This is a genomic window from Sphingobium fuliginis, from assembly GCF_015074805.1.
Lineage (GTDB): Bacteria > Pseudomonadota > Alphaproteobacteria > Sphingomonadales > Sphingomonadaceae > Sphingobium > Sphingobium fuliginis.
In genome coordinates, this window is the sequence record NZ_CP060035.1 from 2830834 (window position 1) to 2885322 (window position 54489).

General features: G+C 64.3%; 57 protein-coding genes and 1 tRNA gene (2 of these 58 cut by a window edge). 28 read left to right on the forward strand and 30 right to left on the reverse strand.

Features of this window, described 5'->3' with window-relative positions; translation table 11 throughout:
- Both H5V43_RS13705 and H5V43_RS13710 read right to left on the reverse strand, forming a co-directional pair.
- Positions 1-151: the 5' portion of a YcgN family cysteine cluster protein gene (locus tag H5V43_RS13705; RefSeq protein ID WP_025549626.1), read on the reverse strand. Its footprint begins 275 nt before the window's first position; 151 of the gene's 426 nt are visible here — the first part of the coding sequence; its start codon is at positions 149-151; its stop codon lies beyond the left edge, outside the window.
- A 3-nt stretch (positions 152-154) separates the two neighbouring features.
- Positions 155-811: an SCO family protein gene (locus H5V43_RS13710; RefSeq protein ID WP_025549625.1), complete on the reverse strand. Its 657-nt coding sequence runs from the start codon at positions 809-811 to the stop codon at positions 155-157.
- A 71-nt stretch (positions 812-882) separates the two neighbouring features.
- Here H5V43_RS13710 and H5V43_RS13715 point away from each other — a divergent pair, with 71 nt between their 5' ends.
- Positions 883-1482: an ankyrin repeat domain-containing protein gene (locus tag H5V43_RS13715; RefSeq protein WP_025549624.1), complete on the forward strand. Its 600-nt coding sequence runs from the start codon at positions 883-885 to the stop codon at positions 1480-1482.
- Positions 1483-1598: 116 nt separating this feature from the next.
- Here H5V43_RS13715 and H5V43_RS13720 read toward each other — a convergent pair whose 3' ends face one another.
- The 11 genes from H5V43_RS13720 to H5V43_RS13770 form a co-directional block, all read right to left on the reverse strand.
- Entirely contained in the window at positions 1599-2093 is a 495-nt protein-coding gene (locus tag H5V43_RS13720) for an MmcB family DNA repair protein (RefSeq protein WP_025549623.1), read from the reverse strand.
- A gap of 98 nt (positions 2094-2191) precedes the next feature.
- Positions 2192-2839, reverse strand: a complete 648-nt coding sequence (locus tag H5V43_RS13725) for a cell wall hydrolase (RefSeq protein WP_025549622.1) — start codon at positions 2837-2839, stop codon at positions 2192-2194.
- Positions 2840-3015: 176 nt separating this feature from the next.
- The gene (locus H5V43_RS13730; protein ID WP_025549621.1) at positions 3016-3366 is read right to left on the reverse strand and encodes a DUF1491 family protein; all 351 of its coding nucleotides are present in this window, start codon (positions 3364-3366) and stop codon (positions 3016-3018) included.
- A complete protein-coding gene (locus H5V43_RS13735; RefSeq protein WP_037482870.1) occupies positions 3356-3865 on the reverse strand; it encodes a PaaI family thioesterase in 510 nt (169 codons plus the stop codon). Before H5V43_RS13735 ends, H5V43_RS13730 begins: the two co-directional genes overlap by 11 nt.
- The gene (locus H5V43_RS13740; protein ID WP_025549619.1) at positions 3825-4292 is read right to left on the reverse strand and encodes a PTS sugar transporter subunit IIA; all 468 of its coding nucleotides are present in this window, start codon (positions 4290-4292) and stop codon (positions 3825-3827) included. The genes H5V43_RS13735 and H5V43_RS13740 overlap by 41 nt, the downstream gene beginning before the upstream one ends.
- 119 nt (positions 4293-4411) lie before the next feature.
- Complete coding sequence (gene hpf, locus H5V43_RS13745; RefSeq protein ID WP_025549618.1) at positions 4412-5008, reverse strand: ribosome hibernation-promoting factor, HPF/YfiA family; 597 nt, start codon at positions 5006-5008, stop codon at positions 4412-4414.
- A 95-nt stretch (positions 5009-5103) separates the two neighbouring features.
- Entirely contained in the window at positions 5104-5796 is a 693-nt protein-coding gene (gene dnaQ, locus H5V43_RS13750; RefSeq protein WP_025549617.1) for a DNA polymerase III subunit epsilon, read from the reverse strand.
- 45 nt (positions 5797-5841) lie between these two features.
- On the reverse strand, positions 5842-6435 hold the full coding sequence (gene coaE / locus H5V43_RS13755) for a dephospho-CoA kinase (protein WP_025549616.1): 594 nt from the start codon (positions 6433-6435) through the stop codon (positions 5842-5844).
- A gap of 19 nt (positions 6436-6454) precedes the next feature.
- Positions 6455-7276, reverse strand: coding sequence for a shikimate dehydrogenase family protein (locus H5V43_RS13760; protein ID WP_025549615.1), 822 nt, complete (start codon positions 7274-7276; stop codon positions 6455-6457).
- Positions 7273-7866: a Maf family protein gene (locus H5V43_RS13765; RefSeq protein ID WP_025549614.1), complete on the reverse strand. Its 594-nt coding sequence runs from the start codon at positions 7864-7866 to the stop codon at positions 7273-7275. Before H5V43_RS13765 ends, H5V43_RS13760 begins: the two co-directional genes overlap by 4 nt.
- Before the next feature lie 4 nt (positions 7867-7870).
- The gene (locus H5V43_RS13770; protein WP_025549613.1) at positions 7871-8692 is read right to left on the reverse strand and encodes a pyruvate, water dikinase regulatory protein; all 822 of its coding nucleotides are present in this window, start codon (positions 8690-8692) and stop codon (positions 7871-7873) included.
- A 287-nt stretch (positions 8693-8979) separates the two neighbouring features.
- On the opposite strand from H5V43_RS13770, the gene hemE reads away from it, so the two are divergent.
- Both hemE and H5V43_RS13780 read left to right on the forward strand, forming a co-directional pair.
- Positions 8980-10041: a uroporphyrinogen decarboxylase gene (hemE, locus tag H5V43_RS13775; protein WP_025549612.1), complete on the forward strand. Its 1062-nt coding sequence runs from the start codon at positions 8980-8982 to the stop codon at positions 10039-10041.
- A 14-nt stretch (positions 10042-10055) separates the two neighbouring features.
- Positions 10056-10496 (forward strand): CopD family protein, encoded by a 441-nt coding sequence (locus H5V43_RS13780; protein WP_025549611.1) that lies wholly within the window; start codon positions 10056-10058, stop codon positions 10494-10496.
- Between the two features lie 91 nt (positions 10497-10587).
- Here the strand turns inward: H5V43_RS13780 and panC are convergent, their stop codons facing one another.
- Positions 10588-11433, reverse strand: a complete 846-nt coding sequence (gene panC / locus H5V43_RS13785) for a pantoate--beta-alanine ligase (RefSeq protein WP_025549610.1) — start codon at positions 11431-11433, stop codon at positions 10588-10590.
- A 109-nt stretch (positions 11434-11542) separates the two neighbouring features.
- On the opposite strand from panC, the gene H5V43_RS13790 reads away from it, so the two are divergent.
- From H5V43_RS13790 to H5V43_RS13830, 9 genes are all read left to right on the forward strand, one after another.
- On the forward strand, positions 11543-12349 hold the full coding sequence (locus H5V43_RS13790; protein WP_044660579.1) for a division plane positioning ATPase MipZ: 807 nt from the start codon (positions 11543-11545) through the stop codon (positions 12347-12349).
- Positions 12349-12786 (forward strand): J domain-containing protein, encoded by a 438-nt coding sequence (locus tag H5V43_RS13795; RefSeq protein WP_025549609.1) that lies wholly within the window; start codon positions 12349-12351, stop codon positions 12784-12786. Before H5V43_RS13790 ends, H5V43_RS13795 begins: the two co-directional genes overlap by 1 nt.
- Before the next feature lie 20 nt (positions 12787-12806).
- Positions 12807-14228, forward strand: coding sequence for a phosphoglucomutase/phosphomannomutase PgmG (pgmG, locus tag H5V43_RS13800; RefSeq protein ID WP_025549608.1), 1422 nt, complete (start codon positions 12807-12809; stop codon positions 14226-14228).
- Between the two features lie 398 nt (positions 14229-14626).
- A complete protein-coding gene (locus H5V43_RS13805; protein ID WP_025549607.1) occupies positions 14627-15931 on the forward strand; it encodes an OmpP1/FadL family transporter in 1305 nt (434 codons plus the stop codon).
- 180 nt (positions 15932-16111) lie between these two features.
- Positions 16112-17272 (forward strand): flavodoxin-dependent (E)-4-hydroxy-3-methylbut-2-enyl-diphosphate synthase, encoded by a 1161-nt coding sequence (gene ispG / locus H5V43_RS13810; RefSeq protein WP_025549606.1) that lies wholly within the window; start codon positions 16112-16114, stop codon positions 17270-17272.
- Positions 17273-17322: 50 nt separating this feature from the next.
- Positions 17323-17547 carry a hypothetical protein gene (locus tag H5V43_RS13815; protein WP_025549605.1) on the forward strand — a complete coding sequence of 75 codons (225 nt, stop codon included), beginning with the start codon at positions 17323-17325 and terminating at the stop codon, positions 17545-17547.
- 40 nt (positions 17548-17587) lie between these two features.
- Positions 17588-18517, forward strand: coding sequence for a DMT family transporter (locus tag H5V43_RS13820; protein WP_025549604.1), 930 nt, complete (start codon positions 17588-17590; stop codon positions 18515-18517).
- Between the two features lie 10 nt (positions 18518-18527).
- Entirely contained in the window at positions 18528-19019 is a 492-nt protein-coding gene (locus tag H5V43_RS13825) for a GNAT family N-acetyltransferase (protein ID WP_025549603.1), read from the forward strand.
- Positions 19020-19250: 231 nt separating this feature from the next.
- Complete coding sequence (locus H5V43_RS13830; RefSeq protein WP_025549602.1) at positions 19251-21572, forward strand: FtsK/SpoIIIE family DNA translocase; 2322 nt, start codon at positions 19251-19253, stop codon at positions 21570-21572.
- Between the two features lie 21 nt (positions 21573-21593).
- Here the strand turns inward: H5V43_RS13830 and H5V43_RS13835 are convergent, their stop codons facing one another.
- Entirely contained in the window at positions 21594-22037 is a 444-nt protein-coding gene (locus H5V43_RS13835; RefSeq protein ID WP_193666699.1) for a hypothetical protein, read from the reverse strand.
- A 335-nt stretch (positions 22038-22372) separates the two neighbouring features.
- On the opposite strand from H5V43_RS13835, the gene H5V43_RS13840 reads away from it, so the two are divergent.
- From H5V43_RS13840 to H5V43_RS13855, 4 genes are all read left to right on the forward strand, one after another.
- Positions 22373-23026 carry a LolA family protein gene (locus H5V43_RS13840; RefSeq protein WP_025551734.1) on the forward strand — a complete coding sequence of 218 codons (654 nt, stop codon included), beginning with the start codon at positions 22373-22375 and terminating at the stop codon, positions 23024-23026.
- A 513-nt stretch (positions 23027-23539) separates the two neighbouring features.
- Positions 23540-24337, forward strand: a complete 798-nt coding sequence (xth, locus tag H5V43_RS13845; protein ID WP_044660572.1) for an exodeoxyribonuclease III — start codon at positions 23540-23542, stop codon at positions 24335-24337.
- Complete coding sequence (ribA, locus tag H5V43_RS13850) at positions 24337-25395, forward strand: GTP cyclohydrolase II (protein WP_025551736.1); 1059 nt, start codon at positions 24337-24339, stop codon at positions 25393-25395. The genes xth and ribA overlap by 1 nt, the downstream gene beginning before the upstream one ends.
- Entirely contained in the window at positions 25392-25892 is a 501-nt protein-coding gene (locus tag H5V43_RS13855; protein ID WP_044660570.1) for a L,D-transpeptidase family protein, read from the forward strand. Before ribA ends, H5V43_RS13855 begins: the two co-directional genes overlap by 4 nt.
- Positions 25893-25949: 57 nt before the next feature.
- On the opposite strand, the gene H5V43_RS13860 is transcribed toward H5V43_RS13855, so the two are convergent.
- The gene (locus H5V43_RS13860) at positions 25950-28709 is read right to left on the reverse strand and encodes a [protein-PII] uridylyltransferase (protein ID WP_025551737.1); all 2760 of its coding nucleotides are present in this window, start codon (positions 28707-28709) and stop codon (positions 25950-25952) included.
- 9 nt (positions 28710-28718) lie between these two features.
- The gene (gene mutS, locus H5V43_RS13865; RefSeq protein WP_025551738.1) at positions 28719-31370 is read right to left on the reverse strand and encodes a DNA mismatch repair protein MutS; all 2652 of its coding nucleotides are present in this window, start codon (positions 31368-31370) and stop codon (positions 28719-28721) included.
- Between the two features lie 284 nt (positions 31371-31654).
- Between mutS and H5V43_RS13870 the strand changes: the two genes are divergently transcribed.
- Positions 31655-33916 carry an NADP-dependent malic enzyme gene (locus tag H5V43_RS13870; RefSeq protein ID WP_025551740.1) on the forward strand — a complete coding sequence of 754 codons (2262 nt, stop codon included), beginning with the start codon at positions 31655-31657 and terminating at the stop codon, positions 33914-33916.
- A gap of 193 nt (positions 33917-34109) precedes the next feature.
- Here the strand turns inward: H5V43_RS13870 and cofC are convergent, their stop codons facing one another.
- The 3 genes from cofC to cofE are packed head-to-tail and all read right to left on the reverse strand — an operon-like array spanning position 34110 to position 36384.
- Complete coding sequence (cofC, locus tag H5V43_RS13875) at positions 34110-34688, reverse strand: 2-phospho-L-lactate guanylyltransferase (RefSeq protein ID WP_025547978.1); 579 nt, start codon at positions 34686-34688, stop codon at positions 34110-34112.
- Positions 34689-34693: 5 nt separating this feature from the next.
- Positions 34694-35629 (reverse strand): 2-phospho-L-lactate transferase, encoded by a 936-nt coding sequence (gene cofD, locus H5V43_RS13880; protein ID WP_037481810.1) that lies wholly within the window; start codon positions 35627-35629, stop codon positions 34694-34696.
- Positions 35626-36384 (reverse strand): coenzyme F420-0:L-glutamate ligase, encoded by a 759-nt coding sequence (cofE, locus tag H5V43_RS13885; RefSeq protein WP_025547977.1) that lies wholly within the window; start codon positions 36382-36384, stop codon positions 35626-35628. Before cofE ends, cofD begins: the two co-directional genes overlap by 4 nt.
- Positions 36385-36551: 167 nt before the next feature.
- Here cofE and H5V43_RS13890 point away from each other — a divergent pair, with 167 nt between their 5' ends.
- Both H5V43_RS13890 and H5V43_RS13895 read left to right on the forward strand, forming a co-directional pair.
- Positions 36552-37052 carry a flavin reductase family protein gene (locus H5V43_RS13890; RefSeq protein ID WP_025547976.1) on the forward strand — a complete coding sequence of 167 codons (501 nt, stop codon included), beginning with the start codon at positions 36552-36554 and terminating at the stop codon, positions 37050-37052.
- Positions 37053-37312: 260 nt separating this feature from the next.
- Positions 37313-39055: an AMP-dependent synthetase/ligase gene (locus tag H5V43_RS13895; protein ID WP_052816659.1), complete on the forward strand. Its 1743-nt coding sequence runs from the start codon at positions 37313-37315 to the stop codon at positions 39053-39055.
- A 57-nt stretch (positions 39056-39112) separates the two neighbouring features.
- Here the strand turns inward: H5V43_RS13895 and H5V43_RS13900 are convergent, their stop codons facing one another.
- From H5V43_RS13900 to H5V43_RS13910, 3 genes are read right to left on the reverse strand one after another with little or no spacing between them, the layout of a single operon-like run.
- Positions 39113-39529: a hypothetical protein gene (locus H5V43_RS13900; RefSeq protein ID WP_025547974.1), complete on the reverse strand. Its 417-nt coding sequence runs from the start codon at positions 39527-39529 to the stop codon at positions 39113-39115.
- Between the two features lie 54 nt (positions 39530-39583).
- Positions 39584-40306, reverse strand: a complete 723-nt coding sequence (gloB, locus tag H5V43_RS13905) for a hydroxyacylglutathione hydrolase (RefSeq protein ID WP_025547972.1) — start codon at positions 40304-40306, stop codon at positions 39584-39586.
- A gap of 3 nt (positions 40307-40309) precedes the next feature.
- A complete protein-coding gene (locus tag H5V43_RS13910) occupies positions 40310-40744 on the reverse strand; it encodes a VOC family protein (RefSeq protein ID WP_025547971.1) in 435 nt (144 codons plus the stop codon).
- Between the two features lie 103 nt (positions 40745-40847).
- On the opposite strand from H5V43_RS13910, the gene H5V43_RS13915 reads away from it, so the two are divergent.
- Positions 40848-41552: an SIMPL domain-containing protein gene (locus tag H5V43_RS13915; protein WP_044660563.1), complete on the forward strand. Its 705-nt coding sequence runs from the start codon at positions 40848-40850 to the stop codon at positions 41550-41552.
- A 3-nt stretch (positions 41553-41555) separates the two neighbouring features.
- On the opposite strand, the gene H5V43_RS13920 is transcribed toward H5V43_RS13915, so the two are convergent.
- The 3 genes from H5V43_RS13920 to H5V43_RS13930 all read right to left on the reverse strand — a co-directional run bounded on the left by H5V43_RS13920 (position 41556) and on the right by H5V43_RS13930 (position 43470).
- Positions 41556-41765, reverse strand: coding sequence for a hypothetical protein (locus H5V43_RS13920; protein WP_040261238.1), 210 nt, complete (start codon positions 41763-41765; stop codon positions 41556-41558).
- A gap of 77 nt (positions 41766-41842) precedes the next feature.
- On the reverse strand, positions 41843-42715 hold the full coding sequence (locus H5V43_RS13925) for a tetratricopeptide repeat protein (protein ID WP_025547967.1): 873 nt from the start codon (positions 42713-42715) through the stop codon (positions 41843-41845).
- Positions 42715-43470, reverse strand: coding sequence for an alpha/beta fold hydrolase (locus H5V43_RS13930; RefSeq protein WP_025547965.1), 756 nt, complete (start codon positions 43468-43470; stop codon positions 42715-42717). Before H5V43_RS13930 ends, H5V43_RS13925 begins: the two co-directional genes overlap by 1 nt.
- Before the next feature lie 142 nt (positions 43471-43612).
- Here H5V43_RS13930 and H5V43_RS13935 point away from each other — a divergent pair.
- From H5V43_RS13935 to H5V43_RS13945, 3 genes are all read left to right on the forward strand, one after another.
- Positions 43613-43699: transfer RNA gene (locus tag H5V43_RS13935), tRNA-Leu, on the forward strand.
- 183 nt (positions 43700-43882) lie between these two features.
- A complete protein-coding gene (locus H5V43_RS13940) occupies positions 43883-44302 on the forward strand; it encodes a very short patch repair endonuclease (RefSeq protein ID WP_128830697.1) in 420 nt (139 codons plus the stop codon).
- A gap of 448 nt (positions 44303-44750) precedes the next feature.
- Positions 44751-45548 (forward strand): HNH endonuclease, encoded by a 798-nt coding sequence (locus tag H5V43_RS13945; protein ID WP_200887609.1) that lies wholly within the window; start codon positions 44751-44753, stop codon positions 45546-45548.
- Here the strand turns inward: H5V43_RS13945 and H5V43_RS13950 are convergent.
- Positions 45545-46618 (reverse strand): DNA cytosine methyltransferase, encoded by a 1074-nt coding sequence (locus tag H5V43_RS13950; protein ID WP_025547962.1) that lies wholly within the window; start codon positions 46616-46618, stop codon positions 45545-45547. The two genes, H5V43_RS13945 and H5V43_RS13950, sit on opposite strands and share 4 nt — an antisense overlap.
- Before the next feature lie 282 nt (positions 46619-46900).
- On the opposite strand from H5V43_RS13950, the gene H5V43_RS13955 reads away from it, so the two are divergent.
- From H5V43_RS13955 to H5V43_RS13965, 3 genes are all read left to right on the forward strand, one after another.
- Positions 46901-47491, forward strand: coding sequence for a hypothetical protein (locus H5V43_RS13955; protein ID WP_025547961.1), 591 nt, complete (start codon positions 46901-46903; stop codon positions 47489-47491).
- Entirely contained in the window at positions 47488-48411 is a 924-nt protein-coding gene (locus H5V43_RS13960) for a Kiwa anti-phage protein KwaB-like domain-containing protein (protein WP_193666700.1), read from the forward strand. Before H5V43_RS13955 ends, H5V43_RS13960 begins: the two co-directional genes overlap by 4 nt.
- 222 nt (positions 48412-48633) lie before the next feature.
- Positions 48634-48834: a hypothetical protein gene (locus tag H5V43_RS13965; RefSeq protein WP_040261233.1), complete on the forward strand. Its 201-nt coding sequence runs from the start codon at positions 48634-48636 to the stop codon at positions 48832-48834.
- A gap of 117 nt (positions 48835-48951) precedes the next feature.
- Here H5V43_RS13965 and H5V43_RS13970 read toward each other — a convergent pair whose 3' ends face one another.
- Both H5V43_RS13970 and traA read right to left on the reverse strand, forming a co-directional pair.
- Positions 48952-49704 (reverse strand): DUF6118 family protein, encoded by a 753-nt coding sequence (locus H5V43_RS13970; RefSeq protein WP_025547958.1) that lies wholly within the window; start codon positions 49702-49704, stop codon positions 48952-48954.
- A gap of 17 nt (positions 49705-49721) precedes the next feature.
- Positions 49722-52736 carry a Ti-type conjugative transfer relaxase TraA gene (gene traA / locus H5V43_RS13975; RefSeq protein ID WP_025547956.1) on the reverse strand — a complete coding sequence of 1005 codons (3015 nt, stop codon included), beginning with the start codon at positions 52734-52736 and terminating at the stop codon, positions 49722-49724.
- Between the two features lie 173 nt (positions 52737-52909).
- Between traA and traD the strand changes: the two genes are divergently transcribed.
- Both traD and H5V43_RS23485 read left to right on the forward strand, forming a co-directional pair.
- Entirely contained in the window at positions 52910-53215 is a 306-nt protein-coding gene (traD, locus tag H5V43_RS13980; protein ID WP_025547954.1) for a conjugal transfer protein TraD, read from the forward strand.
- Between the two features lie 37 nt (positions 53216-53252).
- Positions 53253-53468 (forward strand): conjugal transfer protein TraD, encoded by a 216-nt coding sequence (locus tag H5V43_RS23485; protein WP_025547953.1) that lies wholly within the window; start codon positions 53253-53255, stop codon positions 53466-53468.
- On the opposite strand, the gene H5V43_RS13990 is transcribed toward H5V43_RS23485, so the two are convergent.
- Positions 53465-54489, reverse strand: partial view of a HEPN domain-containing protein gene (locus H5V43_RS13990; RefSeq protein ID WP_025547952.1) — the 3' portion only. Its footprint extends 490 nt past the window's final position; 1025 of the gene's 1515 nt are visible here — the last part of the coding sequence; its start codon lies off the right edge, out of view — the gene reads right to left on this strand; its stop codon occupies positions 53465-53467. The two genes, H5V43_RS23485 and H5V43_RS13990, sit on opposite strands and share 4 nt — an antisense overlap.

The following is a 54489-nucleotide window of genomic DNA, read 5'->3' on the forward strand; positions in this document are numbered from 1 at the left end:
GGTCCAGCAGGCGGCAGGCGACATTGGTGGGGTAGATGCGCCCCGTATCCTCATCCTCCGCCTTGTGCAGGCAGCATTTGCCGCAGCCGTCGCACAGCGCTTCCCACTCCGCGCGGTCCAGTCTGTCGAGGGGCTTTTCCCAGAAGTCCAACCGTCACTTCACCCATTTTTCGAGGAAGGCCGTCACCCTGGCGGGATCGCCCTCATCCACATCCGGCGTTCCCGGATCGTCCACCGGCACCAGCGCGACCGGCGCGCCGTCGCCCCCAAAAAGATAGGGCGTGCGGCTGTGGCTGACCAGATAGCCGCTAGCGCCCTTCGCCTCTTCCTTATTGTAGAGCACGACGAAATCCTTCGCCACCTTGGCGATTTCGTCAGGGGTGCCGGTCAGGCCGATCAGGCGGGGATGGAAGGCCGCGACATAAGTTTTGAGGACGGCGGGCGTGTCCCGATCCGGATCGACGCTGATGAAGATCGGCTGGACCTTTGCGGCGAGCGCCGGTTTATCCTTCTCGAACTTCGAAAAGCCCTGCATGATCCGTTGCAGGTCGATCGGGCAGACATCGGGGCAATAGGTGTAGCCGAAATAGACCAGCCGATACTTGCCCTTGAAATCGTCCCAGCGGACCTTCTTCCCATCCTGATCGGCCAGGGTGAAGGGCGCGCCGATGCTGGCCCCTTGCAGATCCCCCTGGGCGCTTTCATCGCCGCTTGATGCATTGCCCCCGGCCCCCATATTACAGGCTGCCAACAGGGCGGTCAGCGGCAGGGCGAGCGAAATCAGCGCTTTGTTCATGGCGCCGCCAGCCATGCCCTGCTATGGCCTGATTTGCAAATCCCAACGGGGCTATGGACATAATGACAGGACGTTTTCCGGCTTTGATGGGCCTTGGCCGTGCCGCCGCTCTGGCCCTGGCGCTGCTGTCGCCGGTCGGGGCGCAGGCGCAGTTTTCCGACAATTACAATTTTCTGAAGGCGGTCAAGGACGCCGACGGGCAGAAGGTGACCGACCTGATCCAGAAGCCGGGATCGACCGTCATCAACAGCCGCGACGTGACGACGGGCGATACCGCGCTGCATCTGGTCGTTGCGCGGCGGGACAATACATGGCTGACCTTCCTGCTCGCCAAGGGCGCAAACCCGAACCTGACCGACAATAACGGCAACACGCCGCTGATGGACGCGGTGCAGGCCCGGTTCGAGGAAGGCGTGCGCAGCCTGCTGACCTATAATGCGCAGGTGGACAAGGCGAATGGCAGCGGCGAGACGCCGCTGATCCGGGCGGTGCAGCTTCGCGACGTGGCGCTGGTCCGGCTGCTGGTCGCGCAAGGCGCCAATCCCGACAGGCGCGACACGATCGCCGGCATGTCGGCGCGGGACTATGCGGAGCGCGACGCCAGGACGCCGGGGCTGGTGGAAGCGCTGAGCGCTGCGAAGACGAAGACAGCGCCCAAGGGACCGGTGCAGGGGCCGGTGTTCTGATTTTTTTCCTGAAGCGAACATCAGACGATACGTGTTCCTGCGCAGGAGCACGTATCGCTTAAGGGGAATGTCGCGGGAGACGATTCGTCCCCTCATCGATCTCCACGCAGATCAGACTACCACCCCAGTTCCGCGGCATGATCCGGGTCCGCCAGCGCCGTCAGCCGCCTGGCCGCCCGCCTAGCGAAGCGCAGCGTTTCCGCCTTGCGCCGTGCGGCCGCCAGCGGCTCCATGGGTGCGGGGCGCACCAGTTCGGCGTCATATTGGTCCGCGACGATCAATCCCGTCCGTCCCGGCCATAGCGCCTCGCTCTCGAACAGCGACAGGTCGAAGCCTGACGGCACGGCCCAGAAATAGCGGTCGCAATAATCGAAATAGTCGGGCCATTTCATGTCGCCCAACAGGTCGGCGCGGCTGCACTTGATCTCCACGATGGTAATCCGACCCGCCCCGTCCAGCGCCATGATGTCGGCGCGCCGGCCATTGGGCAGCGGCACTTCCAATATCCCGCTCATGTCATGCCGGAAGAACAGGCGCAGCGTGCCCCGCGCCACGGCCAGAGCCGTGCCGTCCGTGAGGGGCGAACAACTGTCGGAAAGATCGGATTCCATGTCCGGTTCTTAGAACAGGAAGGGAACAAAAGGAAAGGGCCGATTCAGGATCGCCCGAACCGGCCCTTCTTCACCCCTGCGCGCCGGGCGCGAAACGGTCAGCGATAGAAGACGTGATTGTCTATCGCGGCGAGCTGGCGCTTGCCCCAGCCGGGCGAAACCCGACGGGCGTGGAAATAGAGCGCACCCTCTGCCTTGCTGTCCCAGCTATCGTCCATCGCGATCTGGGCGATGGCGACGGCCTCGCGCCAGCTTTCGCTGCCCAGGCGGATCGACGGCATGCCATTGCCGCGCACGAAGCTGAACTGGCCGGGCTGATAGACGACGCCGCACAGGCTGTCGGCAAAGCGGCCGGACCGGGCGCGATTGATGATGACGCGGGCAACGGCCAACTGGCCTTCCAGGCTTTCGCCCTTGGATTCGAAATAGACGGCGCCGGCCAGGCACTTCATGTCGCCGGAAACATCCTCGGCCGCGCCTTGCGCGTCCACGAGGGCGGCGAGATTGTCGGCCTTTACATCGGCGCTGTCGGAAAGGGGAGCCAGCGGCTGCACGACTTCGCGCGGCGCGGCGAAAGTGACGGCGGGCGTGGCGCCGGCCGGAGCTGCATTCAGCTCATTGCTTCCCGGAAGGGAAAGGACCGACGGAGCCGCCTCGGAAGCGCTCGACATGTCGGCCGCAGTAACCGCCGCTGTGGCGGAAAGGGAAAATGCCGCGAAGATCGCAGCCTTCAGACGAAAACTCATTACAGCTCAAAATCGTGCGGTTCTTGGCCGGGAACGTCAAAAAACCCCTAAAACACGACGTCCGGCCGCCCCCCGTCTGCGTGTTTACCGCATCCGCCCCCCATGGACGAAAACCGGCAACCTGCGCGTTGAAAGCGTCGGAGGCCTGTGCCCGCGCGAGGAAAATGAGTCAACGATCAACAGATCGTTTCAGCGGCGAACCGTTCCGCATCCGCGATGTCGAGTTCGATGACCCACAGATCGGGGTCCGATCCGCGCCGGCGCGCAAGATATTGAGCCATGGCCTCGGCCCCCTTTTCCGGGTCCGGGCCGCAGCGGGTGAGGCGATAGCCGCCCGCATAATCAGGAACGCGTTCGAACAGTCCCTGTTCCCGGCCATTTTCCAGCGCCTGGAGCAGGATCACGCCGCTGACGGCATCGCCCTTCACCAGCACCGTGGCAAAGCCGCCCGCCGCGGCGCAGCGGCGCATCAGGACACCGACCAGCATGGCGCTGGTCAGCCGCGCGTCGGATGGGTCAGCCGGCATAGCCCGGCAGGGAGGAGAGGGGGAATTGCGACCGCATGAAGGTGCCGGTGCCGCGCCCCACCTCCTCGCCGTCGGCGTCGATCAGGCTGGCCTCCGCCACATAGACGCGCCGCTTTCCGCTGATCCAGCGCCCTTCGGCCCGAATCCGGCCCGGCCCGATCGGGCGGGTGAACAGCAGGTTGAAGCTGGTGGTCAGCAGGAAGCGATCGCTGACCAGGCTGTTGGCGGCGTAGAAGGCCGCATCGTCCAGCATCTTGAAATAGACCGTGCCGTGCACCGCGCCGGCCGCATGGAACTGCGTCTCATCCACGTCGAAATGGATGATCGACCGGCCTTCTTCCGGAATCGTCAGTTCCGACCGGAACAGCCGGTTGATCGGTGCGGAACGGTAGAGGGACTCCAGCGCCCGGAAATGCGCCTGCTCCCCGCTGGGCAAGGCGCTGGCGGCGGAACCCGGATCAGGCAGCGTCACGCGCCTCGCCACCGGCGAGCAGGGCATGGAGCGCCGCCGTCGACTTGGCGCCGCGCAGCCGGGCGATCTGCCCCTCGTCACGCAGGTAGCGCGAAACGCGGGCCAGGGTCTTCAGATGTTCGGCGCCGGAATCCACCGGAGAGAGCAGCGCGAAGACGATGTCCACCGGCGCTTCGTCCACAGCGTCGAAAGGAACCGCCGGATCGAGCAGCACCACCACCCCGCACATTTTCTGAAGGCCGGGAATCTTCGCATGGGGAATCGCGACTCCGCCCCCAAAGCCGGTCGAGCCCAGTTTCTCACGCTCCAGCAGCGCCTCCGCCACCGGATCGGCAGCCAGGCCGTAGGCCTGCGCAGCCAAGGCCGCAACCTTCTGAAACAACTGCTTCTTGCCGTTCACCGAAAGGGCGGTGCCCAATGCATCCGGTGCGACGATATCGTTGAAATGAACCATGCCGAATCCCAGCCGAGCCGCGCCCAGCTTCGGAAAAATGACGCAATGCCCGGATCTTTAAAGTCCGGCCCCATAGGCCGCCAGCGGATCGAGGTCAACCGGCGGCCGGGGGAAGGCGATCAGCCCAGGCGGGGCTCTACCCAGCCGATGGTCCCGTCCTGCCGCCGATAGACCATGTTGTACGCCGCCGTCCCGGCATTGACGAACAGCAGCGCATTGGTGTTGCGCAGGTCGAGCATCATCACCGCGTCCGACACGCTGGCTTCGGGAATGTCGACCCGGGTTTCCGCCACGATCAGCGGCGCTTCGGCCGGGTCCTCTTCATCGGCCGGGGACGCGAAAATCGTGTAGCCGGCGCCGTCCAGTTCATCGGCGCCATATCCATTGGCCCGGCTGGCCTCCGCCGCCGCGGCCTGCGCGCTGCGGTCCTTCAGGCGGCGCAGATAGCGGCGCAACTGCTTCTCGATCCGTTCGGCCGCCTGATCGAAGGCAGGATGCGCCTCCTGCGCCTCTCCGGCGCCCTTCAGGATCAGTCCGGTCATGACATGGCAGACGATGTCGCAATGGAAGGCGCCGTGCGGGGCCGGCCGGAATGTGACCTGGGCGGAAAGCGCGCGGGAGAAATATTTCTCGGCCATGGCCTCCAGACGGGTCCAGACATGCTGCTTGAGCGCGTCACCCGTATCGACCTGATGCCCGGAAACACGAATATCCATATGCCTTCTCCTTATTCTTGCCGGACCGCCCGGGATTGGCGACCCGGTTGGCGTGGAGGCCGTGAAGGCAGCCCATCCCGAAGGGACAGCCGTAATCAGGCCTCCTCAAGCCAGAGCGGCTTGTCCAGCGTCGCGACGAACGCTGCATGCCGCTCCAGCTCCTCCGCGCTTGCCGCAAAGACACGCGCGGGACGAACAGGGCGAACCGCGACTTCCGCCGCAAGTTCCATATTTACAACGAGTTTCTCTTCCTCCTGTGCAAGACCGAGGCCGATCTGACGGCCGCCGGTCAGTTCGATGTAAAGCTGGGCCAGCAATTCGGCGTCGAGCAGCGCGCCATGCTTGATCCGATGGCTGCGATCGATGCCGTAGCGGGTGCAGAGCGCGTCGAGGCTGTGCTTGGCGCCGGGGTGAAGCTGCCGGGCGATGGCGACGGTGTCGATCATCCGCTCCATCGACACTTCAGGCAGCTTGCACAGCTTCAGTTCGTGATTGAGGAAGCCGAAGTCGAAGCGCGCATTATGGGCGACCAGATGGCTGTCCTCCAGAAAGGCGAGCAGTTCCTCCACCCCATGGGAAAATAGCGGCTTGTCCTTCAGAAAAGCGTCGGACAGGCCGTGCACCGCCTCGGCCGCGATCGGCATCGACCGCTGCGGATTATAATAAGCGTGGAAGGTGCGGCCCGTGGGAACCCGGTTGAGGAGTTCGATGCATCCGATCTCGACCAGGCGATCGCCGGAGGCTGGGTCGAATCCCGTCGTTTCGGTGTCGAAAATGATCTCGCGCATCGCCCTCTACAACGACTCTTGCCGGCCAACCTCGCCGGCCCCCTCTTATCGGCCTGTCTTCGCACCAAGGCAAGCGACCAAGCGGCGAACCTGGAAGCGGGTCTCAGCGAAGGTCGTGCCCGTATGGATGATATAGTCGGCCCGCCGCCGCTTTTCAGCATCGGGTGTTTGCAGATGGACAATCCGGCGAAATTTTGCAGCGGTCATGCCGGGCCGGGCCAGAACCCGCTTGCGCTGCTTCCAGGCAGGGGCGGTGACCACGATGACGCCGGCCAGCCGGCGATGGCCATGGGTTTCGAACAGCAGCGGAATGTCCAGCACGACGAACCGGCGCGATCGGTTCCGTTGCAGAAAGGCCTTGCGGCTCTGCTGCACGGCGGGATGGACGATGGCTTCCAGCGCCTTCAATTCCTGGGGATGACCGAAGACCGCCGCGCCCAGCTTCGCCCGGTCGACGCCCTTGGGACCGGTCGTGCCGGGAAAGCGCGCCTCTATCGCCGGCAGCAACGCGCCGCCCGGCCCCTGCAGGCGATGCACCTCCGCATCGGCGTCGAACAGGGGAACGCCTTCCCGCCGCAACATGGCCGCGACGGCGGACTTCCCCATGCCGATGGAGCCGGTGAGACCGTAGATCTTCATCCCATCATCTTCATGAATCTCAGGCGGCGAGCAGCAAGGCGCGCAATTCCTCGTCCCGTTCGCGCGGCGCCTCCGCATCGAAGAAGATGTCGAAGGCCAGCGCCGCCTGCCCGATCAGCATCTCCAGCCCGTCGAGGGTCTTCAGGCCCCGGATGCGCGCCGCCTTGAGCAACTCCGTCTCCAGCGGCGCATAGACGATGTCATAGACCGTCGCTTCCGGGCCCAGGGGGGAAAGGTCCAGGTCCAGCACCGGCTGGCCCACCATGCCGAGCGAGCTGGTGTTGACGAGCAGGTCCGCCCGAGGGAGCGCGTCGGTCATGCCGATCACGCGGCCCCTGACCCCTGCACGGTCGAGCAGCGCCTGACCCTTGGCTGCATCGCGCACCATGACGGTGATGTCCGGCACGCCCAGGCTGGTGAGGGCGAACAGGATCGCCCGCGCCGCGCCGCCCGCCCCCACCAGAACGGCGCTCTGCCCCTTCCACCTGTCGCGCAGCAATGGCTGGAGGAATCCGCCCGCATCCGTATTCGTGCCGATCAGCGGTCCGCCCGTCTCGCTGGCGATGGTGTTCATCGCCCCGATCCGTTCCCGGACGCCGCCCGGATCGTCGGTATAGTCCATCACCGCGATCTTGTGCGGAATGGTGACGTTGCAGCCAAGCCAGTCCGGATCGGCGCGCCGCGCCAGGAAATAGGCGGACAGGCCATCGCCAGTGACATGGGTCTTCCTGTATTCCGCCTCGATCCCCAGCGCATCGAGCCAGAAATTGTGGATCAGCGGCGACCTGCTGTGTTCGATCGGATCACCGATCACTTCGGCATAGGGGAGCTTGTCGGTCATGTCGCCAGAACGCCCCGGACGCGCAGAAAGTCAAGCAAAGGCAGCAGCGGCAGGCCCTGAATCGCGAACTGGCTGCCTTCGACCCGGCTGAAAAGCTGCGCGCCCGGCCCCTCGATCCGGTAGCAGCCGACGCACCAGCGGCAATTTTCCCAATCGCCGTCCAGATAGGATGTGATGAAAGCGTCCGACAGAGGCCGCACCGTCATCCGCACCCGCTCGACATACCGCCAGATCGGTTCGCCGTTGAGCGCGATCACCGCCGCGCTGTGGAGATGATGCACCCGCCCGGAAAGCAGCTTCACTATGCGCTCCGCATCGGCGCGGTCGACCGCCTTGTCGATCATCGCGCCGTCATCCAGACTGAGGGTCTGGTCGCAGCCCAGCACCAGCCCGCCCGGCACCCGGCGCGAGACGCGAATCGCCTTCAGTTCCGCCAGCGCATCGGCCAGTTGCCGCGCATCCAGGCCGTCGGCGCGCAGCGCTTCCTTCGCCGCTTCCTCGTCGACGCCGGGGGACAGCGCCTCGAACGGCACCTGCGCCGCTTCCAGCAGGGCGCGGCGGCTCGCGCTTTGCGATGCCAGCACGATCATGGTCTCATGCTCCTTCCGCCAGCACGCGGTCGTTGAACAGGTTGATGATGGCGGCGGCGGCTTCCTCGATCGACCGGCGGGTCATGTCGATCACCGGCCAGCCATTGTCCGCGAACATGCGCCGGGCGAAGGACAGCTCCTCCTGCACCCGGTCGATGTCGACATAGCTGGTCTCCGGCGCCTGGTTGAGCGACAGCAGGCGATTGCGGCGGATCTGCACCAGCCGTTCCGGGCTGACGGTCAGGCCGACCACCATCGGATGCTTCAGCGAGAACAGGCTGCGCGGCGGCGGCGACTGGATCACCAGCGGGATATTGGCGGTCTTGTACCCGCGGTTGGCGAGATAGATGGATGTCGGCGTCTTGGACGCGCGGGAAACGCCGGCCAGCACGATGTCCGCCTCCTCCCAATTTTCATGGCCCACGCCATCGTCATGGGCGATGGTGAACTGGATCGCCTCTATCCGCGCGAAATAGGCCTCATCCAATATATGCTTGCGCCCCGGGCGGTTGCGCGTTTCCTGCCCCAATATGTTGGAGAGGGCGTCGGTCACGCTGTCGAGCGCCGCCACATGGGGCAGGCCGAGCGCCCGGCAGCGCGTCTCCAGCCGCCGCCGGAGCTGATGGTTGGAGAGGGTGAACAGCACCAGCCCCGGATTGGCGGCGATCTCCTCCATGATCCGGTCGAGATGGACGTCGGACCGAACCATCGGCCAGAAATGGCGCACCGCCTCGACATTCTCGAACGCGCCGATGGCAGCCTTCGCTATGTTTTCCAGCGTCTCGCCGGTCGAGTCCGAAAGCAGGTGGAGATGGATGCGCGACATGAAGAACATCTCTGTGGGGAGGCTGTGGATAAATCAAGGCATAGCTTGCGGGTGAAATCAGGCGCCTTTCGTCCTCCCCGATTCCGGGAATCTTCTCCACAGCCCGCCAACAGAAGGAAATTTCCACCCACAGCCTGTGGATAACGGGAATAAGCTGACTGACTCGGACCGGAATCGGCGGCCTTGAGGAGTCAAGTTGTTGGCAAATCGGGGCACAGCGCATAAACCCCGCTGCCAACCGCCCCACTATCTCCATCATCCTTTTGAATCTAAATATAAGAGAGTTTATGACGGGACCCGATGCCGCCCTTTCGAATGACCTGACGGCCAAGCCCTTGCTTTCGGTCCTGAAGGGTGCGCGCCCTGCCGTGCCGCCCATGTGGCTCATGCGTCAGGCGGGCCGTTACCTGCCGGAATATCGCGCCTTGCGGGCGGAAAAGGGCGGATTCCTCGAACTGGTCTATGACAGCGCGGCGGCGGCGGAAGTGACCCTCCAACCCCTGCGCCGCTTCGGTTTCGACGGCGCGATCCTGTTTTCCGACATATTGATCGTGCCCTATGCCATGGGGCAGGACCTCTGGTTCGAGGCGGGGGAAGGCCCGCGCCTCGCGCCGGTCCTGGCGGAGACGGAGCTGTCGGTCCTGAAACCGGATTTCAGCCGCTTCGAGGCGGTCTATGAGACGGTGCGGCAGGTCAAGGCGGCGCTGGACAGCCACGTGACCTTCCTGGGCTTTGCGGGCAGTCCCTGGACCATCGCGACCTATATGGTCGCCGGGCAAGGCAGCAAGGACCAGGGCGCCGCCCGCCGCCTTGCCTACAGCCAGCCGGAAAAATTCGGCGCGATCATCGATGCCATTGCCGATGCCACCGTGGTCTATCTCTCCGGCCAGATCGAGGCGGGCGTGGAGGCCGTGCAGCTGTTCGACAGTTGGGCGGGCAGTCTGGCCCCGCTGGAATTCGACCGCTGGGTGATCCAGCCCAACAGGCGGATCGTGGAGAAGCTGAAGGCGATCCATCCGGAGCTTCCGGTGATCGGCTTTCCCAAGGGCGCGGGCGCGAAACTGGCGGATTATGCGGCGGGGACCGGCGTCGATGCGGTGGGCGTGGATGAAACGGTCGACCCGCATTGGGCCGACCGGGCGCTGCCGCAGGGCCTGCCGGTGCAGGGGAATCTCGATCCGCTGGCGCTGATCGCCGGCGGCAGGGCGGTGGAAGAGGCCGTGGACAATATCCGCGCCGCCTTTGCCGGACGGCCGCATATCTTCAACCTGGGCCACGGGATTCTCCCCGACACCCCCATTGATCATGTCGAAGCGCTGATTAGCTATGTGCGCCGGATGCGGTCGTAGCGGGAGACTGAACCATGCCTTATCTGGGAGCAGCCTATTTGTGGGTCAAAGCCGCGCATGTCATCTTCGTCATCTTCCTGATGGCGGGCCTGTTCATGATGCCCCGCTTCTTCGTCTATCACCATCAATGTCCGGTGGGGTCGGACGAGGACAGGAAGTGGATCGACCGGGAAAGGCGGCTGCTCAGGATCATCCTCAATCCGTCCCTCATCCTGGTCTGGGTCTTCGGGCTTATGCTGATGGTCGAGATCGGCGCCTGGCATTTCGGCTGGTTCCACCTGAAGCTGCTCTTCGTGCTGGGCCTGTCGGGCTATCATGGCTGGATCGCGGGCTATGCCAAGAAGCTGGCCAAGGGGCTGCGGCCGCTCAGCGAGAAGCAATTGCGGCTGGTGAACGAGATTCCGGGAATCGCCGCTGCGGTGATCGTGATCGCGGTGATCGTGAAGCCGTTTTGACGTAGCCGTCATCCCAGCGAAAGCTGGGATCTCGTGAGGCTATGTCGTGCCCTATCGCCCGAGATCCCAGCTTTCGCTGGGATGACGGAAATTAAAGGGGATCGACTGGAATATTGTCGATCAGCCGCGTCTTGCCGAGCTTCGCCGCACCGAGCAATCGCGCCGGACGGTCCAGCAGCGTCATCGGCTCCAGCGTCACCGCGTCGCACAGCGTTACATAATCGATCGGGTCGAAGCCATGCGCCGCCAGCAGGGCGATCGCTTTGGCCAGGGCCGCCTCGACGGTCGCGCCCTTTTCCATCTGCCGGGCCGCTTCGCCCAGAGCGCGGGGCAGGGCCAGCGCATCCTTGCGCTCCTCCTCGGTCAGATAGGCGTTGCGCGACGACAGCGCCAATCCATCCTCGGCCCGCTGGGTCGGCACGCCGATGATTTCGATCGGCACGTCCAGATCGCGCACCATCTGCCGAATCACGGCGAGCTGCTGATAATCCTTCTCCCCGAACAGCGCGACATCGGGGCGGACCTGGTTGAACAGCTTCGCCACCACCGTCGCCACGCCGTCGAAATGGCCGGGCCGGGCCGCGCCGTCCAGACCTTCGGTCACGCCCGAGACGGAGATGTTGGTGGCATAGCCCGCCGGGTACATGACGTCCACGCTCGGCGCCCAGAGGATGTCGACTCCGGCCGCCTGCAGCATCTGCGCGTCCTTCGCCTCGCGCCGGGGATAGGCGTCCAGATCCTCGTTCACCCCGAACTGGCGGGGATTGACGAAGATCGACACCGCGACATGCCCGGCATGGCGGCGCGCTTCCTCGACCAGCGCCATATGCCCGTCATGCAGCGCGCCCATGGTGGGCACCAGAGCCAGCGGTTTTCCGTCGCTTTTCAGCGCATCGACGGCGGCGCGCAGGGAAGGCAGGTCACGGAGGATTTGCACGACAGGAACGGCTCCGATAAGGGCATCGACAGGGGTATATCCTGCTAAGGCACGACCGGCTGAAACGGTCAAGAATCATTGCGACAATCAACGGGGTTATAAAGGTCCGATGGCGAACGCCCAAACGCACCATATCGTCTTCGCCAATGAGAAGGGCGGAACCGGCAAGTCGACCACCGCCGTGCACACGGCCATCGCGCTGACGGTATTGGGTCACCGGGTCGGCATGATCGACCTGGACCCGCGCCAGCGCACGATCACCCGCTATATGGAGAATCGCGCCGACACCGCGCGCCGCCGCGGCATCGACCTGCCTACCCCGGACTTCGCGGTGTTCCAGGGCGACAGCGTCGAGGCGCTGAACGAACAGGCCGCCGCCATGGCCGAGGGCAAGGATTTCCTGGTCATCGACACGCCCGGCCGCGACGATGACTATGCCCGCCACATGGCCGCCCGCGCCCATACGCTGGTGACGCCGATGAACGACAGCTTCGTCGATTTCGACCTGATCGGGCAGGTGGATGCGGAAACCTTCAAGGTGAAGCGCCTTTCCTTCTATTCCGAACTGATCTTCGAGGCGCGCAAGACCCGGGCCAAGGCCGACGGCGTGACCATCGACTGGGTGGTGCTGCGCAACCGCGTCCAGCATCATGACGCGCGCAACAAGAAGCGCGTCGGAGATGCCCTGATGGAGCTTTCCCGCCGCGTCGGATTCCGCGTGATTCCCGGCCTTTCGGAGCGCGTGATCTTCCGCGAACTCTTCCCTTCGGGGCTTACGCTGCTGGACAAGGGGCATCTGGGCGAACTGGGCGTCAGCCATATCGCCGCGCGGCAGGAACTGCGCGAGATGGTGTCGGGCCTCGCCCTTCCCTCGCGCGATGAGGTCGCGCCGGTGGATCTGCTCGGCGCGGCCTGATGGGTCTGCTTGCCTTGGCTTTGATCGGGCTTGCCGCCTGGCTTATCTGGACGGGACGACTGCAACGCATGAGCGCGAAGGATGGCATGGCGCTGGGCGCCGCTCTGGTCGGCGCGGTCATGGCGGCCAAGGGCAAGCCGCTGGTCGGCGCGCCGCTGCTGCTGGGCGCCACCCTGTTTTTCTTCGCCAAGAGCCGCCCCGGCAAGGCGAAGGCCCGGTCGGACCAGCCCGCCACCCGGGCCGTTTCCCCTCAGGCGGTGATCGACGCCCGCAAGCTGCTGGGCGTGGGCCCCGATGCCGATGCCAGCGCCATCCGCGCCGCGCATCGCCGCCTCATCGCCTCCGTCCATCCGGACAAGGGTGGTACCGAAGCGCTGGCGGCCCAGATCAACGCTGCCCGCGACCTGCTGATCAGGGAAGCCGCGCAGCGCCACTGAAGCCAAGGGAAGAAGATGCCATGGCCCATCGCTTTCATCCCACGCTGCTGCGCGAATATGACATTCGGGGCGTGGTGGGCCGGACGCTGGGCGAGGGAGATGCTTATGCCGTGGGCCGCAGCTTCGGCTCGATCGTCAGACGGGCGGGCGTCAGGCGGTCCGGGGGATCAAGGGTCGCGGTCGGCTATGACGGGCGGCTGAGTTCCCCGGCGCTGGAACAGGCGGTCGTCCAGGGCCTTCAGGATTCCGGCGCCGATGTCGTGCGCATAGGCCTGGGCCCGACGCCCATGCTCTATTATGCCGAAGCGGTCCTGGATGTGGACGGCGGCATTCAGATAACCGGCAGCCACAATCCCCCCGATCATAACGGCTTCAAGCTTGTGCTTCAGCATGAAGCCTTTTTCGGCGCGGCCATCGCGAAGCTGGGAGCGATGGCGGCGGCGGGCGACTGGAGCACTGCCGGAAGCGGAGGCGGGAGCGAAAGCGGGGGCCGGATCGAGAACGTCGACATCATGGACCGCTATGCCGCCCGGCTGGTGGAGCGGTTCGACGGCGCCGCCTGGCGCATTGGCTGGGATGCCGGCAATGGCGCCGCCGGGCCGGTGGTGGACAAGCTCGTCAAGCTCCTGCCAGGTGAGCATCATGTGCTTTTCACCCAGATAGACGGACATTTTCCCCATCATCACCCCGATCCCACTGTCGAGGCGAATCTGGCGGACCTGAAGGGGCTTGTCCGCTCGAAGAAGCTCGATTTCGGAGTGGCTTTCGACGGCGACGGCGACAGGATCGGCGTGGTCGACGGCCGGGGCCGGGTAATCTGGGGCGACCAGTTGCTGGGCATCTTCGCGGAACTGGTGCTGAAGGATCGGCCGAACGCCACGATCGTCGCGGATGTGAAGGCCAGCCAGGCCCTGTTCGACCGGATTGCCGCGCTCGGCGGGCGACCGTTGATGTGGAAGACCGGCCACAGCCTCATCAAGTCCAAAATGAAGGAGATTGCCGCTCCGCTGGGCGGGGAGATGACCGGGCATCTCTTCTTCGCGGACGATTATTATGGTTTCGACGACGGGCTCTATGCCGCGGTGCGGCTTATCCGGGGGCTGACCCGGCTTGGCCGTAGCGTGACGGCCCTGCGCGATGAGATGCCGGCCATGGTCAATACGCCGGAAATCCGCTTTCCGGTGGAGGATAGCCGCAAGTTCGCCGTGGTGGAGGAAGTCCGCGCCCGATTGCAGGCCATTGGCGCAAGCGTCGACGAAACCGACGGCCTGCGAGTCGGCACGCGCGATGGATGGTGGCTGCTGAGGGCCTCCAACACCCAGGATTCGCTCGTGATCCGGGCCGAGGCGAAGGATGAGGAAGGATTGGCGCGCCTGATCGCGGAGATCGATGCGCAACTGGCCGATTCGGGCGTGATTCGGATTTCCGAGGACGATTCCTGATCCAACGGGCAGAAAAAGCGGCCCGTTCGGACCTGCTTTTCCGTTACGGAAATCAGGCTGGAGCATGACAGTTGCATGAAATGCAATCGAACATCAGCTTTTCGCATTTGCGAAAATCATCGCTGCACCGCAAAAGGAAAAGGCCTTTCAGGCATCCTCTCCTAAAACTTTCAAGCCGTCCTCCGGGGCGGCTTTTTTTTCATCCGCTGAGCGCCCTTCTTTTTGCTTCCTGCCGTAGCGTCGTTTCGCATTCCGGCGGCGCAGGATACGGAAACCCCCGCAAATTAGGGCTTTTCGAACGATAATTTAACCATATTGCTAATAAGGCCGTGGCTTCGAGGGGATCATTTTCCGGCTAAAGCCATTTGCCACAGACGAGTTTGAAGAGAGGATTCATCATGCCCTTGCGCCGCCCCATCATTGCCAGTGTCCTGTTGTCGGGCGTATTCGCGGCACCCGTCCCGGCCCTGGCGGGTGGTTTCTACCTGCAGGAACAGGCGCCCAAGGAAACCGGGCGCGCGCTGGCCGGCGCGGGCGCGGCGGCGGACGATCCGTCCACCGTCTATTTCAATCCTGCGGCCATGACGGAACTGTCGGGCATCCAGACCTCGATCGGCGGAATCGCGCTGATGGCCTCCGCGCATCAGGCCAATCGCGGTACCTATCGCACCGTTCCAACCCTGCCGGGCGCGCGGGTGCCGGTTGCGGGCAATGACGGCGGCAATCCGTTCGACAAGGTCATTCCGATCCCCAGCTTCTACGTCACGGCGCAGGCCACCGACCGTCTGTGGCTGGGCCTGGGCGTCAACGCGCCGTTCGGGTTGAAGCTGGATTATGACGACGGCTTCTTCGGCCGCTATGACTCGCTCTACACCAACCTCAAAACCTATAATATCCAGCCCAGCGCCGCCTATAAGCTCAATGACAATTTCTCGATCGGCGGCGGCGTCGACGTGCAATATGTGAAGGCGACGCTGACCAACGCCCTGCCGCAGCTTTCGCCCCTGGCCCCGGCCGACGGCTTCGCGCGGCTGAAGGGCGACGATTGGACGGTCGGCTGGAATGCGGGCCTGTTCTACACCAATGGCGACACCAATGTCGGCGTTTCCTACCGTTCCGGCGTCAAGCACAAGCTGATCGGCACGCAGACCATTTCAGGCCTGCTGGGGCCCATCGCCACGGCCAATGGCGAATTGGATGCGTCCGCCCCGCTGGACCTGCCCGACATCGTCACCGTGGGCTTCATGCACCGCCTGACGCCGAAGCTGCGCGCGATGATCAGCGCCCGCTGGTATAACTGGTCGAAGTTCAAGGGCATTGCCATCACCTCCGCCGCCGGCACCAGCAACAAGGAACTGGATTACAAGGACAGCTACAGCGTCAGCCTGGGCGGCGAATATGATGTCAGCCCGGCCTTGACCCTGCGCGCGGGGACGATGTTCGACCGCACGCCGACCAATCCGCAGCACCTGACGACCCGCGTGCCCGATGGCGACCGTTCCTGGCTGACGGCTGGCGCGACCTTCAACATCTCGCCCGCCTTCGCACTGAACGTCAGCTATGCCCATACCTTCGTGGAAAAGGCGAACATCATCCGTCCGGACAGCTATTATCCCGCGCCCGCGACGGTGACGGCGACCACCCTGTCGCGGACCAGCGGCAATGCGGACCAGATCGGCGCTTCGTTGACGGCGCGTTTTTGATGGGAGCGGCATCGGCGCTCACCCCCACCCGACCGCCCATCGGGATACGATGTCTGGGCAGTCGGGTGGGGTGAGGGCCGGTGCGCACGTTTCAGCTTTGCTGAAACGCAAGACAGCTCGCGCTTCTAACCGACGCAATAAATCCCTATAGGGGCTCCATCACCACGGAGCCCCTTTTTCATGTCCGACCATAATCCCGGCCTGCGCCCCTGGCGCGACATCGCCCGCAGGCAATGCCGCCAGATCATGGTCGGCAATGTCCCCGTCGGCGGCGGCGCACCGGTCACGGTGCAGACCATGACCAACACGCCGACCCATGACGTCCGGGCGACCGTCGACCAGATCCGCCGCTGCGAGGAAGTGGGCGTGGACATCATCCGCGTCTCCTGCCCTGACGAGGCGTCGACCGCCGCGCTGAAGCAGATCGTCCGCGCTGCCCGCGTGCCGATCGTCGCGGACATCCATTTCCATTACAAGCGCGCGCTGGAAGCCGCCGATGCGGGCGCGGCCTGCCTGCGCATCAATCCGGGCAATATCGGATCGGAAGCGCGGGTGAAGGAGGTGGTCGACGCAGCCAAGGCCAATGGCTGCTCGATCCGGATCGGCGTCAATGCAGGCAGCCTTGAAAAGGACCTGCTCAAAAAATATGGCGAGCCCTGCCCGGAGGCGCTGGTCGAAAGCGCGCTCGACCATATCAAACTGCTGCAGGATCAGGATTTCCACGAATATAAGGTGGCGGTGAAGGCGAGCGACGTCTTCCTGGCCGTGGCAGCCTATATGCAACTGGCCGAAGCGGTCGACTGCCCGCTGCATCTGGGCATCACCGAGGCGGGCGGACTGATCGGCGGCACGGTGAAGAGCGCCATCGGCATCGGCAATCTCCTGTGGGCCGGGATCGGCGACACGATCCGCGTTTCCCTTTCCGCTGAGCCGGAAGAGGAAGTGCGCGTGGGTTATGAAATCCTGAAATCGCTTGGCATCCGCACGCGCGGGGTCAAGGTCATCTCCTGCCCAAGTTGTGCGCGGCAGGGCTTCGACGTGATCCGCACGGTGCAGGCGCTGGAGGAACGGCTCCAGCATATCCACACGCCGCTCTCGCTCTCCGTGCTCGGCTGCGTGGTGAACGGCCCCGGCGAGGCGCGGGAAACCGACATCGGCCTGACCGGCGGCGGCGCGGGCAAGCATATGGTCTATCTCTCCGGCCTCACCGATCATACGGTGCAGGACGAAGGCATGATCGACCATATCGTCGGCCTTGTCGAAGCCAAGGCGGCGGAGATCGAAGCGGCCAGACTGGAAGACGAAACCACCGACGCTGGCAAGGCGGAAGCGGCGGAATGACCGGCGGCGTCCCCAGCCCGGATGATGCGGCGACTGAACGGAGGGATGCCATGGCCGCTTCCCGTCCTGCGACAGCCACGGGTGCATCCGCCGTGGGTGCGTCCGCCCTGGGCGCCGGGGCGATCGGCAGCCTGGCGCTGGGGGCGCTGGCGCTGGGCGCTCTCGCCATCGGTGCGATCGCCATCGGCCGCCTCCGTATCGGCGGGGCGCGCATCATGCGCCTTCAGATCGACGAACTGGTTGTCGGCCGCGTGATCCGGAAGACGCGCGATTGACCGGGCCGATCCACGGCGTTCCGCATCCATAGGCCACGGGATGGGAAGCGACACCGACCGCGCCGCACCGGCGACCGCATTTCCTCTCGCCTTCGCCGTCTGCTGCGTGGGGGTTGCGCTCTTTTCCGTGATGGACGCCGCCATGAAGGGGCTGAGCCTTTCCATCGGCCTGTTCAATGCGCTGTTCTGGCGCGCCGTGGCGGGCAGCCTGCTGGGGCTGGTGCTGATGCTGCTGACCCGGCAGCGCTGGCCCGGTCGGGCCGTGCTGCGGCTGCATATGCTGCGCGGGACGGTGGTGGCGGTGATGGCCAGCCTGTTCTTCTGGGCGATCATGCGGATGCCGCTGGCCGAGGCCATCGCCCTGTCCTTCATCGCGCCGCTGGTCGCGCTGTATCTTGCCGCGCTGCTGCTCAAGGAACGGATCGGGCGGCAGGCCATCGGTGCGTCGCTGCTGGGCCTGGTCGGCGTTGCCGTCATCCTGTCGGGGCGCGTGCGGGGCGATTATGACGCGGATGCGCTGCTGGGCGCGGGTGCGGTACTTGTTTCGGCGGTGCTGTTCGCCTGGAACCTGATCCTCCAGCGGCAGCAGGCGCAGCTCGCCTCCCCTATCGAGGTCGCTTTCTTCCAGCATGTCGTGATGCTGGGGGCGTTCGTCCTGTTCGCGGCGCTTGTCCAGGGGATGCCGGTCGTGCCGGCGGCGCCCTCATGGGCGCTGGTGGTGCTGGCCGCGACGCTGGCCTTCACCTCGCTTGCGGCGCTCGCCTGGGCCTATGCGCGGGCGGAGGCGCAGGTGCTGATCCCGGTCGAATATAGCGCCTTCCTCTGGGCTGCGATCATCGGCTGGCTCGCCTTTGGCGAACGGCTGACCCTGACCACGGTGGTCGGCGCGCTGCTGATCGTGCTGGGGTGCCTGATCGCGTCGCGCGCGGGATCGGCCGAACCGCCCCATGTCGAACCGTCCGTGGCCTGAAAGGAAAAGCATGTCCGTCACCATTCGCGAGGCCGTGCCATCGGACATCGGCACGATCCACGCCTTCATCCTCGCCCTGGCGGACTATGAGAAACTGTCCCATGAGGTGAAGGCCGACCGCGCCTCGCTCAACAAATATCTGTTCGGGCCGCGCCCAATGGCGGAGGTGCTGATCGCGGAAAATGAGGGGAGGGCGATCGGCTTCGCCCTTTTCTTCCATAATTTCTCGACTTTCGAGGGACGGCCCGGCCTCTATCTGGAGGATCTGTTCGTCGTCCCGGAAGCGCGGGGGCTGGGCGCGGGCAAGGCGCTGCTTTCCCGCCTCGCCCAACTGGCGCTGGAGCGGGATTGCGCGCGGCTGGAATGGTGGGTGCTGGACTGGAACGAACCGTCCATCGCCTTCTACCGCTCGCTGGGGGCGCGGCCGATGGACGAATGGACGGTGCAGCGCGTCGACGGCGATGCGCTCAGCGCCCTCGCCTCAGCGCATCCTGCACGCTGACGCCCAGCAGCACGGCGGTGAAGGCCCCCAGGGCGACGATCACGAGGGTCGGATAAAGCGTGGCGATCATGACAAAGTCTCCTTTCGCGGGACTTTTTGCGCCGGTCAGCCGTCCGTCGACATAAGGATTGTTACGGAGTCGGAGAGACGAGCCGATGGGCCGGACTCTTGACGGGGACTCCCCGCTCGGCGCATTGTCCCCGAACGGAACATTTGGGGGACATTGACGCCATGGCTGTCAGCCGCGGAGCCAAACGCACGCCGGAATGGCGCGAAATGCTGAAACGCAGCCTGATCCGCAGCGGTGCGCTGATCGGCGCGATCGCGCTGTTGCTGGCGACCCTGTTCCTCGCGCTGGCGCTGCTCAGCTATCAGCCGAGCGACCCGTCGATGAACACGGTGGCCGGCGACCATGTGCAGAATATCATGCAGGCGCCCGGCGCCTGGGTCGCGGATTTCCTGCTCTGGCTGCTGGGCGTGCCGGTGGCGCTGGTGCTGCCGCTGATGGCGATCACCGCCCGGCGGCTGTGGGGCGATCAGGACATGAGCGGGTGGAAGGCGCAGTTCGGAAAGTGCCTTGCCGGAATCGTCCTGCTCGGCATCGCGCTGGCGCTGTTCCAGACCAATCCGCTGGTCGGCCTGCCCGCCGGATGGGGCGGCATCATCGCGCTGGTGACGGCGCGGGGCGTCATGAGCCTTGCGGCGCAGGCGCCCGCCGCGCAGGGCTGGATCACCGGAATCCTGATCGTCCTGACGCTGATCGCGGGCCTTGTCCTCTGGTATCGCAGCCTGGCGCTGGAAAAGCCGATCATCGCGTTGCGCCGGCCCTCTCTGCCGCGCCTGGCGCTGCCCCGGCCGGCTTTCGCTCTGGCCGGTCCCGCGCCGGTCGTGGACGCGGATGAAGATGACGAGCCGTTCGAGCGCGTCGCAACCCCGCGCAAGACCGTCACCAACGAACCCAAGCCGCCGATCAACATCCAGACGCCCAAGCCTGCGCCCGTGCAGCGCTCTATGGCGCCGGTCAGCCAGGACGACCTGTTCGGCAACAGCTCCCTGCCTTCGCCGGACCTGCTCAATCCAACCCCCGCGAGCCAGGGACAGAAGATCGACAAGGCCGCGCTGGAACGCAATGCGCGCCTGCTGGAATCGGTTCTCGACGACTTCCATGTGAAGGGCAATATCGTGGAGGTCCGTCCCGGCCCGGTCGTCACCATGTATGAACTGGAACCCGCGCCCGGCATCAAGGCGAGCCGCGTGATCGCGCTGGCGGACGACATTGCGCGCAACATGTCGGCGCTTTCGGCCCGCGTGGCGACGATTCCGGGCCGCACCGTGATCGGCATCGAACTGCCCAATGCGAACCGGGAGGGCGTGTCCTTCCGCGAACTCATCACCAGCGAGCAGTTCGGGCAGGAAGCGACCCTGCCGATCATCCTGGGCAAGAATATCTCGGGCGAGCCGATCATCGCGGATCTTGCGCCCATGCCGCATCTGCTGATCGCGGGCACGACGGGTTCGGGCAAGTCGGTGGGGCTGAACGCGATGATCCTGTCGCTGCTCTACCGCATGACGCCGGATCAGTTGCGGCTGATCATGATCGATCCCAAGATGCTGGAACTGTCGACCTATGACGACATTCCGCATCTGCTCTCACCGGTCGTGACCGAGCCCGCCAAGGCGATCCGCGCGCTCAAATGGGCGGTGGAGCAGATGGAGGACCGCTATCGCATGATGGCGTCGATCTCCGTCCGCAACCTCGCCAATTATAATGAGAAGGTCCGCGCGGCGAAGGCCAAGGGCAAGCCGCTCGGCCGCCGCGTGCAGACCGGCTACGATCCCGAGACCGGCAAGCCGATCTATGAGGAGGAGCAGCTCGATTTCCAGCCGTTGCCGCAGATCGTGGTGGTGGTCGACGAGCTGGCCGACCTGATGATGACGGCGGGCAAGGAAGTCGAATTCCTGATCCAGCGTCTTGCCCAGAAGGCCCGCGCCGCGGGCATCCACCTGATCCTCGCGACGCAGCGGCCCTCGGTCGACGTCATCACCGGGGTCATCAAGGCCAACCTGCCGACCCGCATCAGCTTCTTCGTCACGTCGAAGATCGACAGCCGCACCATATTGGGCGAACAGGGCGCCGAGCAGCTATTGGGCAAGGGCGACATGCTCTACATGCACGGCGGCAAGGGCCTGATGCGCGTCCACGGTCCCTTCGTGTCGGACGACGAGGTGCGCGTGGTGGCGGATCACTGGCGCGCCCAGGGACAGCCGGATTATATCGCCGCCGTCACCGAGGAGCCGGAGGAGGGCAGCTTCGCGCTCGATGGTGTCGACCTGGGCGACGACAGCCCGGACGCGCAGCTTTTCCGCAAGGCGTGCCAGCTCGTCTTCGAAAATCAGAAGGCGTCGACAAGCTGGCTCCAGAGGCAATTGCGCATCGGCTATAACAGCGCCGCCCGGCTGATCGAGCAGATGGAGGAGCAGGGGCTGGTGGGTCCGCCCAACCATGTCGGCCGCCGCGAAGTGCTGCGCGACGAGAATGGCAATCCGCTCTGATCCGGTCGGCGTGAAAAATTTTCATTTGGGCTGATGCCAAAAAACCACTGCCCATTTCGCTCTGAAACGGGTTTTTGCGTGGGTTGCTGGGTCATCGCCGTGCGGAAAAACCCCTGTGGCGCCGGGAAAAACCCCTGATTTCCAAGGCTGATTGCGTTTCATGCAATCGTCCTTCGGTTCTTCGCATTTGCCGGGAAACGCGATCTGGGCGAAGAAGGCCCTGCCTTTCAGGCATCCTCTCCTAAAAACTTTCAGGCTGGTCTTCGGATCGGCCTTTTTTTTGTCTTCGCGCCCGGCTAAGCAGAGGCCGCTCACCGCAGCGCCTAAAAAATAAATCGGGAGAGGGGCCGCCGGAAAGACCGGCACTGGCGAAGCGGGAGCAGAGGGGGATTGAGCGACCATGTTGCTCTCCCCCTTCCCGTTTTCATTTCGTGACATGATGGCGAAGGCCCGGGAATGGCCCATTCAAGACCTTCCTTCGCCCTTGAGGAGAAGGATAGGAAGCCCTGGCGGCGAAGGAGCCTGGGCTGATTGGGATGAGGGGGAGTGCCGCGCGATCCCTTAGATCGCAACCCCCTCACCCAGCTGCGACTAGGGCAGCAAGCTGCCAAGTCTGCGCAGCCCTCTCCCTCGAGGGAGAGGGATAAAAGGGGTGTCCGATTCCCAACCAGCCCGCATATTCTTCAGGCTGAGCGTTGAAGCGGACAGTCCATTCGTTGCATGACAGGAACGAATGGGTTCACAGCGGGTTCAAGCCCTGCCACCTACATTTCTCATCCTGAACAACCGGAGATGATTGCATGAAGCGCATCCTTGCGCCCCACAGCCTGACGCTGGCCGCCCTGGCGATCGCTGCCGCGCCCCTTGCGGTGCCGGCGATGCCGGCCGCCGCGCAGGCCGACCAGTTGGACCTGTCGAAGGTCAATGCCTATATCCGCGCCGTTACCACCATGACCGCCGATTTCGCCCAGACGGACCGCAACGGCCAGACGCTGACCGGCCAGCTTACCCTCAAGCAGCCGGGCAAGATCCGTTTCCAGTATCAGAAGGGCGTGCCTTTGCTGATTGTGGGCGACGGCAAGGCGTTGACCATGATCGATTATGAGGTGCGGCAGGTGCAGCGCTGGCCGATCGGCAATTCGCCGCTGGGGGCGTTGATCGATCCGTCCAAGGACCTGTCGAAGTTCGGAAAGGTGATCCAGACGGGCGATCCCAGCGTGCTGTCCGTCCAGGCCCGCGACCCCAAACGGCCCGAATATGGCACGATCACCATGATCTTCAAACGCGATGCGGGCAGCCCGGCGGGCTTGCAGCTCTATGGTTGGGTGGCGCTGGATTCGCAGAACAACCGGACGGCGGTGAAGCTCAGCAACCAGCGCTATGGCGTGCCCGTGGCGGATTCCGCCTTCCGCTGGACCGACCCGCGGCCCAAGGGGCGCGCGTCGGGCGGTTAAGCGGGCCCCAGGTGCGACGGGCCGAAAACTTTTCAGAACCGTTCATCTGAGGCTCATATCCCGAGCCCTAAAAGGAACTCCACGGCGCGAGACGGAACCGGGATTTCCCCCCTGTTACCCGGAACCCCGCTCCCGCCGCAAAGCGCTTCAAGGGCGCGATCGAGGCCCCCGTTCCATGCCCCCGGAGCGGGGGCCTTTTCGGTGCGATCCGACATTTAGAGCATCGCGCAGAAAGGTGGGAACCGGTTTTCCGCTTCAAACGATGCGACAACGAAAACTGAGAGCGCGCGACCTGCGTCCGATTTAACGCAGCGCTATAGCTTGTGCGGGCCTGCAAAGCGCGATTTTCCGCGCTTCGGTGCTCACGGATATGAAGTGCGCTGCGCTCCGATGCTCGAACATCCCATTTTCGGCTCCACCTGAACTGAACGTCGAACGGCGCCAACGCTGTTCCGTCTGCCGGGACATTCGCCGCCCTTGCGCGGGGCGGCGGAGGGTCTTAGTGGATCAGCCATGCCCCAGACACTCAGCATCGCTTCCTGGAATATCAATAGCGTTCGTGCCCGGCTCGATATTGTCGAGCGCTTTCTGACGGAGGAATCGCCCGACATATTGTGTCTGCAGGAAACCAAGGTGGTGAACGACACCTTCCCGGCCGGGCTGTTCCGGCAACGGGGCTATAATCATCAGGTGCTGAACGGACAGCCGATGCACCATGGCGTGGCCATCCTGTCGAAGATCCCGATCCGGGAGGACGACCGGCTCGACTGGCAGGCCAATGGGGAGGCGCGCCATGTTGGCGTGCGACTGGACAATGGCGTCCGGATCGAGAATGTCTATGTGCCCGCCGGCGGGGATGTGCCCGATCGGGAGGTCAATCCGAAATTCGGACAGAAGCTCGATTTCCTGGAGCGTATGATCCAATGGTCCTCCACGCTGGAGGACAAGCCGACCATCCTGACCGGCGATTTTAACATCGCGCCGATGGAATGCGATGTATGGAGCCATAAGCAACTCCTCAATGTCGTCAGCCATACGGCGATCGAGTGCGAGATTCTGGCGCGCCTGCAGGAATCGAACGACTGGGTCGACATCGGCCGCAAATTCTATCCCGCGCCGCAGCGGCTCTATACCTGGTGGAGCTATCGCGCCCGCGACTGGGCGGAATCGGATCGCGGACGGCGGCTCGACCATATGTGGATGACGCAGGACGTCGCGGAAAAGGCTGTCAGCCACCGCGTGGTGGAACCGATCCGCGGCTGGTCGCGCCCGTCCGACCATGTGCCGATCATCACGGAATTCGCCTTCTGATGAGCGCCCGCGCCGCCGCCCGCGCCATCGACGCGCTACGCCGGGGCTGGCCGGTGCGCGTGCAGGCCGCCGACGGCGCCGTGCGGCTGATGGCCGTGGAGGGGGCCGATGCCGTGACGCTTGCCGGATTCGATCCGGGCGCAGGGGCTGACATATTGATCTCCGCGGCGCGGGCGCAGACGCTGAAGCTCGCCAACCAGCTGGCGGCGGCCGATCCCGACATGCCGGTGCTGGTGGCGCGGGCGCCGTGGATCGACGTCGATGTGGCGACCGCGATCTCCGACCCGGTGCTGGACCTTGCCTCGCCGCTCAAAGGGCCGTTCATGGCGAAGCCGCTGGCGGCGCCTTCGGCGGCCAAGGCGGCGCTGCGGCTGGCGCGGCTGGCGGGCATATTGCCGGCCTATTTCGTGACGGCGGAAGGCGACAGCGAGGCGGAGGTCAGCGCCGCCGACATCGACGCCTATGACGATGCCGTGCATCTGGCCATCGCCACGCGCGCCCGCCTTCCCGTGTCGGCCAGCGAGACGGCGGAGATCGTCGCCTTCCGCAGTCCCGACGAACCGCGCGAGCATGTCGCGCTGATCGTGGGCCAGCGCGATTCCTCGCCCCCCGTGATCCGGCTGCACAGCGAATGCCTGACCGGGGATGTGCTGGGGTCGCTGAAATGCGATTGCGGGCCGCAACTGCATCAGGCGCTGCACCAGATCGCGGATTCGAACTGGGGCATATTGCTCTATCTGCGGCAGGAAGGGCGCGGCATCGGCCTTGTCAACAAGCTGCGCGCTTATGCCTTGCAGGATCAGGGGTTCGACACGGTCGATGCCAATGTCCGGCTGGGCTTCGCCATCGATGCGCGCGACTTTTCCGTGGCGGCGCGGATGCTGGACCTGCTGGGCGTGGACGAGGTGCGGTTGCTCACCAATAATCCGAACAAGGTGACGGGGCTTGAAGCCGCCGGGATCAGGGTGGCGGAACGGCTGCCGATCATCCTGCCTTCCAATCCGCATAATGAGCGCTATCTCGCCACCAAGCGGGACCGGACAGGGCATCAGTTGTGAGCGCCATCCGCGTCGATGCGGGCGCGGGGCGTCTTTTCTTCGGTGACTTGGACATGCCCTGCACCATCGGGCGCGGCGGCGTCTGTGCAGCGGCGGACAAGCGGGAGGGGGATGGCTGCACGCCGTTGGGCATCTGGCCGGTTCGGGGCGTGTTGCTGCGGCCCGGCAAGGCGGCGGCGGCGGGCATCCGCCTGCCATGGCGCTGGGTGCGGGAAGGGGATGGCTGGTCCGATGATCCGGCCGATCCGGCCTATAACCGGCCCGTGCATCTGCCGCGGGCCTTTTCCGCGGAAAATCTGCTGCGGGACGATGATGCCTATGATGTGATCGTCGTGCTGGGGCACAATGACTCGCCGCCGGTGCCGGGGCGGGGGAGCGCGATCTTCTTCCATCTTTCCGAAGGCCGTCCCACGGCGGGGTGCGTGGCGGTGGAGCGGGCGGATATGCTGCGCCTGTTGCCGTTGCTGGCGCCGGGTGATGTGATGGAGATCGTCTGAAGGTTCGTCCTTCCGCGAAGGCGGGGATGACGAGATTGTTGGGGGAGGCGGGTCTTCCTAAGCCCGCTCCAGTTCCGCCACCTCACCGCCCGCCGCTTCCAGCAGCCGCCGTTCCAGCGTTTGCAGCCGCGCCCTGCTCTCGATCTTCCCGGCCAGCAGGTCGGTGACGTAGAATGTATCCACCGCCCGCTCGCCATAGGTGGCGACATGGGCGCTATGCACCGTCACCTTCGACTGGAACAGCGCGTTGGCGAGGCTGAACAGCAGCGCCGGGCGATCCCGCGCATTCACCTCGATCACGGTGAAGCGGTTCGACGCCTTGTTGTCGATCAGCACATTGGGCTCGATGCGGAAGGCCTCCGCGCGGGTGCGGGGCAGGGGGCGCGCCTCCAGCTTGGTGATCATGCGGTGGCGGTTGGCGAGGGAGTCCTCGATCGCCTTGCGGATGCGCGTCAATTGGTCGGGGCTGTGGAAGGCGCCGCCCAGCGGGTCCTGCACCAGGAAATTGTCGATGGCGACGCCGTCCCGGGTCGTATGGATGCGCGCGTCGATGATATTGCCGCCCGCCAGATGGATGGCGCCCGCGATCCGGTAGAACAGCCCCGGATGGTCGGCGGCATAGACCGTCACCAGCGTCGCGCCGCGCTGCGGATAATATTGCGCGGCGATGGAGAGCGGGGAATCGCCCGCCTCCAATATATGCTGCGCATTGTGGATGAGGATGTCCTCCGGCTCCGCGATCCAGTAGCTTTCCGGCAGCCGCTTGCGCAGCTTCTCGAAATCGGCTTCGGACAGGCCCAGCGCCTGACGCAGCGCCTGCTGCTTGGCGGTGACGCGTTCGCTGCGGCCCTTCTGCTTGTGGCCGAGGCGCAGCACTTCTTCGGCCGCCTCGTAGAGGTCGCCCAGCAATTGCCGTTTCCAGCTGTTCCAGACGCCGGGTCCGACGGCGCGGATGTCGACCACGGTCAGGCACAGCAACAGCCGCAACCGTTCCGGACTCTGCACCACGTCGACGAAATCGAGGATCGTCTTGTAATCGGCCAGGTCGCGCTTGAAGGCGGTGGCCGACATCAGCAGATGGTGCAGCACCAGCCAGGACACGGTCTCCGTCTCCGCCGGTGTCAGGCCCAGGCGCGGGCAGAGATGGTCCGCCACTTCCGCGCCCAATATGCTGTGGTCGCCGCCGCGCCCTTTGGCGATGTCGTGCAGCAGCACCGCGACATAGAGGACGCGGCGCGACAGCAGCTTGCCCATCAGGTCCGCCGCCAGCGGATGATCCTGGCTCAGTTCGCCCTTTTCGATCCGCGCCAGCAGGCCGACGGCGCGGATCGTATGCTCGTCCACCGTATAATGGTGGTACATGTCGAACTGCATCTGCGCCACGACGCGGCGGAAATCGGGGATGAAGCGGCCGAAGACCGTGGACTCGTTCATCCAGCGCAGCACGGTTTCCGGGTCGCGGGGGCTGGTCAGCACCTCCATGAAAGCGGCGTTGGCGCGGGGATCGCGGCGCACCTTTGCAGTGATCAGGCTGGCGTCGCGGCTGGCGGCGCGCATGGCGCTGGGATGGATGGCGAGGCCATGCCTGTCGGCGAGCGCGAAGATTTCCAGCAAGCGGACCGGATCGTCCTGGAAGAAATGATCGCCCGGCAGCGCCAGCCGCCCGCGATCCAGCACGAAGCCGTCCAGCTTCTTCGGGCGGCGGAAGAAGCTGGGGATATAGCGACGCCCACGCTCCGCCATCTGGTCGTCCAGATGGGCGAGGAACACGGCGGTGAGGTCGCCCACCGTCTTCGCGTTCAGGAAATAATAGCGCATGAAGCGCTCCACGCCCGACCGCCCGGCGCGTCCGGTGAAATGCATGCGGGTGGCGGTTTCGAGTTGCAGGTCGAAGGTCAGCCGGTCCTCCGCCCGCCCCGTGATCATGTGCAAATGGCAGCGCACCGCCCAGAGGAAATCCTCCGCCTTCTGGAACTGGCGCAGTTCGGTTTCGGTCAGCAGGCCGACATCGACCAGTTCCGCCACCGACTTCACCCGGTTCACATATTTGCCGATCCAGAACAGCGTGTGCAGGTCGCGCAGGCCGCCCTTGCCCTCCTTCACATTGGGTTCGACGACATAGCGGCTGTCGCCCATGCGCTTGTGCCGTTCGTCCCGTTCCTCCAGCTTTTCGGTGACGAAGGCGCGGGCTGTGCCCTGCATCACATCGGCGTCGAAACGGGTGCTGATCTCCTCATACAGGGCGCGGTCGCCCCAGATGTAGCGCGCCTCCAGCAGGGCGGTGCGCACGGTCAGGTCCGCCTTCGCCATGCGGATCGTCTCATCGATGGAACGGCTGCTATGGCCGACCTTCAGCCCCAGATCCCATAGCGAATAGAGCATAGATTCGATCACCTGCTCGGTCCAGCCGGTGGGCTTCCACGGGGTGATGAAGCCGATGTCGACATCGCTGTGCGGCGCCATCTCGCCCCGGCCATAGCCGCCGACCGCGATCAGCACGATCCGCTCGCCGGTGCTGCGGTTGCCCGCCGGGTAGAGGTGATGGGTTGTCGCGTCGTAGAGCAGGCGCAGGATCTGGTCGATCAGGAAGGCAAAGGCGGTCACGGCCTCCCGCCCTCGGGTCGGCCTCTGGCTGAGGCGGCGGGCGACATCCTCCCGCCCGGCGTCCAGCGCGTCCTTCAGTTCCTTCACGATCAGGCCGCGCAGCTTGATCTGGTCGCCCCGATGCTCCTGCGCCAGGGCGGCGATGCGGTCTGAAATGGCGCGCCGGTCGATGATCGCGCGCCTGGACCCCAATTTCGGAAACTGCATGACCATAAGGCTTATCTAGTCTTCCTGACCGGCTGCTGCCAGTTGCTTGAGCCGGTAGAGTTGGTCCAGCGCCTCCCGGGGCGAGAGCGCGTCGGCGTCGATGCTGTCCAGCGCGGCGCGCAGGGGATCGACTTGTTCCTCCACCTGAGCCGTGGCGGCGGCGAAGAGGGGCAGGTCGTCCAGTCCCGCCGCGATGCCGCCGGTCTTCGCCTTGCCCGCTTCCAGGCGGGAGAGGACATCCTTCGCCCGCTTGAGTACGGCGGGGGGCAGGCCGGCGAGGCGCGCCACGGCGAGGCCGTAGCTGCGATCCGCAGGGCCCTCCGCAACCTCGTGCAACAGCACCAGATCGCCCTTCCATTCCCGCGCACGGACATGGTGGAGCGAGAGCGAGGCAAGGGTTTCCGCCAGCCGGGTCAGCTCATGATAATGGGTCGCGAACAGGCAGCGGCAGCGATTGACCTCATGCACCGCCTCCACCACCGCCCATGCCAGCGCCAACCCGTCATAGGTCGACGTGCCGCGTCCGACTTCATCGAGGATGACGAAGCTTCGCTCGGTCGCCTGGGCAAGGATGGCGGCGGTTTCGACCATCTCGACCATGAAGGTGGAGCGGCCCTTGGCCAGATTGTCCGACGCGCCGACGCGGCTGAACAGGCGGTCGACCAGCGTCAGGGTCGCGGACGCGGCGGGCACATAGGCGCCTGCCTGCGCAAGGATCACGATGATCGCATTCTGCCGCAGGAAGGTGGATTTACCGCCCATATTGGGTCCGGTGACGAGCCACAGCCGGTCCCCGGCCGACAGCCGGCAATCATTGGCGACGAAGGGCTGGCCATCGCGGCGCAGCGCGTCCTCGACCACCGGATGACGGCCGCCGACGATTTCCAGGCAGGGGCCTTCGCCATCCTGCGCGACGAAATGGGGCCGTTGCCAGCCGCCCTCCGCGGCGCGTTCCGCCAGCGCCGCCGCCACGTCGAGCCGGGAAAGGGCATCGGCGGCGCGGGCGATCTCCGCCTTGCGGGCGAGGGTGGCTTCGACAAGGTCTTCCAGATGCGCGGCTTCCGCGACCAGCGCATGGGCCCCGGCCTGCGCGACGCGGCTCGCCTGTTCGTGCAGATCGACCGAATTGAAGCGCACCACCCCGGCCAGCGTCTGGCGATGGGTGAAGCCGCTGTCGGGCTGCATCAACTGGTCGGCGGCGCGGGCGGGCACCTCGACATGATAGCCGAGCACGCCATTATGCCGGATCTTGAGCGAGGCGATGCCGGTCTGCTCGCGATATTTCGCCTCCAGCGCGGCGATGGCGCGGCGGCCGTCCCCGGCGAGGCGGCGCAACTCGTCCAGCGCGGCGTCATAGCCGTCCGCGATATAGCCGCCATTGGCGGTCTCGGTCGGCGGGCTGGGGACGAGGGCGCGGGACAGGCTGTCGACCAGCGTGCCATGGCCGTCGAGCGAGGGAAGGAGTTGCGCCAGCAGCAGGGGCTGATCGGGCAGGCGGCCCAGCCGTTCGCGCAGCAATCGCGCTTCGCCAAGCCCGTCGCGCAATTGGCCAAGATCGCGGGGGCTTCCCCGGCCCATCGCGAGACGGCCCAAGGCGCGGCCGATGTCGGGCAGGGCCCTCAGCGCCACGCGCAACTGGTCGCGCAGCATGCTGTCGTCATGGAACAGTTGCACCAGGCCCAGCCGCGCCTCGATCGCGGGCTGATCCATCAATGGCGCCGACAAATCCTGCGCCAGTAGGCGCGCGCCCGCGCCCGTGACGGTCCGGTCGACCGCGCCCAGCAGGCTGCCCGCCCGCGTGCCGCTCATGGTGGCGGTGATCTCCAGACTCTCCCGCGTCGCGGCGTCGATGGCGACGTGCCCGCCGCTGGTTTTCCGCATCGGCGGGGCGAGGAAGGGCAGGGTGCCCTTGCCCGCATGGTCGAGATAGCTGAGCAGGCCGCCCATCGCCGCCAGTTCGGCGCGGCCGAACTGGCCGAATCCGTCCAGCGTGGCGACGCCGAAAATGCGCTTCAGCGCCGCTTCGGCCCGGCTGCTGGAAAAGGCGGCGCGGTCGAAGGGGTGGGAGTCCGGCAGTTCCAGATCCAGCCCGTCCGGCAGCACGATCTCGCTCGGGCGCAGGCGCGCCAGTTCGGCGGGCAGATCGGCCGCCCGCAGGGTCAGCGTCTCGAACCGCCCGGTCGAAATGTCGGCGGCGGCCAGGCCATATTCGCCCGCCTCCTCGCCGCCGACCTGCGCCAGCGCCACCAGCATATTGTCGCGCCGGCTGTCGAGCAGCGTCTCCTCGGTCAGCGTGCCCGCCGTCACGTAACGGACGATGGCGCGGGCGACGAGGGACTTGGACCCGCGCGCCTTGGCCTCGGCGGGGGTTTCGGTCTGCTCGGCGATGGCGACGCGATGGCCCGCCTTGATCAGCCGCGCCAGATAGGATTCCGCGCTATGCACCGGCACGCCGCACATCGGGATCGGCGCGCCGCCATGCTCGCCCCGGCTGGTGAGCGCGATGTCCAGCGTCGCCGCCGCCGCCTTCGCATCCTCGAAGAACAGCTCGAAAAAATCGCCCATGCGGTAGAAGAGCAGGCAATCCTGCGCCTCCGCCTTCAGCGCAAGATATTGCGCCATCATCGGCGTCGCCTGTTGCGTGGATGTGTCGATCGTTCGCGCCATGGCACAGCGGATAGCGTGAAGCCCGGCCTCATGCCAGTGCTGCAAGAAACAGCAGGAAAATTGCGCTTCTCGCACTTGCCCACAAGATATTCTTACCGCTAGGGCGGTCCGGCATTCAGCCCATGCGGGCCTGCAAAGCGCGATTTTCTGCGCTTCGGTGCGCACATACTTGCGTATGCTGCGCTCCGATGTTCGAAAATCACCCTTTTCGGCTCCGCCTGAACTGAATGCCGGAGCGCCCTATGGGGCGAGCTTATTGTTTCAAACAAGGGGTGGGTGCAGCCATGACCGACAAGTCGAATGTGGAATTTTCAGAGCGCGAGGCGCTGTTCTTCCACTCGACCGGCCGCCCCGGCAAGATCGAGATCATCGCGTCGAAGCCGATGGCGACCCAGCGCGATCTTTCGCTCGCCTATTCGCCCGGCGTCGCGGTGCCGGTGCGCGCCATCGCGGAAGACCCGGCAACCGCCTATGACTATACCGCCAAGGGTAATCTGGTCGCGGTCATCTCCAACGGCACGGCGATCCTGGGCCTCGGCAATCTGGGCGCGCTGGCGTCCAAGCCGGTGATGGAAGGCAAGTCGGTCCTCTTCAAGCGCTTCGCCGACGTCGATTCCATCGACATCGAACTCAAGACCGAGGATGTCGACAAGTTCATCGACGCCGTCGAGCTGATGGAGCCGACCTTCGGCGGCATCAACCTGGAGGACATCAAGGCCCCGGAATGCTTCATCATCGAACAGACGCTGAAGGAGCGGATGAACATTCCGGTCTTCCATGACGACCAGCACGGCACCGCGATCATCGCGGCGGCGGGCGTCATCAACGCGGCGATGCTGACCGGCCGCGACATGAAGGACATGAAGGTGGTGGTGAACGGCGCTGGCGCGGCGTCCATCTCCTGCACCGAACTGATCAAGGCGCTGGGCGTCCAGCATGACAATGTCATCATGTGCGACAGCAAGGGCGTGATCTACCAGGGCCGCACCGAGGGCATGAACCAGTGGAAGTCGGCCCATGCGGTGAAGACCGACGCCCGCACCCTGGCCGAAGCGGTGAAGGGCGCGGACGTGTTCCTGGGCCTCTCCGTTGCGGGCGCGATGACGCAGGACATGGTGAAGTCGATGGCCGACAAGCCGATCATCTTCGCCATGGCGAACCCCGACCCGGAAATCGCGCCGCCCGACGCCAAGGCGGTGCGCCCCGACGCCATCGTCGCCACCGGCCGGTCGGATTATCCCAATCAGGTCAACAATGTGCTGGGCTTCCCCTTCATCTTCCGCGGCGCGCTGGACGTGCGGGCGACCGGCATCAACGAGCCGATGAAGCTCGCCGCCGCCAAGGCGATCGCGGAACTGGCGCGCGAACAGGTGCCGGAGGAAGTGGCCAAGGCCTATGGCCGTTCGCACAGCTTCGGCCCGGATTACATCATCCCCGCGCCCTTCGACCCGCGTCTGATGGAGGTCGTCCCCTCCGCCGTCGCGCAGGCGGCGATGGAGACCGGCGTCGCACAGAAGCCGATTGCGGACATGGCGGCCTATCGCCAGTCGTTGAAGGCCCGGCTCAATCCGACCACGTCCGTCCTCACCACCGCCTATGAAGTGGCGAAGGCCAATCCCAAGCGCGTCGTCTTTGCCGAAGCGGAAGAGGAAGTGGTGCTGCGCGCAGCGATCCAGTTCCGCACGCTGGGCTATGGCATCCCCGTGCTGGTCGGTCGCGGCCATGTCTATGACAAGCTCAAGGAACTGGGCGTGCAGGACCCGGAAAGCTTCGAACTGCACAACAGCGTCAACTCGCCGCTGGTGCCGGAGATGGTCGACACGCTCTACAAGCGGCTCCAGCGCCGGGGCTATCTGCGCCGCGACTGCGAGCGGATGGTCAATCGCGACCGCAACATCTTCGGCTCGCTGCTGGTGAAGATGGGTCATGCCGACGCGATGATCACCGGCATGACCCGGCCCTTCGCCCAGACGCTGCGCGAAGTGAAGCGGGTGATGGACCCGGCGGCGGACCGCACCCCCTTCGGCATCCATGTGCTGGTGACGAAGGACAAGACGGTGTTCCTGGCCGACACCACGGTCAATGAGCGCCCCTCGGCGCAGGAACTGGCGGACATTGCGGAAGGCACGGTGGCGGTCGCCCGCCGCATGGGCCACGACCCGCGTGTCGCCTTCCTGTCCTATTCCAATTTCGGCAACCCGCCGGGCAGTTTCCTCGACAATGTGCGCGACGCGATCAAGGCGCTGGAAGAGCGGAATGTCGACTTCGAATTTGAAGGCGAAATGACCGTCGACGCGGCGCTCAACCCGACGGTGATGAAGAATTATCCCTTCAGCCGCCTGTCCGGCCCGGCCAATATCCTGGTGATGCCGGGGCTTCAGTCGGCCAATATCTCGGCCAAGCTGCTGCGCGAACTGGGCGGCGCGACCATGATCGGGCCGATGCTGGTCGGCATGGACAAGTCGGTGCAGATCGCCACCATGGCGTCCAACGCTTCGGAACTGCTGACGCTGGCGGTGCTGGCTTCGGCGGGTGTGGCTATCTGACGGAAGTGCGGGTTTGAGCGACTGGCCGGAGATGGCCAATCCAGACATTCCCCTCCCGTAAACGGGAGGGGTTAGGGGTGGGTGCGAGCGTAGCGAGCTTCTGACTTAGCCGTTGCAAAACAGCGCAGATGCCGCGCCAGCCCACCCCCTAGCCCCCTCCCGCCTGCGGGAGGGGGAATGTTCGCCTTCCACCCTAGATCGCGCGCCCTTTCCAGTCGGCCAGATCGTCCGGCTGGTCGATGTCGAAGCCCAGACCGCGCCGGACGACCGGCGAGAACATCAAACCAAGCCGTTCCGCTTCCGCCCTGTGCGCCGCGAAACTGCCCTGGCCATAATGGAACTGGAAATCCGCCGCTCGTGGCAGAGGCAAGGACAATGCATTGGTTCCCCGCCCATGGACATCGGGCGCGGCCGCAATGCCGGGGGCGTCCAGCAGCGCCGCCACATCCGCTGCCTCGACCAGCGGCAGGTCGGCTGAGAGGAACAGCAGCCGCTCGACTCCTGCCCCCAATGCCGCATCGCGGGCGCTCGTCACGGCAGGGTTAAGGCCGCCGCCCGGATCATCGAGCAAGCCTATGCTCTCCGGCAGTCCATGCCGCGACGGCCCCAGCAGCCGCAGCCTTTCCATCCCGACCACTTCCGCCGCAGCCCCCACCGTGCGGTGCAGCATCTCCGCAACCAGATTGCGCCGTCCGGTTTCGTCCAAAACAGGCGCCAGCCGCGTCTTGCAGGCGGCGGGCGCCTTGACCGGGATGACGATCCAGCAGTTCATGACCGTCAACCGGCGATCCGTTCGGCCAGATCCAGCGCCGCCCGCGCCACCCGGGCGCGGTCGTCCAGCGTCTTCATCAGCGTGTCGGTGACGGCATGGGCGATATCCAGCCCTTCGCCCCCGTCGCGCACGTCGACCAGCAGCGCGTCGATGACGCCTTCATAATGGGCGGCAATGGCCTGGTTGGTGACGCCCAGTCCCAACTCGCCCATCAGCTTGGCGGTCGGTCCCTTGACCGCCTGCCCGCCGACGATCGGTGACACCGCGACGACCGGCGCCTTCCTTGCCGCCAACGCTTCGCGGACGCCGGGCACCGCCAGAATCGGGTCGACGCTCAGCCAGGGATTGGACGGCGCGATCACTATGGCGCGGGTTGCGGGATCGCTGATCGCCTCCATTACGCCGGGGGCAGGATTCGCTTGTTCCGCACCCTCGAAGCGGATCGCCCGGACCGCCGGGACGCAGCGCTGCTCGACGAAATAGCGCTGGAAGGGGAGGTCGCCCGCATCGGTGGAGACATGGGTGGCCACGGCATCGTCGCTCATGGGCAATATCTTGAGGCCAAGGCCCCAGGCCGTCGCAAAACGGGCCGTTACCGCGCTCAACGTTTCGCCCGACGCCAGCATGTGCGACCGCAGCACATGCAGCGCCATGTCGCCGTCGCCCAGCAGGAACCAGTCCTCGCCGTCCAGCGATTTGAGCGCGTCCATGAAGCTCCATGTCTCACCCTCGCGGCCCCAGCCCTGCGCGGCATTGGCCCTGCCCGACAGGGTATAGAGCAGCGTGTCGATGTCGGGAGAGATCGCCAGCCCGAGATGACGGAAATCGTCCCCCGTGTTGACGATGGCGGTGATGTCCTCCGGCGGGCAGACCTGCATCAGCCCCAGCACCAGCTTCGCGCCGCCGACGCCCCCGGTCAGAACGACGATGCGGCCGCTCACCGGAACAAATCCTCTTCCAGCGGGCGGACCAGCGCGCCCGCGCCTGCATCTCCTTCGGGCAGGGCTACGCCGCGCAGCAGGGCGGCGGGCACGCTTTCCGCGCCCTCGCCCGTCACCAGCGTCGCGGCGGTGGCGATCTGGTCGGCCAGCGCGATCTGCGTCACCTCCAGCCGCCGTCCGTCCCGATCCTCTTCGCCGCGGCGGTCGACCAGCGCGGGCAATCCCGCCGCGCCGATTGCGACGCCCACCACGCCGTGGCGCCATGGCCGCCCGAAACTGTCGGAAACGACGATGCCGATCCCGGCCGCCTCGGGCCCCGCCAGCGCCGCCAGCAGGCCGCGCGCCGATCCGTCGGGATCGAGCGGCAGCAGCAATGCGCGATCTTCATCCCCCGGCCCGATATTGGACCGGTCGATGCCGCCGTTCGCCATCACATGGCCCAGCCGGTGGCGGGTGATCAGCACATGGGGCACCGCGCGCACCACGCTGCTGCTTTCGCGCAGCACCAGTTCGACCAGCCGGGGGTCCTTGCGCGTCGTGGCGGCCAGCTCCAGCGCCTGCGCGCCCGGCTCGACGCTGTCCAGCGCGACCATCCGTCCTTCCGCCTTGGACAGGATCTTCTGCGTCACGACCAGCACATCGCCGGTCTGGAGCGGCCACAGGCCCGCCTTCGCCAGACTGTCGCGCAGCACCGCCGCCAGATCGTCGCCGGCCCGGATTTCAGGAATATCGCATAGCGGATGAATCGAGATCATGCCGTGCTGTAGCGTGCAATTGCCGGTTAAGGTAGCATTGCGATTTCCCGGAAAAGGAAACTCATGAGCTTATCAGCGGGATTCGCTTGCCATGCCCCGGCCGAGTCTGGAAGAGAGGCGACGATGAAGATCAGTGACGATATGTTTCCCCTTCAGGGCGCCCGCGCATGAGCGAGGCCATTGCCTTCGACAGCGGCACTTTCCGCCGTGTGCTGGGGCATTATCCCACGGGCGTCTGCGTCGTGACGGCGGTGGAGGACGATCATGCGCCCACCGGCATGGTCGTCGGTTCCTTCACCTCCGTTTCGCTCGATCCGCCGCTGGTCGCCTTTTTCCCTGCCAAGAATTCGCTGAGCTGGCCGCGGATCGAAAGGGCGGGGAAATTCTGCGTCAACATCCTCGCCAGCGACCAGAAGCCGCTTTGCCAGCAATTTTCGGCCAAGGGCGCGAACGACAAGTTCGCCGGGGTGACGCATCGCGTCTCCGCCAATGGCTCCCCGATCCTGGATGGGGTGGTGGCCTGGATCGACTGCCGGCTCGAAGCGGTGCATGAAGCGGGCGACCATTATATCGTGCTGGGCCGGGTCATCGCGCTGGAGGTGGAAACGCCGGGCAAGCCGCTGCTCTTCTTCCAGGGCGGCTATGGCGAATTCGCTCATCTGAGCTGATCCTGTCGATCAGCGTTGTGCGGGGGAACACTGGGCCGGCCCCCGGCGCGCATATCCGCTTTCCATCCCCCCATTGCCGCCGCTGAATCGCATCTCCCCGCGGCCCGGAGGGGATCTCCGAAAACCCGCGAAAAATCATGGCCGTTACGGCATGGCGAGGGTATAGCCTGCCGGGCAGGCGGATAGGCGCGCCGAAGACGCGCCGCGAATGAGGAGATGCCGTTTTGAGCGCGATCGAGCGTTTTCCCAATCTGGTGACCATGTTCTTCGCCCGCGCCAAGGCGATGGGGGACACGCCCTTCCTCTGGCGCAAGGTGGCTGGCCAATGGAAGTCGCTGAGCTGGACCGAAGTCGCGCATGACGTCGCCGCACTGGCCAGCGCATTGCAGGCGCAGGGATTGAGGCCCGGCGATCCGGTGATGCTGGTCAGCGAGAACCGGCCGGAATTCTGCATCGCGGACCTTGCCATCATGGCCGCGGGCTGCGTCACCGTGCCGACCTACACCACCAACACCACGCGCGATCACCAGCATATCCTGACCGACAGCGGCGCCCGGGCCGTCATCGTCTCCACCGCCAGGCTGGCGCAGAACCTGATGCCAGCCGTGCTGCGGTCGCAGGCGAGCTTCGTCATCGGCATGGAGCCGTTGCGCGGCATGCAGGGTCATGTCGCCTGCCATTTGTGGAGCGACCTGATCGCCCATTATCCCACCGACATCGATGCCTGCGCCGCCGGCCAGACGGCGAAGCGCGACGATCTGGCCTGCATCATCTACACCAGCGGCACCGGCGGCGCGCCGCGTGGGGTGATGCAGCATCATGGCGCCATCCTCTGCAATATCGAGGGGGCGGACAAGTTGCTGGAGGAGGATTTCGGCCGGGAAGAAGAGGTGTTCCTGTCCTTCCTGCCGCTGTCCCACGCCTATGAACATAGCGGCGGCCAGTTCCTGCCGATCATGGCGGCCGGGCAGATCTATTATGCCGAAGGGCTGGAAAAACTCGCCAGCAATATCGAGGAGGCGCGGCCGACGATCATGGTCGTCGTCCCCCGCCTGTTCGAAGTGCTGCGCGCCCGCATCATCAAGTCGGTCGAGAAGCAGGGCAAATTCCCCACCTATCTGCTGGGTCAGGCGCTGCGCATCGCGGCCAGGGAACAGCGCGGGCGGAAATCGCTGCTCGACCTGCCGATGAAGGCGCTGCTGGCGCGCACGCTGAAGCCGAAGATCGCGGCGCGCTTCGGCGGGCGGATGAAGGCGCTGGTGTCGGGCGGGGCGCCGCTCAATCCGGATGTCGGCCTGTTCTTCGACGCGATGGGGCTGACGCTGCTCCAGGGTTATGGCCAGACCGAGGCGGGGCCGGTGATCAGTTGCAACCGCCCCCGCGCCGGGATCGCGATGGACACGGTCGGCCCGCCGCTCGACGGGGTGGAGGTGCGGATCGCGGAGGATGGCGAGATTCTCGTGCGCGGCGAGCTGGTGATGCACGGCTATTGGCGCAATCCCGCGGAAACGGAGAAGGCGCTGCAAAATGGCTGGCTCCACACCGGCGACATCGGGGAGATCGATGAAAAGGGCCGCATCCGCATCACCGACCGCAAGAAGGACCTGATCGTCAACGACAAGGGCGACAATGTCTCGCCGCAGAAGGTGGAGGGCATGCTGACGCTCCAGCCGGAGATCGGGCAGGCGATGGTCTATGGCGACCGCCGCCCGCATCTGGTGGGTCTGCTGGTGCCCGATGCCGAATGGACGCGGGAATGGGCGCAGGCGCAGGGACGGAAGGTTGAAGGGATCGCGGCCGATCCCGCCTATCAGGCGGCGCTGCGCGCGGCGGTCGACCGGGTGAATGACGACCTGTCCGTGATCGAACGGGTGCGGCGGTTCATCCTGGCGGATGAGCCCTTCACCATCGACAATAGCGAGATGACGCCGTCGATGAAGATCCGCCGCCACGTCATCCGCGCCCGCTATCAGGAACGGCTCGACGCGCTGTACAAGGGGTGAAGCCTGGCTGATCCCGTTCCTGCCTTTGCAGGACCAGGACGCCATAAGGAAGCAACCCTATTTCGACGGCGCGCGATAGGGGATGAAGTCACCCAGTGCGCAATTTCCCGTCACCATGCCGGTCATCAGGTCGGCGCTGGTCAACTGGTCCCCGCGGCAATATTGCGATCCCCAGGTCCTGATGATCAGCGTGTCGCCGCGCGACAGCCCGGAACAACTGCCGATCAGGTCGTTGCGGTAGACCAGCTGCCGGCTGACCCGGTACAGCAGGACGCTGTTGCTGATGGCCGTCAGATTGGACTGGGATTCCCGATTGACGCAGCTCGTCCTTTCGCCCGGCACCTTGCCCGCCAGGGCCCGTTCCAGCTCGCTGGTCTGTTTTTCGGTCAGCCTGGGCGGCTCATAGCTGTCCGAACATCCGGCCAGCAGCAGCGGGGCCAGGCACAGGCTGGAACGCAACATCCATGGACGCATGGCATCTCTCCTCATTCGTCCCGCTTTCAGGACGACAAAGCAGCGCGAAAACCGTCACGCCGCATCCTTTGCCGCGCGCCGTTCGGCCAGTTGCGCGACATCGCGGGCGCGCATGAAGACATTGGTCGCGCGTTCCTGCCCGATGCTGGTCGGCACCGTGGCCTCTCCCCGCGAACGCGCCGCGTCGACATCCCTCATGCGGGCGCGCAAGGCGGCGTTGTCCGGCTCCACCGTCAGGGCGAAGCGGCCGTTCGACTGCGTATATTCATGCGCGCAATAGACGGCCGTATCGTCGGGCAGGGCGGCGAAGCGCTGCATATTGGCGAACATCTGCGCCGCCGTTCCCTCGAACAGCCGGCCGCAACCCATGGCGAACAGCGTGTCCCCGACGAAGATCAGGCGGTCGTCGGCCAGATGATAGGCGATATGCCCGGCGGTATGGGCTGGCACCTCCAGCACGGTGGCCTGATGGGCGCCGATGCGGACGCTGTCGCCCTCCCTCACGGGGCGGTCCAGCGTGCCGATCTTCTCCGCCTCCGCCGCCGGGCCGGTGATGATGCAGCCCGTCGCCGCCTTGATCGCCGCATTGCCGCCGACATGGTCGCCATGCCAGTGGGTGTTCCAGATCTGGCCGATGGTCCAACCCCTCTGCCGGGCCGCTTCCAGCACCGGCTCCGCCACGGCGGGATCGACGGCCACAGTCTCCCCGCTGGCGTCGTCATGCAGCAGCCAGACATAATTGTCGCTGAGAACGGGTATGCGGACGACCTCCAGCATGGCCTACCAGGCTCCCACATTGGGCATCGATGCCCAGGGTTCGGCCGGATCAAGATGTCCGTCCTGCAACAGTTCGATCGAGATATTGTCCGGCGTCCGCACGAAGGCCATGTGACCGTCGCGCGGCGGCCGGTTGATGGTGACGCCCGCGTCCATCAGCCGCTGGCAGGTCTCGTAGATATTCTCGACCCGATAGGCGAGATGCCCGAAATTGCGTCCGCCGCCATAGACCTCCGGCGGCGTCCCGTCCTCCGCCGGCCAGTTATAGGTCAGTTCGACCTGCGCCTCTTCATCGCCGGGCGCGGCGAGGAAGACCAGCGTGAACCGCCCCTGCGCATTGTCGATGCGCTTCTGCTCCTCCAGGCCAAGCAGGCGGAAGAAGTCGACGGTGCGGTCGATGTCGGTCACGCGGATCATCGTGTGCAGATATTTGGGCAAGAAGTCACTCCATTCGTCGCCATAAAGCAACGGTTCATCTCTGAAAACCTAAGACGCTTCCAAGATAAGATGCGTCGGGCTTCGACGGAAGAGGGAGGCAGGCATGGCCTTAACTTATCATGACAAGCTTTTCATGGGATGCGCGGCCGTTCTGGCGCTCGGCATGGTCGGCGGCGGCTATCTGCTGGGCGACGGGCTCAAGCGGGCGAAGGCGGCGGACCGATCCGTCACCGTGCGCGGACTGGCGGAAAGGGATGTGACCGCGGACCTCGCCACCTGGTCGATCAGCTATTCCGCCACCGGTTTCGACCTGCCCGCTGTCCGGGCGGAGATCGACAATAACACCCGCGAACTGCGCGCCTATTTCGCCGGCCTCGGCTTCAGGCCGGATGCGCTGACCGCCACCGGCGCCGGGGTCAACCAATATATCAACAATGGCGTCAACACGATCACCATCACCCAGCGGATGTTGCTGCGCACCACCGACATTCCCCGCGCCCAGCGCGCCGTGGCGCAGCAATTCGACCTGGTCCGGCGGGGCGTCACGCTGCAGGAGGGGTCGGGCATGCGCTACAGTTTCACAAGGCTCAACGACGTGAAGCCCCGGATGGTCGCCGCCGCGACCAGGGATGCCCGCGCCGCCGCCGAGCAGTTCGCCCGCGACAGCGGGGCGAGCGTCGGCGGCATCAAGAGCGCGACGCAAGGCTATTTCTCGATCGAACCGCGTGATGGCGAAGCCGACGGGTCGAGCGACACACCCTATAAGAAGGTGCGCGTCGTCACGACCGTCGACTTTTACCTCAAATAGCCATCAATCCTTGTCGTCGCCGATGATCGCACCGGCAGCGCCGCCGATCACAGCGCCCTCCACCGTGCCAAGGCCGGTGGCGGAGCCCACCACGGCGCCGCCCGCACCGCCGATCAGCCCGCCGCGCGTCGCGCCATGCGAACAGGCGGTCAGCGCCAGCGCGCCCGCCGTCAGCAGGCCCAGCGCCGCGATCCTTCCATGACGATCCGGCATCCTCATGCTCCTTTTCCCCTCGCGTCCCGCCTGGCGGGCCAACGGAGAATGGCGGGCGGAGGTTCCCTGATCCCCCTTCAGCGGGCGGGCTTCGGCGGCAGGCGGGAAAGATTGTCAGCGGCCGCCTTTCCCGCCGGCGCTTCTGCCGCCAGCTTCACCGCCCGCTGCCAGGCGGAACGGGCCACATCCTCATGATCGGTGAGGATGGCGATATTGCCTTCCTCCAGCGCGACGGAAGCATCGTCGGGCGAAAGCTGCACCGCCCGCGCGATATGCGCCTGCGCCAGCTTCATTTCCCCCGATCGCCGGGCCAGCGTGGCCGAAAGCAGCCAGGCCAGCGGGTCCCGCGGCACCTGATCCAGCGCCGCATCGAGCGAAGCGCGGGCGCCCTTCACATCGTTCAGCGCCACCAGCGCGCGGGCGCGGTCCAGATGGACCTCGCCCTTCTCCAGACCGTCCGGCAACCCACGCGCCAGCGCCGCGTCGAAATCGTCCCGCGCCTTGGCGGCGTCGCCACCAGCCAGCGCGGCATTGCCGGCCTGCGCCCAGAGCCGGCCGCTCTGCACCATTTCGCCATTGCGTTCGGCTTCGTCCGCCCCCTGTTCGAAGGCGACGATGGCGGGCGCCCAGCGTTCGGCGCGGGCATAGGCAAAGCCCATGCAGTTGCGCGCATAGAAGCTGCCGCCGTCGATCCGCCATTGCTGCGCGAAGGCGACGCCCTTGTCCGGCGCCTCCACCGCCTGGTCCAGGCAGGCCTGGAATTTCGCCGCATATTTGTCCGGCACCGGAATGCGGCCCTCACTCGCTCCTGCTCCTGACCGCGCCGGAGCGGCCGACGCAGAAGCCGCCGCTTCCGCCCTTTCCTTCCTCTTGCGGCTCATCACCGCCTCGACCTCCGGATCATAGGCCTGCGGGGCGAGCAGCAGCAGCGGGAGGAGGAGGAAGGGCATCAGAGGCTGTCCAACAGGCTGGAGACGGTCCGGATCAGCAGGGCGATGTCCGGGTCGCGGGAAAGGCGATGGTCGCCATCCTTAATCAGCAGCGTCTGCACATCGGATGAACGCAGCCGCTCCGCGATCCGCAACGCCGTTCGCCAGGGCACGTCGGGGTCGGCCTGCCCCTGCAACAGCCGCACCGGGCAATCGATCGCGATCTCCCCCTCCAGCAGCCGCAGCGACTGGCCCGATTCCCAGAAGGCCAAGGTGGTGACATAGGGGTTATCGCCATAAGGGGTCGGTTCGACGATCCGTCCTTCCGTCGCCAGCAGGGCCTTGTCCGCATCGGTAAAGCCCCATTCGGTGAAATCCGGCGCCGCCGCGATGCCGACCAGCCCCGCCACCCGCTCCGGCCGGGCCAGCGCGATCAGCAGCGCCAGCCAGCCGCCCATGGAAGATCCGACCAGCACCACCGGCCCCTGGGTCAGGGAATCGATCAGCAGCAGCGCATCGTCGCGCCAACTCGCCAGCGTGCCATCCTCGAACCGTCCCTCGCTCGCGCCATTGCCGGCATAATCGAGCCGCAGCATCGCCCGGCCCTGATCCTGCGCCCAACCGTCCAGCGCAACCGCCTTGCCCCCTTCCATGTCGGACATGTAGCCGGGCAGGAAGACGATCGTGGGGCCGGTGCCGGGCCGGTGCCGACAGGCCAGCCGCAACCCGTCCGGCCGAGGGTGAAAGGCGGGCGGCGCGACGTCGGGACGATCCATGCTATTTCTCCGGTTCAACGGCAGGGGCCTGAAAAAGCCCCGTAAAAAGCTCTTGGCCTGGAAACCAGAAAAATAAAAAATAATGCGCCTGCCGTGATTGACAGCCCCCCGGCCAGCGGCTAGTTGCGCGCTCCTACCCCGTGCCCAGATGGCGGAATTGGTAGACGCACCAGCTTCAGGTGCTGGCGATCGCAAGGTCGTGGAGGTTCGAGTCCTCTTCTGGGCACCAGTCAATGATTTTAGCGTGTTGAAATTACACGCTAAAATCATTGACTGAGATTTCGATACCCTCAATCGTTCCCACTTTTTCGTCGCGTTGCACTGACACGCATTGGGAGATTGCGAGACCACGTAGGTCGGTCAGGGGATCGATAAGGCTCCCTCTTTTCCGTCTTCGACGTTATCATAGGCTGTGGCAGACAGGATCACACCTGAGGCGCGAAGCGCGAACATGAGTCGCGTGCGCAACAAGAACACCAAGCCAGAGCTAAAAGTGCGCAGCACTTTGCATCGCGCTGGCTATCGTTTCAGGCTTCACGGGCGGACACTTCCCGGATCACCTGACATCGTATTGCCCAAATACCGCACTGCAATCTTTGTTCACGGCTGTTTCTGGCATGGACATGAAGGATGCCGGCGTTCCAAGCTGCCCGCCACCCGCACTGACTTTTGGGCGGCGAAGATCAGTCGGAATAAGGAACGGGATTGCGATGCCGAACAAGAACTGATTGCGCTCGGTTATCATGTCGTGACTCTTTGGGAGTGTGAGCTTAGAAGCGAAAGCCTGATTTTGAGCCAAGTGGATAGCGTGACTGGGCGGGGCGAAGTTTGAAAGCCATCAAGAGAGAATTAGACGGTGTGCAGGCAAGCATATCGAGTGGACACGACGTTGTCCCTTTCATGACACGTATGCTGCGCTCTTCTGACGCAGCATTCAAACCGCTTCCTTCTGAAATGTTGGAAATCCTTCGTTCGTCAATCGATTATCAAAGCCTCCGGCCGGGTGCTCCCCCAACGTGGCTACAAGTTGCCGCTGGCAACGAATCCATTGAGGTCGTCGTTTACCGGGCGGAGGTCGACGGCAAGCACTACGTTTTCGCGCCGAACGAGACAAATTGATGGCGAGGCGACCACGGGGTAATAATTCCGAAGCGCTAAGGCGCGATCTGATAGACCTCTTAACCAACTTCGAGCAGTACCTTGGAAATAGCGGGCTGAGAGATCAAGTCCGAGCGTTGGTGCCTGCCCACAAACTCCTGCAAGACCTTGGGTGCTCGCTGTTGCCGCAAGGTGCCCAACTTTCAGCACGCGAACGCATCCTTGCTTACCTAAGGACTTTCCCAGGTCAGGTTATCGACGGCAACGAACTGATGATCGTTGCTGGAATTAGCGAGTATGCACGGCGGCTGCGCGAACTACGAGTAGAAGAAGGCTGGCCAATTTTGTCGGGCATGACAGCGCGAGAGCAGCGGGATGCGGATGAGGAAGGCGGCTTGGGGAATGATCTTCTTCCCGTAATGAAGCCAGACCAGTATATGTTGGCTGAGGATCGGCAGGATCGCGACGCCGCACATCGCTGGAATATGGCAAACCAAATTCGCAAGAGCGACGCGGGCGTGCGCGACAAGCTACTGCGTTTTTTCAGGGCAAATGTGGGTAAGCCCATTACTTCGGAAGAACTGCGGTATGTTGCCGGGAATGTCAGCGAATGGGCTCGGCGCACGCGGGAGTTGAGGACCGAGGATGGGTGGCCAGTGGTAACCCGCACCAGTGGCGACCCATCGCTGCCGGTCGGTGTCTATGTGCTAATGCGTGACGAGCAGGCCCCCGCCCATGATCGGCATATCCCGGAAATTGTTCGACGCGAAGTCATGCGCCGGGACAATTGGTCTTGCCGCTGGGTGGGATGTGGCTGGCCGCATGGCTTCCCTGAAACCGATCATCGGTTTCTTGAGGCGCATCATATCGTCCATCACCACAAAGGGGGCGAGAACACGGCCGCCAATCTGGTCACCCTGTGTAATCTGCATCATGACGAGACCCACCGCACCGGCGTTCTGAATATCGAACCTCTTTAGGCCGCTGCCTTCATCTTCCCGTCAAGGATTTGGCGAACGACTGAGGCAATCGCTCCCGCGAGCGGCGGGGGGACCGCGTTGCCAATCTGGCGCGCAATCTCAACCTTAGTGCCTACAAATTTGAAGTCATCGGGGAACCCCATGAGGCGAGCAGCCTCACGATGTGTAATCGGACGATCCTGATCCGGATGAAGATAGCGGCCCTTTTCTGGTTTGAAGAATTCAGTTCGGATCGTCACCGATGGGCGGTCCCACCACAGTCGGCCGAACAGATCGGTGCCGCCGGAAGTCTTTCGAATCCAGCAGTCAGGTGTGATCTCCGGCGCGTTCCGCTGAAGGTCAAACCTGTTTCCTCCCGGAGGAACAGCCTTATAACGCTTTAGGCTTTTCTCGGTCGGGTTTCTCCCAAAATGCAAGTTCAGTGGGGTTTTGGTCTTTCGGACCTCGGTGCCCACAGGCTTCGGCAAATCTGCGATCACATCCCGCACCGTCCGCCAAGGGGGTAGGTTGGTGATGGAATTGGGCTGCGCATGGGTAGGCAGAGGCGGGAACTGCGGAGCAACCATCCCATGCTTGAATCCAACTATTACCGTGCGCTTGCGGGTCTGCGGCGCGCCATAATCTGCTGCCAAAAGAATCTCCTTCACAATCTGGAAGCCGATTTTTTTGGCGTGCTTCTCAATCGCGGCGCATTCGGGGGACTTGAGTAGCTCGGCAACATTTTCGATCACGAACATCGATGCACCGCTGCGCTCGACGACATCCATGAACGGAAGCCAGAGGGCTCGTCGCCGATCACCGGCGCGACGCTTGTTCAACAAACTAAACCCTTGGCACGGTGGCCCACCAATGACGATGTCCGCAGCCGGGATAGGTCTATCCGTTGAAACCCACTCTTCAATGTCACCACAATCGGCGTGAGGACCGAAGTTTGCACGATGGGTCTCGACTGCCGCAGGGTCAAAATCCAACGACCATACGCTCTCGAATCCACCGCAGAAGCGGTGATCGGTGAACCCCAAAGTCATGCCCCCGGCTCCCGAGAAAAGATCGATTAGCCGGTAATTCATATGCCCCCGCGACCGCGAACTGAAATGTGCGTGCGAACCCTACCGATCCGCGAATCATGAGGCAAGAAGTTCGTGGTTCGTTCTGTCGATTTGCCACGGGTTGCCCGCTGCGCGCGAAGAATGCGGCTGCGATCCTCGAAGCCGTAATGAAGCATCGCCCACTGGCGCGACACCAAAGAAAATCATGTTTGCCTTTCATGTTCGTGGATCGAAAATTAATATGCGCCACCGCTTGCTCAGCGAAATCATGTCTCTAGAATACCCTCAATTCGGGAGGGGGGAATGCAGTTAAGGTTCGTTACGGCGATTGTGGTCTTTCTTGGATCATACCTACCGCTGGCCCTCATCCTGTTTTCGCAGAACGTCAAATATTCCAGCTTCGGAAAGCCATTTTGCTGGCCCTTGAAGGCAGCCTCATGCGCACTGCCTCTGCAAAATGCGGGGTATTCGATTGGTTTTTTCATCGCGACGCTTGCCTGTTTCGGGCTAACCGTTCTCGCACTAGCTCTTGTGCGCACCACACAGGACGTCACTGTGCGTGAAGCGGAGTACGTGCCTACCGATCTGATGAATTACACGCTACCATATGTAGTATCATTCATGGGTATCAATTATCAGGAAACCGAAAAATTCGTAGGATTTTGCGTATTTCTTGCGTGGATGTTTTGGATTACGCACAAGTCTGGGCAAATTTTCCTTAACCCGATCCTCATCGCCCTTGGTTGGCGACTATATAATATTACCTACAACTTCGCAGGGAGTGCCGATCTTCACAAAGGCCGAGCGCTCGTAAAAGGCCACTTGGAACCCGGCCCTTACCAACAGTGGCCGGTGCAGGACATACAGATAATCAAACCGCAGGAAAGCCAATGACAATACCAGCAGTCCTCAACAATTTTGATATTCAGAATGCCGGACTGACGGTTTGGCTTTTCAAGAAGTCTGGCGGTGGCGCGGGCGCAGCCCCGACCTACACCGGGCGTTGGATCACAACCGAAGACGATTTGAATATTGCTTTGAAAGCCTCAATTGGCGAAGCGCGAAGCCGGATCGAGGAGGTGCAGGAGTATGGGCTGTTAGCACAGAACAATGAGGGCAGCGCGCTTCTCATCGACACCGCCGAAACGCATGCAGGATTGATTGTAACACAATCGGCAAACGCCCTGCCTCAGAAAAAAGTGAAGAAGGAGAAGGAAGTCATTAACACTGACTTCTTCGTCGTAAGACTAACGCACGGCGACGAGGTTTTGCATGTTGTGAGACGAACGGATAGCTCGTGGAAAACAAAAAAGAGAAAAGGTGTTATCGACATTGGATTTCGCGATAACGCGCTTGAACTAGATAACACTCCAAGTTTTTCATTATCGAAGTATGTTGATTTTTTCATCGCCGGTGATCGAATTATTATTCCGCACAAGGCGAACTTTGAAGCTGTGCTGAGCTACCGGGAGGCCCATGCCAATGAGTTTGTAACGCTTCAGACGGAAGTCGAGTTCGCGCAGATATTTTCGGACCTAGCTCCGCTCACCGCCTTCGTTGGCAGCAACAAGATTCATCTGCGTCGCATGTGTTCGATCCGACAGAAAGGGCACTATAAAGATCAGGCCTTCATGGCGAACCTCAGGCAGCACCATGCCGCCCACGGCCTTGCGCTCCAATTCGACGGGAGTGGCTTGATCGTATGCACCCCCAATAATTGTCGGGATGTGATGACTGCGCTTCTAGATCACCGCCTAGCATCGGCATTTTCGCAGAACGTGTATGACGTTCCCGATGCTACCCAAGTGGCTTGAATGAGGAGTCTATAGGGATATCGCCAACGCGAAACGGGGGGGCGACATGGATAAATTGACGATTGAACATGTCTGGCGGCAACAAAAAGAAATTCCAGTAATCCTTCGTCGTACCGGCAAAGGCCAGATGCTCCGCGTGCGTCTACCCTATTCTACCGACAACCGAAGTTGGCTTCAGAACGATCGACGCGCCATCCCGACTTGGTCTATAAAGAATAAATATTGGGAAATTTCCAAAAGCTTGGTTTGACGATTTCGTTAATCGTGCGCTTGCAAAGTACGGCAAGCTATATGTCGTTCAGCCATATCGCGAACAGGAAATATGCGCTCACCAATGCCGGAATGCGACAGGCCATGAGTGCCAGTGCTCCTGCATGGGTCAGTATCATGGCCAAGGCGACGATGGATCGTGGTTTGATGTGACGGATACCTTCTCGACGCGCTGGGGACAGAGGATGGTTGCTTGTCGCCTGATGATCGCGCGATCAGAATCGTAGCTAGAAACCGTTGATTGCCCGGCTTACTTACTAGTGGCCAAGACTAACGTGGCCGTCCTATTCTGATTGTGCATCGCACCGGCTCCTTGACCTTTTCCGCCGTCCTCTCGCACGCGACTATGGCGTCGCGGTTTGCCTGCCTCATATCGGCGGCGTCCACGATGGCCTGCCAGCCGTCCGGATTCCCGGCGCGCATTAGACGAATGCCCGCTTCCCATAGCGACGGCTCCCCCATCGTGCGCGTCGCGACCCGCTCAGGCCATTGCCAGCTTTTGGGTGCAAGGCTGACCGCCCATCCCGGATAGGCCAGCCAGAGGAGAGAGACGGTCAGCGCCGTGCCTATGCCGGTATAGACCAAGTGCCGGCGTTGCCTGTCCTTGGTGCGGACAGCACCGATGGCCCGCATCTGATCGGCATGGGCTTCGCGCAGAAGCGCCTGCGCCTGTTTGATGGACGCCTTGTCCGTGTCCCGCGCCGCTTCTGCGGCCATTATGATCCGTTCCGCCATGCTCTCCGGGGTCATGTTGAGCGCTTCGGACTGCGAAAAAGCCTTCATGTGCTTGGCGAACTCGGCCAAGGCGGCGTTGATCTTGCCCAGCGTCGGGTTGTAGTCGGGAACCTCGATGCTCTGCTTCTCGACGGCGATATGCTCAAGGGCGCGGGCGATCACCGCCAAACGGCCGTCAAGCCTCTGCTCCATCGCCTCCACGCGCGCCGCCAGGTGCGCGAACGCCTCCGCCGCCGTGCCGGTCGGCGGCTGGGATTCAGGCTCGTTCGACAGGGATTGGTCGTCCATATGCTGTTCTCCTTGTTCTAGCGTTCAATGCCGCGGCTCATGTCGCGGCCATGATCGAAGGGGATGGAAGCGGTGAGATCGCGGCCGATGCTGCGGCCCATGTCCTGACCGATCTCAAGGCCAAGCTCGCGGCTGCGTAGCCCCAGCACGGATTCGAGCTGGGCGTCGCGCTCAAGGCTTTTCGCCATGTCGGCCATGTGCTGCGCTGTGGTCTTCGCGGCCCGGAAATTACCGTCGCGCACAAGTTCCTGATGCTGGCGCTGCAACTGCTGCCAGCCTTCTACGAACCTGTCGGCGCGCTGGAAGGGATCGATGCGGATTTCCGCCTCCGCCTGCATCGCGCGCAAGGCCTCATGGCCGCGCCCCTCTGCCGCTTCGCGGATCAGTTCCGGGCCAGCCCGGAACGCGCTGTTCAAATCGGTCGAGCCTTCGGGCCGGATCGCGTCGAGAGCGTCGCGTGCCTTGTCCAGCGCCTCGCGCTGGTGGGGCATAGGGTCGATGCCCTGCGCGCGCGTCTGCCGGATCGCGTCCAGCGCCTTGGCGTAGCGCTCGACTGCACCGCGCAAGCCGCCTGCGCGCATCGGCTGCGGGTCATGCTCGCGCTGCTGCTGGCGGGCTGGATCGTGAACAGGCGCGGAAGCGAAGCGGCCAAGGTCGAGACCATCGAACATGCCGCGTCCGGGTTCGGGTGCGGGCGATGGCACGCGATCCTGACCGGGCAGCGAGAGGCGCAGCCCGTCGAAGATCCCGCGCGCCTTCTCCACCACGGGCCTGACGATCTCGGCTACACGCTCGCCGAAGCTGATGCCGCGCCGTTCCGCGAACTGCTGGGTCGGATCGCGGCGCTCGTAGTCGCTCGCCATGTCCTTGGCACGCTCGCGGGACAGGGTGCGGACGAGCCGGGACTCGTCCTTGAAATCGTCCCGCCCATAATGGAAGTCCACGCCTTCCCGGTGGCGCGTGAGGACGACATAGGTTCCGTGCCGATCCATCCCCGGCGTGGCCAGCGCATGGGTGCGATCGACGCTGACGGCCTGCGTCTTGTGGATCGTGGCGGCATAGCCATGGTCGAGGTCGCGATAATCCTTGAGGTCGAACGACACGGAGCGCCCATCATCGGTCCGCACGGTCATGCTCTGCTCGTTGACCCGTTCGATGGTCCCCAGCGTGCCGTTCTTGACCTCAAGGCTGCGTTCGTTGCGCCGGAACATGACGCGATCCCCGGATGCAAAGTCGCGGTCGCCGTTGGCGGTCTTCACGCGGGCATCGTCGCCCAGTTCGCCCGCCTCGCGGCGCTTGTCGCGCGCCATCTCGTTGAGGTTCCGCACCTCGTCATTGGTGTGGGTGAAGATCATCCGCGTCTTGTCGGGTTCGGCCTGCCGCGCCGCATCCCAACGGTCGATCAGGTCAACGCGCGCCTGTTCGCGGGTTTCGGCGGCGTGGACCATGCCGCGATCTGCATAGGCCCGGATCGCCTCGCCGGTCCTGCCGGTCGCCAGATGGCGGGTGGCGTCCTTCTGCCATCCCTCATGCTGGCGGCGGATTTCGGTGATCTCGACGCCGCCATGCCGTTCATGGAGCGCCCGGAACGCCGCGCCCGCCTCGATCGCCTGCAACTGCTCGGCGTCGCCGACAAGCACGACCTTCGCGCCCGCTGCTTCGGCATGAGAAAGCACGCGCTCCATCTGGCGCGTGCCAACCATGCCCGCCTCATCGATCACCAGCACGTCGCGCGCGGTCAGAAGGTCGCGTCCCTGCGCCCAGCCATATTCCATGCTGGCGATGGTGCGCGAGGCGATGCCGGAACCATTCTCCAGCCCCTCCGCCGCGATGCCCGACAGCGCCACGCCGCGCACCTCGAAGCCTGACCGCTCCCACGCCTCCCGCGCGACGCCCAGCATCGCGCTCTTGCCGGTCCCGGCATAGCCTACGACGATGCTCAAATCCCGATCGCCGGTCACATGCTCGAACGCCGATCGCTGCTCGCCCGACAGCAACAATCCGCGCCCCTCCGCGCTGGTCAACGCCGCCTCACGCGCCTTCTCGTCCGTGCGATGCCGTTCGCGTTCCGCCATCAATTCCGAAGCACGTTGCAACCGCTGCTCGGCTTCGATCATGTCGCGCGACGTAAAGCGATCGTCGCCGCGCCCGTCCCTGCCCAAGGCGATCAAGTCAGGCGAAGCGCGAACGGCGCTCATCGCCCGGTCATATTGCTCCTTGCCGTCGCTGTGCCGGTGGACGAACATCGCAAGGTCGCGATTGGTGAACGTCGCCTGATGATGGGTGATCGCATTGAGCGCCACGGAAGGATCGGCGATGATACGTTCACCGTTCCGCTCGGCGACGGCGCGGTGATCCTCGATCCGCTCCGACTCAAGGCCGCGTGTCCCCATGCGCGATGCGGCGGGGCCGATCTTGTCTTGCGGCTCAAGGTCGATGCCCTGCGCTTCTAAAGATCGGTGATCGATGCGGGCATCAATATCCAGTTCGGCAAGCCGCGCGTTGACATGATCGGCCCAGCGCTCACGCCATTGCTCGACAAGTTCGGTGCGGTTCCAGTCGCGAACCTTTGCGCCGAAACCTTCCTCGCCGACTTCGCGCATGGTGAGCATGACATGGGCGTGCGGCTTCGCCAGCGTGTCCGCGCCGATGTCCCAATGCACATTCAAATCCGCGATCATGCCGCGATCGACAAATTCGGCGCGCACGAAATCCTGTGCAAGCGCGACGCCCTGTGCCTGCGTCATCTCGCGCGGAATGGCGAACTCGACTTCGCGCGCAAGCTGCGCGTCCTTGCGCTTCTCGGTTGCCTCGACCTCGTTCCACAGGGTCGCGCGATCGGAGAAGCGTTCGGGCGCGCCTTCGGGCAGGAGGATTTCCGAATGGACGACGCCCGCCTTGTTCGTGAAGTCATGGTCGCGGTCGAGGCGATCATCGTGCAGCCGCTCGGCCGCACGATAGGCCGCCGCCGCGACGGCGCTGCGCCCTTGCGCGCGGCCAATGACCTGAACGGAGAAATGGTAGATCGCCATAACGATCGTCCATTTACTACTCTTAGCGCACGTCGGCACGACGTATAAGCGCGCCCTCCTCGAATAAAATCCGAGCAGGGACTAGGCGGTGTCATCCCGTCCCAGCGACTCTACTGCGCCACCGCCTGCCTTCTTCTATCATGGGCGCATCATCACTCAATGGAGACTTTACGATGCGTAAGCCCAAAGACTTCGATTCGGAACTGAAAGCGCTCGCCGACAAGGCGAAAGCGATCAAGGAGCGGCGCGTGCGCCAGCTTGGCGAACTGGTCACGGCAACCGGGGCCGATGCGCTCGACGCTGAACTCTTGGCCGGGGCGCTGCTCGGTGCCGCCGCCATGAATGATACCGCCACGAAGGAGGGCTGGCGCAAGGCGGGCGCGGCCTTCTTTCAGGGCAAGGCACGTCAGCCTGCGCCGCGACCTGACCAACAGCCGGAAGGCGCTCTACCGCTCCAAGGCGGCGCGGCACCGCGTTGAGGCAGCCAAGGCACGAACCGACACAAGGGAATGGGTCATGAAGCGGCGGGAAAGAACACGCCACCTGATCGAGTTGGGCGGGCTAGTCGTTAAGGCAGGACTGGTCGATCTGACCGACGATGATCGCGCCACGCTCTATGGTGCGTTCCTCGCCGTCGCAGAGAGACTACGGGGCGATGAGGGAAAAACCGCGCTCGCCTTGTGGCAACGCAGAGGAAAGCGGGCCTTTGAGGCGGAACAGGACGGCGGTTAGCGCGGGACAGACAACCGCACGCTGCCGTCCGGCTCCGCTTGATACTCGACCGTCGCCACGATGGGCGGGCGGCTCTTGTCGCAATAACGCACGGTGATGACGCCCTCCCGGATCGCAGGACAGAGACCGGAGCCATAAAGAATGTCCGCCAGCGCGTCGAAGGTGGTCGCCTTCGCGCGATAGGCACCTGTCCACCGCACCGCCCAAATGTCATCATTGGCCTTGACCCGGTAGCCAGCCCTCTGCGCAACGTCCATGACCGCGCCGAGCACGGTGTCCGCGCGCACGTCGAAGTCCAGCACGGCGGAAAGGTCTGCGGGTTTGGAACGGACGGCCTGCGCGGACTTCATCCGCCATAGCGTTGCCTCTGCGCCAGCCATGAAAAGGCACATGCCGACCATCGCCAAGGGCAGATGGTCAATCCAGCGTTTGAATCCGTTCGATCGCCAGAAATGGCGAGCCGGAATGAGCGGATTCCAGCGGCTCCGTGATGGGGCAGCACGTCGCACGATCCGCCATGTCCGTTGCAACATGTTGGCGCGGTGAGCAGGCCGGAAAAGGGATATGGTGTTCGTCGGCTCTGCTGGTGGTGGAAGCATCGGCTCTGGCAGGCTTGCGGCAAGCGACGCCTGATGATCCGCGACGGCGCATGCCGCGCGTTCCGCCAGTATCTCCACCCGCGCGAACGCCCACGCCAGTTCCTCGCCCGAAATGCGGTAGGTTCGCCCATAGCGGGCCTCGACGTAAGCACGGCGAATGCAGCCGAACGCGCGACGCTCGAACCGGCTGTCTCGCGGCCATGCCGAACACAGGTGCGGGTCCAACGCTTCCGCCGCCTCGCGCAGTTCATCCAGCGCATGGGTGCGCGGAGCGTGCAGGCTGATCGAGCGCAACACGGACAGGTAGAAATGCTCGCACGCCTGATGCAGCATCAGTGCCGCCATCGGCGCATCGCCCCGCTTTCGATAGAAAGCCGCGCCCGCCAGAAAATCCGTTCCGCGCTTATGCCACCGGATGAACT

What these genes read in the sequence shown, in the direction of transcription:
- H5V43_RS13710 (WP_025549625.1), bottom strand. Translation starts at nt 811, where the DNA reads ATGGCTGGCGGCGCCATGAACAAAGCGCTGATTTCGCTCGCCCTGCCG.
- H5V43_RS13715 (WP_025549624.1), top strand. Translation starts at nt 883, where the DNA reads ATGGGCCTTGGCCGTGCCGCCGCTCTGGCCCTGGCGCTGCTGTCGCCG.
- H5V43_RS13720 (WP_025549623.1), bottom strand. Translation starts at nt 2,093, where the DNA reads ATGGAATCCGATCTTTCCGACAGTTGTTCGCCCCTCACGGACGGCACG.
- H5V43_RS13725 (WP_025549622.1), bottom strand. Translation starts at nt 2,839, where the DNA reads ATGAGTTTTCGTCTGAAGGCTGCGATCTTCGCGGCATTTTCCCTTTCC.
- H5V43_RS13730 (WP_025549621.1), bottom strand. Translation starts at nt 3,366, where the DNA reads ATGCCGGCTGACCCATCCGACGCGCGGCTGACCAGCGCCATGCTGGTC.
- H5V43_RS13735 (WP_037482870.1), bottom strand. Translation starts at nt 3,865, where the DNA reads ATGCCCTGCTCGCCGGTGGCGAGGCGCGTGACGCTGCCTGATCCGGGT.
- H5V43_RS13740 (WP_025549619.1), bottom strand. Translation starts at nt 4,292, where the DNA reads ATGGTTCATTTCAACGATATCGTCGCACCGGATGCATTGGGCACCGCC.
- hpf (WP_025549618.1), bottom strand. Translation starts at nt 5,008, where the DNA reads ATGGATATTCGTGTTTCCGGGCATCAGGTCGATACGGGTGACGCGCTC.
- dnaQ (WP_025549617.1), bottom strand. Translation starts at nt 5,796, where the DNA reads ATGCGCGAGATCATTTTCGACACCGAAACGACGGGATTCGACCCAGCC.
- coaE (WP_025549616.1), bottom strand. Translation starts at nt 6,435, where the DNA reads ATGAAGATCTACGGTCTCACCGGCTCCATCGGCATGGGGAAGTCCGCC.
- H5V43_RS13760 (WP_025549615.1), bottom strand. Translation starts at nt 7,276, where the DNA reads ATGACCGACAAGCTCCCCTATGCCGAAGTGATCGGTGATCCGATCGAA.
- H5V43_RS13765 (WP_025549614.1), bottom strand. Translation starts at nt 7,866, where the DNA reads ATGATCGTGCTGGCATCGCAAAGCGCGAGCCGCCGCGCCCTGCTGGAA.
- H5V43_RS13770 (WP_025549613.1), bottom strand. Translation starts at nt 8,692, where the DNA reads ATGTCGCGCATCCATCTCCACCTGCTTTCGGACTCGACCGGCGAGACG.
- hemE (WP_025549612.1), top strand. Translation starts at nt 8,980, where the DNA reads ATGACGGGACCCGATGCCGCCCTTTCGAATGACCTGACGGCCAAGCCC.
- H5V43_RS13780 (WP_025549611.1), top strand. Translation starts at nt 10,056, where the DNA reads ATGCCTTATCTGGGAGCAGCCTATTTGTGGGTCAAAGCCGCGCATGTC.
- H5V43_RS13790 (WP_044660579.1), top strand. Translation starts at nt 11,543, where the DNA reads ATGGCGAACGCCCAAACGCACCATATCGTCTTCGCCAATGAGAAGGGC.
- H5V43_RS13795 (WP_025549609.1), top strand. Translation starts at nt 12,349, where the DNA reads ATGGGTCTGCTTGCCTTGGCTTTGATCGGGCTTGCCGCCTGGCTTATC.
- pgmG (WP_025549608.1), top strand. Translation starts at nt 12,807, where the DNA reads ATGGCCCATCGCTTTCATCCCACGCTGCTGCGCGAATATGACATTCGG.
- H5V43_RS13805 (WP_025549607.1), top strand. Translation starts at nt 14,627, where the DNA reads ATGCCCTTGCGCCGCCCCATCATTGCCAGTGTCCTGTTGTCGGGCGTA.
- ispG (WP_025549606.1), top strand. Translation starts at nt 16,112, where the DNA reads ATGTCCGACCATAATCCCGGCCTGCGCCCCTGGCGCGACATCGCCCGC.
- H5V43_RS13815 (WP_025549605.1), top strand. Translation starts at nt 17,323, where the DNA reads ATGGCCGCTTCCCGTCCTGCGACAGCCACGGGTGCATCCGCCGTGGGT.
- H5V43_RS13820 (WP_025549604.1), top strand. Translation starts at nt 17,588, where the DNA reads ATGGGAAGCGACACCGACCGCGCCGCACCGGCGACCGCATTTCCTCTC.
- H5V43_RS13825 (WP_025549603.1), top strand. Translation starts at nt 18,528, where the DNA reads ATGTCCGTCACCATTCGCGAGGCCGTGCCATCGGACATCGGCACGATC.
- H5V43_RS13830 (WP_025549602.1), top strand. Translation starts at nt 19,251, where the DNA reads ATGGCTGTCAGCCGCGGAGCCAAACGCACGCCGGAATGGCGCGAAATG.
- H5V43_RS13835 (WP_193666699.1), bottom strand. Translation starts at nt 22,037, where the DNA reads ATGGGCCATTCCCGGGCCTTCGCCATCATGTCACGAAATGAAAACGGG.
- H5V43_RS13840 (WP_025551734.1), top strand. Translation starts at nt 22,373, where the DNA reads ATGAAGCGCATCCTTGCGCCCCACAGCCTGACGCTGGCCGCCCTGGCG.
- xth (WP_044660572.1), top strand. Translation starts at nt 23,540, where the DNA reads ATGCCCCAGACACTCAGCATCGCTTCCTGGAATATCAATAGCGTTCGT.
- ribA (WP_025551736.1), top strand. Translation starts at nt 24,337, where the DNA reads ATGAGCGCCCGCGCCGCCGCCCGCGCCATCGACGCGCTACGCCGGGGC.
- H5V43_RS13860 (WP_025551737.1), bottom strand. Translation starts at nt 28,709, where the DNA reads ATGGTCATGCAGTTTCCGAAATTGGGGTCCAGGCGCGCGATCATCGAC.
- mutS (WP_025551738.1), bottom strand. Translation starts at nt 31,370, where the DNA reads ATGGCGCGAACGATCGACACATCCACGCAACAGGCGACGCCGATGATG.
- H5V43_RS13870 (WP_025551740.1), top strand. Translation starts at nt 31,655, where the DNA reads ATGACCGACAAGTCGAATGTGGAATTTTCAGAGCGCGAGGCGCTGTTC.
- cofC (WP_025547978.1), bottom strand. Translation starts at nt 34,688, where the DNA reads ATGAACTGCTGGATCGTCATCCCGGTCAAGGCGCCCGCCGCCTGCAAG.
- cofE (WP_025547977.1), bottom strand. Translation starts at nt 36,384, where the DNA reads ATGATCTCGATTCATCCGCTATGCGATATTCCTGAAATCCGGGCCGGC.
- H5V43_RS13890 (WP_025547976.1), top strand. Translation starts at nt 36,552, where the DNA reads ATGAGCGAGGCCATTGCCTTCGACAGCGGCACTTTCCGCCGTGTGCTG.
- H5V43_RS13895 (WP_052816659.1), top strand. Translation starts at nt 37,313, where the DNA reads ATGTTCTTCGCCCGCGCCAAGGCGATGGGGGACACGCCCTTCCTCTGG.
- H5V43_RS13900 (WP_025547974.1), bottom strand. Translation starts at nt 39,529, where the DNA reads ATGCGTCCATGGATGTTGCGTTCCAGCCTGTGCCTGGCCCCGCTGCTG.
- gloB (WP_025547972.1), bottom strand. Translation starts at nt 40,306, where the DNA reads ATGCTGGAGGTCGTCCGCATACCCGTTCTCAGCGACAATTATGTCTGG.
- H5V43_RS13915 (WP_044660563.1), top strand. Translation starts at nt 40,848, where the DNA reads ATGGCCTTAACTTATCATGACAAGCTTTTCATGGGATGCGCGGCCGTT.
- H5V43_RS13920 (WP_040261238.1), bottom strand. Translation starts at nt 41,765, where the DNA reads ATGCCGGATCGTCATGGAAGGATCGCGGCGCTGGGCCTGCTGACGGCG.
- H5V43_RS13925 (WP_025547967.1), bottom strand. Translation starts at nt 42,715, where the DNA reads ATGCCCTTCCTCCTCCTCCCGCTGCTGCTGCTCGCCCCGCAGGCCTAT.
- H5V43_RS13930 (WP_025547965.1), bottom strand. Translation starts at nt 43,470, where the DNA reads ATGGATCGTCCCGACGTCGCGCCGCCCGCCTTTCACCCTCGGCCGGAC.
- H5V43_RS13950 (WP_025547962.1), bottom strand. Translation starts at nt 46,618, where the DNA reads ATGAATTACCGGCTAATCGATCTTTTCTCGGGAGCCGGGGGCATGACT.
- H5V43_RS13955 (WP_025547961.1), top strand. Translation starts at nt 46,901, where the DNA reads ATGCAGTTAAGGTTCGTTACGGCGATTGTGGTCTTTCTTGGATCATAC.
- H5V43_RS13960 (WP_193666700.1), top strand. Translation starts at nt 47,488, where the DNA reads ATGACAATACCAGCAGTCCTCAACAATTTTGATATTCAGAATGCCGGA.
- H5V43_RS13970 (WP_025547958.1), bottom strand. Translation starts at nt 49,704, where the DNA reads ATGGACGACCAATCCCTGTCGAACGAGCCTGAATCCCAGCCGCCGACC.
- traA (WP_025547956.1), bottom strand. Translation starts at nt 52,736, where the DNA reads ATGGCGATCTACCATTTCTCCGTTCAGGTCATTGGCCGCGCGCAAGGG.
- traD (WP_025547954.1), top strand. Translation starts at nt 52,910, where the DNA reads ATGCGTAAGCCCAAAGACTTCGATTCGGAACTGAAAGCGCTCGCCGAC.
- H5V43_RS23485 (WP_025547953.1), top strand. Translation starts at nt 53,253, where the DNA reads ATGAAGCGGCGGGAAAGAACACGCCACCTGATCGAGTTGGGCGGGCTA.